The organism is Pseudomonas rubra (assembly GCF_028656935.1).
Classification (GTDB): Bacteria; Pseudomonadota; Gammaproteobacteria; order Pseudomonadales; family Pseudomonadaceae; genus Aquipseudomonas; species Aquipseudomonas rubra.
In genome coordinates this window covers 57,319-113,295 of the sequence record NZ_JAMDGZ010000013.1, presented here as the reverse complement: position 1 = coordinate 113,295, position 55,977 = coordinate 57,319, and the positions used below count along the sequence as shown (strand labels likewise).

At 61.7% G+C, this 55,977-nt stretch carries 57 protein-coding genes (2 of these 57 cut by a window edge); 27 read left to right on the top strand and 30 right to left on the bottom strand.

What is annotated here, in order from left to right; translation table 11 throughout:
* From M5G17_RS06425 to M5G17_RS06370, 12 genes are all read right to left on the bottom strand, one after another.
* Positions 1-998: the 5' portion of a CynX/NimT family MFS transporter gene (locus tag M5G17_RS06425; RefSeq protein WP_273892150.1), read on the bottom strand. 286 nt of this gene lie to the left of the window's left edge; only the first 998 of its 1,284 coding nucleotides appear in the window; the start codon lies at positions 996-998; the stop codon falls past the left edge of the window.
* Positions 999-1,013: 15 nt separating this feature from the next.
* The gene (locus tag M5G17_RS06420; protein WP_273892149.1) at positions 1,014-1,664 is read right to left on the bottom strand and encodes a FadR/GntR family transcriptional regulator; all 651 of its coding nucleotides are present in this window, start codon (positions 1,662-1,664) and stop codon (positions 1,014-1,016) included.
* Between the two features lie 132 nt (positions 1,665-1,796).
* A complete protein-coding gene (hisC, locus tag M5G17_RS06415; protein WP_273892148.1) occupies positions 1,797-2,843 on the bottom strand; it encodes a histidinol-phosphate transaminase in 1,047 nt (348 codons plus the stop codon).
* A gap of 2 nt (positions 2,844-2,845) precedes the next feature.
* Positions 2,846-4,171, bottom strand: a complete 1,326-nt coding sequence (gene hisD / locus M5G17_RS06410; protein WP_273892147.1) for a histidinol dehydrogenase — start codon at positions 4,169-4,171, stop codon at positions 2,846-2,848.
* 126 nt (positions 4,172-4,297) lie between these two features.
* Complete coding sequence (hisG, locus tag M5G17_RS06405; protein WP_115088578.1) at positions 4,298-4,933, bottom strand: ATP phosphoribosyltransferase; 636 nt, start codon at positions 4,931-4,933, stop codon at positions 4,298-4,300.
* Positions 4,934-5,040: 107 nt separating this feature from the next.
* Positions 5,041-6,306, bottom strand: a complete 1,266-nt coding sequence (gene murA, locus M5G17_RS06400) for a UDP-N-acetylglucosamine 1-carboxyvinyltransferase (protein ID WP_273892146.1) — start codon at positions 6,304-6,306, stop codon at positions 5,041-5,043.
* Positions 6,307-6,330: 24 nt separating this feature from the next.
* Entirely contained in the window at positions 6,331-6,570 is a 240-nt protein-coding gene (locus M5G17_RS06395; RefSeq protein WP_273892145.1) for a BolA family protein, read from the bottom strand.
* A gap of 115 nt (positions 6,571-6,685) precedes the next feature.
* On the bottom strand, positions 6,686-6,991 hold the full coding sequence (locus tag M5G17_RS06390) for an STAS domain-containing protein (protein WP_273892144.1): 306 nt from the start codon (positions 6,989-6,991) through the stop codon (positions 6,686-6,688).
* Positions 6,988-7,638, bottom strand: a complete 651-nt coding sequence (locus M5G17_RS06385; protein WP_273892143.1) for an MlaC/ttg2D family ABC transporter substrate-binding protein — start codon at positions 7,636-7,638, stop codon at positions 6,988-6,990. Before M5G17_RS06385 ends, M5G17_RS06390 begins: the two co-directional genes overlap by 4 nt.
* A gap of 9 nt (positions 7,639-7,647) precedes the next feature.
* Positions 7,648-8,115: an outer membrane lipid asymmetry maintenance protein MlaD gene (mlaD, locus tag M5G17_RS06380; RefSeq protein ID WP_130263280.1), complete on the bottom strand. Its 468-nt coding sequence runs from the start codon at positions 8,113-8,115 to the stop codon at positions 7,648-7,650.
* Positions 8,115-8,912, bottom strand: a complete 798-nt coding sequence (mlaE, locus tag M5G17_RS06375; protein ID WP_045196357.1) for a lipid asymmetry maintenance ABC transporter permease subunit MlaE — start codon at positions 8,910-8,912, stop codon at positions 8,115-8,117. The genes mlaD and mlaE overlap by 1 nt, the downstream gene beginning before the upstream one ends.
* Positions 8,912-9,721, bottom strand: a complete 810-nt coding sequence (locus M5G17_RS06370; RefSeq protein WP_273892142.1) for an ATP-binding cassette domain-containing protein — start codon at positions 9,719-9,721, stop codon at positions 8,912-8,914. The genes mlaE and M5G17_RS06370 overlap by 1 nt, the downstream gene beginning before the upstream one ends.
* A gap of 244 nt (positions 9,722-9,965) precedes the next feature.
* Here M5G17_RS06370 and M5G17_RS06365 point away from each other — a divergent pair, with 244 nt between their 5' ends.
* From M5G17_RS06365 to M5G17_RS06320, 10 genes are all read left to right on the top strand, one after another.
* Positions 9,966-10,940, top strand: coding sequence for a KpsF/GutQ family sugar-phosphate isomerase (locus M5G17_RS06365; protein ID WP_273892141.1), 975 nt, complete (start codon positions 9,966-9,968; stop codon positions 10,938-10,940).
* Positions 10,941-11,465 carry a KdsC family phosphatase gene (locus M5G17_RS06360; RefSeq protein ID WP_130263276.1) on the top strand — a complete coding sequence of 175 codons (525 nt, stop codon included), beginning with the start codon at positions 10,941-10,943 and terminating at the stop codon, positions 11,463-11,465.
* Positions 11,466-11,473: 8 nt separating this feature from the next.
* The gene (gene lptC, locus M5G17_RS06355; RefSeq protein WP_130263275.1) at positions 11,474-12,049 is read left to right on the top strand and encodes an LPS export ABC transporter periplasmic protein LptC; all 576 of its coding nucleotides are present in this window, start codon (positions 11,474-11,476) and stop codon (positions 12,047-12,049) included.
* Positions 12,036-12,560, top strand: coding sequence for a lipopolysaccharide transport periplasmic protein LptA (gene lptA, locus M5G17_RS06350; protein ID WP_038996942.1), 525 nt, complete (start codon positions 12,036-12,038; stop codon positions 12,558-12,560). Before lptC ends, lptA begins: the two co-directional genes overlap by 14 nt.
* Positions 12,561-13,286: an LPS export ABC transporter ATP-binding protein gene (lptB, locus tag M5G17_RS06345; protein WP_273892140.1), complete on the top strand. Its 726-nt coding sequence runs from the start codon at positions 12,561-12,563 to the stop codon at positions 13,284-13,286.
* A gap of 180 nt (positions 13,287-13,466) precedes the next feature.
* Complete coding sequence (locus M5G17_RS06340; protein WP_273892139.1) at positions 13,467-14,960, top strand: RNA polymerase factor sigma-54; 1,494 nt, start codon at positions 13,467-13,469, stop codon at positions 14,958-14,960.
* Between the two features lie 81 nt (positions 14,961-15,041).
* Positions 15,042-15,350 carry a ribosome hibernation-promoting factor, HPF/YfiA family gene (hpf, locus tag M5G17_RS06335; RefSeq protein ID WP_130263272.1) on the top strand — a complete coding sequence of 103 codons (309 nt, stop codon included), beginning with the start codon at positions 15,042-15,044 and terminating at the stop codon, positions 15,348-15,350.
* Positions 15,351-15,362: 12 nt separating this feature from the next.
* Positions 15,363-15,827, top strand: coding sequence for a PTS IIA-like nitrogen regulatory protein PtsN (ptsN, locus tag M5G17_RS06330; protein WP_130263271.1), 465 nt, complete (start codon positions 15,363-15,365; stop codon positions 15,825-15,827).
* Between the two features lie 2 nt (positions 15,828-15,829).
* A complete protein-coding gene (rapZ, locus tag M5G17_RS06325; RefSeq protein ID WP_045196339.1) occupies positions 15,830-16,684 on the top strand; it encodes an RNase adapter RapZ in 855 nt (284 codons plus the stop codon).
* Between the two features lie 20 nt (positions 16,685-16,704).
* Positions 16,705-16,977: an HPr family phosphocarrier protein gene (locus tag M5G17_RS06320; RefSeq protein ID WP_273892138.1), complete on the top strand. Its 273-nt coding sequence runs from the start codon at positions 16,705-16,707 to the stop codon at positions 16,975-16,977.
* A gap of 15 nt (positions 16,978-16,992) precedes the next feature.
* Here M5G17_RS06320 and M5G17_RS06315 read toward each other — a convergent pair whose 3' ends face one another.
* The 6 genes from M5G17_RS06315 to pmbA all read right to left on the bottom strand — a co-directional run bounded on the left by M5G17_RS06315 (position 16,993) and on the right by pmbA (position 22,304).
* Positions 16,993-17,886, bottom strand: coding sequence for a ZIP family metal transporter (locus M5G17_RS06315; protein ID WP_273892137.1), 894 nt, complete (start codon positions 17,884-17,886; stop codon positions 16,993-16,995).
* Positions 17,887-17,897: 11 nt separating this feature from the next.
* Positions 17,898-18,509 carry a superoxide dismutase gene (locus M5G17_RS06310; protein WP_273892136.1) on the bottom strand — a complete coding sequence of 204 codons (612 nt, stop codon included), beginning with the start codon at positions 18,507-18,509 and terminating at the stop codon, positions 17,898-17,900.
* 1 nt (position 18,510) lies between these two features.
* Positions 18,511-18,972: a hypothetical protein gene (locus M5G17_RS06305; protein WP_273892135.1), complete on the bottom strand. Its 462-nt coding sequence runs from the start codon at positions 18,970-18,972 to the stop codon at positions 18,511-18,513.
* Positions 18,973-18,999: 27 nt separating this feature from the next.
* Positions 19,000-20,376 carry a class II fumarate hydratase gene (locus M5G17_RS06300; RefSeq protein WP_273892134.1) on the bottom strand — a complete coding sequence of 459 codons (1,377 nt, stop codon included), beginning with the start codon at positions 20,374-20,376 and terminating at the stop codon, positions 19,000-19,002.
* Positions 20,369-20,770, bottom strand: coding sequence for a FagA protein (locus M5G17_RS06295; protein ID WP_273892133.1), 402 nt, complete (start codon positions 20,768-20,770; stop codon positions 20,369-20,371). The genes M5G17_RS06300 and M5G17_RS06295 overlap by 8 nt, the downstream gene beginning before the upstream one ends.
* A gap of 187 nt (positions 20,771-20,957) precedes the next feature.
* Positions 20,958-22,304, bottom strand: a complete 1,347-nt coding sequence (gene pmbA, locus M5G17_RS06290) for a metalloprotease PmbA (protein ID WP_273892132.1) — start codon at positions 22,302-22,304, stop codon at positions 20,958-20,960.
* 108 nt (positions 22,305-22,412) lie between these two features.
* Here pmbA and yjgA point away from each other — a divergent pair, with 108 nt between their 5' ends.
* Positions 22,413-22,934 (top strand): ribosome biogenesis factor YjgA, encoded by a 522-nt coding sequence (gene yjgA, locus M5G17_RS06285; RefSeq protein WP_273892131.1) that lies wholly within the window; start codon positions 22,413-22,415, stop codon positions 22,932-22,934.
* Between the two features lie 42 nt (positions 22,935-22,976).
* Here the strand turns inward: yjgA and tldD are convergent, their stop codons facing one another.
* The 8 genes from tldD to mreB form a co-directional block, all read right to left on the bottom strand.
* Positions 22,977-24,416 carry a metalloprotease TldD gene (gene tldD / locus M5G17_RS06280; protein ID WP_273892130.1) on the bottom strand — a complete coding sequence of 480 codons (1,440 nt, stop codon included), beginning with the start codon at positions 24,414-24,416 and terminating at the stop codon, positions 22,977-22,979.
* Between the two features lie 2 nt (positions 24,417-24,418).
* Complete coding sequence (locus tag M5G17_RS06275; RefSeq protein WP_273892129.1) at positions 24,419-25,270, bottom strand: carbon-nitrogen hydrolase family protein; 852 nt, start codon at positions 25,268-25,270, stop codon at positions 24,419-24,421.
* Positions 25,271-25,278: 8 nt separating this feature from the next.
* The gene (locus M5G17_RS06270; RefSeq protein ID WP_273892128.1) at positions 25,279-29,094 is read right to left on the bottom strand and encodes a YhdP family protein; all 3,816 of its coding nucleotides are present in this window, start codon (positions 29,092-29,094) and stop codon (positions 25,279-25,281) included.
* An 88-nt stretch (positions 29,095-29,182) separates the two neighbouring features.
* Positions 29,183-30,640: a ribonuclease G gene (gene rng, locus M5G17_RS06265; protein WP_273892127.1), complete on the bottom strand. Its 1,458-nt coding sequence runs from the start codon at positions 30,638-30,640 to the stop codon at positions 29,183-29,185.
* 80 nt (positions 30,641-30,720) lie between these two features.
* Positions 30,721-31,323, bottom strand: a complete 603-nt coding sequence (locus M5G17_RS06260) for a Maf family protein (protein WP_273892126.1) — start codon at positions 31,321-31,323, stop codon at positions 30,721-30,723.
* Positions 31,324-31,358: 35 nt separating this feature from the next.
* The gene (gene mreD, locus M5G17_RS06255) at positions 31,359-31,847 is read right to left on the bottom strand and encodes a rod shape-determining protein MreD (RefSeq protein WP_273892125.1); all 489 of its coding nucleotides are present in this window, start codon (positions 31,845-31,847) and stop codon (positions 31,359-31,361) included.
* Positions 31,847-32,839 (bottom strand): rod shape-determining protein MreC, encoded by a 993-nt coding sequence (gene mreC / locus M5G17_RS06250; RefSeq protein ID WP_420793344.1) that lies wholly within the window; start codon positions 32,837-32,839, stop codon positions 31,847-31,849. Before mreC ends, mreD begins: the two co-directional genes overlap by 1 nt.
* Before the next feature lie 215 nt (positions 32,840-33,054).
* On the bottom strand, positions 33,055-34,092 hold the full coding sequence (mreB, locus tag M5G17_RS06245) for a rod shape-determining protein MreB (protein WP_008371426.1): 1,038 nt from the start codon (positions 34,090-34,092) through the stop codon (positions 33,055-33,057).
* A 202-nt stretch (positions 34,093-34,294) separates the two neighbouring features.
* Between mreB and gatC the strand changes: the two genes are divergently transcribed.
* The 6 genes from gatC (at position 34,295) to M5G17_RS06215 (ending at position 39,466) form a co-directional block, all read left to right on the top strand.
* Positions 34,295-34,582 carry an Asp-tRNA(Asn)/Glu-tRNA(Gln) amidotransferase subunit GatC gene (gatC, locus tag M5G17_RS06240; protein ID WP_130263256.1) on the top strand — a complete coding sequence of 96 codons (288 nt, stop codon included), beginning with the start codon at positions 34,295-34,297 and terminating at the stop codon, positions 34,580-34,582.
* Positions 34,583-34,598: 16 nt separating this feature from the next.
* The gene (gatA, locus tag M5G17_RS06235; protein WP_273892120.1) at positions 34,599-36,050 is read left to right on the top strand and encodes an Asp-tRNA(Asn)/Glu-tRNA(Gln) amidotransferase subunit GatA; all 1,452 of its coding nucleotides are present in this window, start codon (positions 34,599-34,601) and stop codon (positions 36,048-36,050) included.
* An 11-nt stretch (positions 36,051-36,061) separates the two neighbouring features.
* On the top strand, positions 36,062-37,507 hold the full coding sequence (gene gatB / locus M5G17_RS06230; RefSeq protein WP_273892119.1) for an Asp-tRNA(Asn)/Glu-tRNA(Gln) amidotransferase subunit GatB: 1,446 nt from the start codon (positions 36,062-36,064) through the stop codon (positions 37,505-37,507).
* A gap of 93 nt (positions 37,508-37,600) precedes the next feature.
* Positions 37,601-37,972 (top strand): septal ring lytic transglycosylase RlpA family protein, encoded by a 372-nt coding sequence (locus tag M5G17_RS06225; RefSeq protein WP_273892118.1) that lies wholly within the window; start codon positions 37,601-37,603, stop codon positions 37,970-37,972.
* Positions 37,973-38,034: 62 nt separating this feature from the next.
* On the top strand, positions 38,035-39,078 hold the full coding sequence (locus M5G17_RS06220; protein WP_273892183.1) for a calcium/sodium antiporter: 1,044 nt from the start codon (positions 38,035-38,037) through the stop codon (positions 39,076-39,078).
* Between the two features lie 10 nt (positions 39,079-39,088).
* Positions 39,089-39,466: a carboxymuconolactone decarboxylase family protein gene (locus tag M5G17_RS06215; RefSeq protein WP_273892117.1), complete on the top strand. Its 378-nt coding sequence runs from the start codon at positions 39,089-39,091 to the stop codon at positions 39,464-39,466.
* 22 nt (positions 39,467-39,488) lie between these two features.
* Here M5G17_RS06215 and M5G17_RS06210 read toward each other — a convergent pair whose 3' ends face one another.
* Both M5G17_RS06210 and M5G17_RS06205 read right to left on the bottom strand, forming a co-directional pair.
* Positions 39,489-40,862 carry an amino acid permease gene (locus tag M5G17_RS06210; RefSeq protein ID WP_273892116.1) on the bottom strand — a complete coding sequence of 458 codons (1,374 nt, stop codon included), beginning with the start codon at positions 40,860-40,862 and terminating at the stop codon, positions 39,489-39,491.
* Between the two features lie 52 nt (positions 40,863-40,914).
* The gene (locus M5G17_RS06205) at positions 40,915-41,856 is read right to left on the bottom strand and encodes an AEC family transporter (protein WP_273892114.1); all 942 of its coding nucleotides are present in this window, start codon (positions 41,854-41,856) and stop codon (positions 40,915-40,917) included.
* A 180-nt stretch (positions 41,857-42,036) separates the two neighbouring features.
* On the opposite strand from M5G17_RS06205, the gene M5G17_RS06200 reads away from it, so the two are divergent.
* Together M5G17_RS06200 and M5G17_RS06195 are read left to right on the top strand one after the other, a co-directional pair.
* Complete coding sequence (locus M5G17_RS06200; protein ID WP_273892113.1) at positions 42,037-43,677, top strand: phospholipase; 1,641 nt, start codon at positions 42,037-42,039, stop codon at positions 43,675-43,677.
* 14 nt (positions 43,678-43,691) lie between these two features.
* Positions 43,692-43,883: a hypothetical protein gene (locus M5G17_RS06195; RefSeq protein ID WP_130263247.1), complete on the top strand. Its 192-nt coding sequence runs from the start codon at positions 43,692-43,694 to the stop codon at positions 43,881-43,883.
* A 59-nt stretch (positions 43,884-43,942) separates the two neighbouring features.
* Here M5G17_RS06195 and M5G17_RS06190 read toward each other — a convergent pair whose 3' ends face one another.
* A complete protein-coding gene (locus tag M5G17_RS06190) occupies positions 43,943-44,503 on the bottom strand; it encodes a response regulator transcription factor (RefSeq protein ID WP_010223415.1) in 561 nt (186 codons plus the stop codon).
* A complete protein-coding gene (locus M5G17_RS06185) occupies positions 44,503-45,759 on the bottom strand; it encodes an ATP-binding protein (RefSeq protein WP_273892110.1) in 1,257 nt (418 codons plus the stop codon). The genes M5G17_RS06190 and M5G17_RS06185 overlap by 1 nt, the downstream gene beginning before the upstream one ends.
* A 202-nt stretch (positions 45,760-45,961) precedes the next feature.
* Between M5G17_RS06185 and M5G17_RS06180 the strand changes: the two genes are divergently transcribed.
* From M5G17_RS06180 to M5G17_RS06145, 8 genes are all read left to right on the top strand, one after another.
* On the top strand, positions 45,962-46,678 hold the full coding sequence (locus M5G17_RS06180; RefSeq protein WP_273892109.1) for an SIMPL domain-containing protein: 717 nt from the start codon (positions 45,962-45,964) through the stop codon (positions 46,676-46,678).
* Positions 46,679-46,991: 313 nt separating this feature from the next.
* Positions 46,992-48,617 (top strand): ABC transporter substrate-binding protein, encoded by a 1,626-nt coding sequence (locus M5G17_RS06175; protein ID WP_273892108.1) that lies wholly within the window; start codon positions 46,992-46,994, stop codon positions 48,615-48,617.
* A gap of 253 nt (positions 48,618-48,870) precedes the next feature.
* Positions 48,871-50,463 (top strand): ABC transporter substrate-binding protein, encoded by a 1,593-nt coding sequence (locus M5G17_RS06170; RefSeq protein ID WP_273892182.1) that lies wholly within the window; start codon positions 48,871-48,873, stop codon positions 50,461-50,463.
* 166 nt (positions 50,464-50,629) lie between these two features.
* Positions 50,630-52,009: an OprD family porin gene (locus M5G17_RS06165; protein ID WP_273892106.1), complete on the top strand. Its 1,380-nt coding sequence runs from the start codon at positions 50,630-50,632 to the stop codon at positions 52,007-52,009.
* Between the two features lie 73 nt (positions 52,010-52,082).
* Entirely contained in the window at positions 52,083-53,678 is a 1,596-nt protein-coding gene (locus tag M5G17_RS06160; protein WP_273892105.1) for an ABC transporter substrate-binding protein, read from the top strand.
* Between the two features lie 74 nt (positions 53,679-53,752).
* A complete protein-coding gene (locus M5G17_RS06155; RefSeq protein ID WP_130263240.1) occupies positions 53,753-54,763 on the top strand; it encodes an ABC transporter permease subunit in 1,011 nt (336 codons plus the stop codon).
* A gap of 10 nt (positions 54,764-54,773) precedes the next feature.
* Entirely contained in the window at positions 54,774-55,703 is a 930-nt protein-coding gene (locus M5G17_RS06150) for an ABC transporter permease subunit (RefSeq protein WP_273892104.1), read from the top strand.
* 10 nt (positions 55,704-55,713) lie between these two features.
* Positions 55,714-55,977, top strand: partial view of an ABC transporter ATP-binding protein gene (locus M5G17_RS06145; protein WP_273892102.1) — the beginning only. The gene runs 705 nt beyond the window's last position; 264 of the gene's 969 nt are visible here — the first part of the coding sequence; its start codon is at positions 55,714-55,716; its stop codon lies beyond the right edge, outside the window.

Here is a 55,977-nt window from a genome sequence, read left to right as displayed (position 1 = left end):
GCCCAACCCCACAGCCCGTCCAGAGGCGCGTACAGGCAACCGAACAGGCCGGCCAGCGCCAACAGCATGACCACGACAATAGCCAGGCGCTGATCCTTGCCACGGGTCGCCAGCCACGGGGCGCTGAGCGAACTGATCAACTGCACGATCACCGAACCGGACAGCACCAGCCCTGCCTGGGTAGGGCTCAGCCCCCGACCGATAAGAATCGAGGGCAACCAGCCAAAGACGATATAGGCCAACGACGACTGCAAGCCCATGTACAGGGTCACCTGCCAGGCCAGCGGGTCACCCAGCAGCCCCCGCACGCGATAGGCGACATGGTGCGCGCCATGGCCCTGACGGGCCTGTGGCAGCCAGATCAGCGCCGCCAGCAATGCCGGCACCAACCAGAATCCCAGGCCCAGCGACCAGCTGTCACCCAGCCCTTTACTCAATGGCACGGTAGCACCCGCTGCCATCGCCGCCCCCAGGCACAAGGCCATGGTATAGACCCCGGTCAGGGTCCCGGCATGCTGGGGAAAGTCCCGTTTGACGATGCCCGGCAACAGCACACCGATCACGCCGATGCTGGCCCCGGCCATGATACTGCCAACGAACACCCCGGTGCTGCCAAAGGCGCTGCGCACAGCGATACCCGCAGCCAGCACCAGCAGAATGCCGAGGACCACCCGCTCGCTGCCAAAACGCCGCGCAAGCACTGGCGCCAGCGGCGCGAACAGGCCCAGGCACAGCACCGGCAAGGTGGTCAGCAGGCCTGCCTGGGAAGCGTTCAGGCCAAGGCTGTCGGACACCTGACTGAGCAGCGGCGCCATGCTCGACAGCGCCGGACGCAGGTTAAGCGCCACCAGCACCAGGCCGAGCAACAACAGCCACGGACGTTTGAGCAGCAACGGTTGCTGTTGCACCTGTTCGTCGTCGGCTTCAGCATCGATCAGCAGCTCTTCCAGCTCCGGCCCTTTGGCCGGCGCCGCAGCTCGGGGAATGTCATGCGCCATGGCAGTCTCGCAAGGTCAGGATTCGTTGATCAGGGTCCGGCTCAGGGCCTTGGCCTTGTCCGGATCGCGTTGTTCGATGGCATCGAGAATCTGCCCATGCAGGTCGAACACCTGCTGACAGCGGGGAGCATGGCTCAGGTTGTGGTGCAAGGTGGCCGCCACCACTCCGGAAAAGTAGCGGTACAGCTCGCTCAAGGCCGGGTTATGTGCGGCATCGACCAGACGCTGGTGGAACACCAGGTCGCAGCTGATATAGCGCTCCAGGTCGTCATGAAAATGCGCACTGCTGTGCGCCAGGGCGTCACGCAGGCCCTGCAGGTCGGCATCGGTGCGGCGCAGCGCGGCCAGGCCTATGGCCTCGGCTTCTAGGATATGGCGCGTCTCGCGCGCCTGCTCCAAGTCGCAGCGCGACAACGCCTGCAGTGCCTGCAAGGGGTCGACGGCGGTACGCAAATAGCTGCCGTCACCCTGGCGAACTTCAACCAGGCCGCTGAAAGCCAGTACCCGCATGGCTTCACGTACCGTGTTGCGGCTGATACCCAGCTCACTGGCCAGCTCAGGCTCGGTCGGCAGGCGCTGGCCCACCGCCCAGGCGCCGCTGGCAACGCGCTGGCGCAGTTGGTCGACGGCTTGTTCGACCAGGGAACGTTTGATCAATAACATCATGACATCCAATCATCGGATGAATTTGAGAAACAGAGGTTACCGGCAAAAACCATCGCGGGGCAAGCCCGCTCCCACTGAGGATCAATGAATCCTGTGGGAGCGGCGGTGCGACGACTCGACTTGCCCCGCGAATCAGTTCAGTGCATCAAGCAACGCCTGGTTCTGCTCCGGCGTACCAATGGTAATGCGCAGGAACTGGGCAATCCGCGCCTGCTTGAAGTGACGCACGATCACCCCTTGCTCGCGCAGGCGGGCGGCCAGTTCGGCGGCATCGTGCTGCGGGTGGCGGGCGAAGATGAAGTTGGCCGCCGATGGCAGTACTTCAAAACCGCGAGCGCTCAGTTCTTTGACCAACGACTCGCGACTGTCGATCACCTTGCGGCACGTCTCGTCGAAGTAAGCACGATCACCGAACGCAGCGGCCGCACCGACAATCGCCATGCGATCGAGCGGGTAGGAGTTGAAGCTGTTCTTGATCCGCTCCAGCGCTTCGATCAGGTCAGGGTGCCCCACTGCCAGGCCTACCCGCAAGCCGGCCAGCGAGCGCGACTTGGACAGGGTCTGGGTGACCAGCAGGTTGTCGTAGCGATCCACCAGGCTGATAGCGGTCTGGCCGCCAAAGTCGATATAGGCTTCATCCACCACGACCACCGAATCAGGATTGGCCTTGAGCAGTTGCTCGATGGCCTCCAGGGCCAGCAAGCAACCCGTTGGTGCATTGGGGTTGGGGAAAATGATCCCGCCGTTAACCTTGCGATAGTCCTCGACACGAATCTGGAACTGCTCATCCAGGGCCACCGCCTCGAACGGGATGCCGTACAGCCCGCAGTAGACCGGGTAGAAGCTGTAGCTGACGTCCGGGAACAGCAGCGGCGCATCGTGCTGGAACAGGCCGTGGAAGATGTGCGCAAGCACTTCGTCCGAACCGTTGCCGAGGAATACCTGGTTGCCCTGCACCCCGTAGTAGCCAGCGACGGCCTGCTTGAGCAGGTCACTGTTGGGGTCCGGGTACAGACGCAGGTTGTCGTTCAGCTCGCCACGCATGGCCTCCAGCGCCTTGGGCGATGGGCCGTAGGGGTTTTCGTTGGTGTTGAGCTTGACCAGCTTGGCCAGCTTTGGCTGCTCACCCGGCACATAAGGCACCAGGTCTTTGACGAAGGGGCTCCAGAATTTACTCATGCTCAGTTCCCCTTCTTGTCGGCAAGGATGCGGTATTCGGCGCTGCGGGCGTGGGCGGTCAGCGATTCGCCACGGGCCAGGACCGAGGCGGTGCGGCCCAGCTCGGACGCGCCCTGCTCGGAGCAGAAGATGATCGACGAACGCTTCTGGAAGTCGTACACCCCCAGCGGCGATGAGAAGCGCGCGGTGCCGGAGGTCGGCAGCACGTGGTTGGGGCCTGCACAGTAATCTCCCAAGGCTTCGCTGGTGTGGCGGCCCATGAAAATCGCACCGGCATGGCGAATCTGCGGCAGCCAGGCTTGCGGATCGGCCACCGACAGCTCCAGGTGCTCTGGCGCGATGCGGTTGGCAACGTCCATCGCCTGCTGCATGTCGCGCACCTGGATCAGCGCACCCCGACCGTTGATCGAGGTCTTGATGATCTCGGCGCGTTCCATGGTCGGCAGCAGCTTGTCGATGCTGGCAGCCACCTTGTCGAGAAACTCGGCGTCAGGGCTGACCAGGATGGCCTGGGCATCTTCGTCGTGCTCGGCCTGGGAGAACAGGTCCATGGCGATCCAGTCCGGGTCGGTCTGACCGTCGCAGACCACGAGGATCTCCGAAGGGCCGGCAATCATGTCGATGCCTACCTGGCCGAACACATGACGTTTGGCCGTGGCCACGTAGATATTGCCCGGACCGACCACCTTGTCGACCTGCGGCACGCTTTCGGTGCCATAGGCCAGGGCCGCAACTGCCTGGGCGCCACCGATGGTGAAGACCCGGTCGACACCGGCGATGCAGGCGGCGGCCAGCACCAGCTCGTTGACCTCGCCACGCGGGGTCGGGACGACCATGACCACCTCAGCAACACCGGCAACCTTGGCCGGGATCGCATTCATCAGCACCGACGAGGGGTACGACGCCTTGCCGCCAGGCACATATAGGCCGGCACGGTCCAGTGGCGTGACCTTCTGGCCAAGTACGGTGCCGTCAGCCTCGGTGTAGCTCCAGGAGTCCTGCTTCTGCCGCTCGTGGTAGCTGCGCACACGCTCGGCGGCCTTCTCCAGAGCCTGGCGCTGCGCCGGGGTGATACGGGTCAGGGCCAGTTCCAGGCGTTCGCGACCGAGGATCAGGTCATCGATCGAGGTGGCTTGCACGCCATCAAAGCGCTGGGTGAACTCCACCAGCGCCGAATCGCCACGCTCGCGCACGGCCTTGATGATGTCGAGCACGCGCTGGTTGACCGCGTCGTCAGACACACTGTCCCAGCTCAGCAGATGATCCAGATGTCGGGCGAAATCCGGGTCAGCGGCATTGAGTCGGGCGATTGCAGTGGACGTGGTCATAGCGAGGGCCTCAATAAATGGCGATTGCTCAGGCGCCCTAAGCTACCAGTCCATCCGCGCGGGCACCCGAGAAAATTGGCTATGACGCGGATAGACGGGCGCGACAGCGAAGGTCGCGCGCAGAGGTCAGCCGCGGTGTCGCGATTCGACAGCCTGGCGCAGGGTGTCGATCAGGCTCTGGATGCGGGCGTGCTGCATCTTCATCGAAGCCTTGTTGACCACCAGCCGGGAGCTGATGGTGGCAATCAGTTCCTGGGGTTCCAGGCCGTTGGCACGCAGGGTGTTACCGGTATCGACAACGTCGATGATCTTGTCGGCCAGACCGATCAGCGGCGCCAGCTCCATCGAGCCATACAGCTTGATGATGTCGACCTGACGGCCTTGTTCGGCGTAGTAACGCTTGGCGACATTGACGAACTTGGTGGCAATGCGCAGGCGGCCCTTGGGCTCGGCAGCGCCGATCTTGCCGGCGGTCATCAGTTTGCACTGGGCAATCTGCAGGTCCAGCGGCTCATACAAGCCCTGGCCACCGTACTCCATCAGCACGTCCTTGCCGGCCACACCCAGGTCGGCGGCACCGTGCTCGACGTAGGTCGGCACATCAGTGGCACGCACGATCAGCAGACGCACGTCTTCCTGAGTCGTAGGGATGATCAGCTTGCGGCTCTTGTCCGGGTTCTCGGTCGGAACAATACCGGCCTCTGCCAGCAGCGGCAGGGTGTCGTCGAGAATCCGACCTTTGGATAGCGCGATGGTCAACATGGGAAACGTCGGTCCTTATGCGGCTACAGCCGACCGGACCTCAACAGGCCCGGTCGCATTCAATTCTATGCAGCAATTGGCTGGCGCGTCCCTGCGCCACTCACAGACTAGCCCGGTACGCGACGGATCTTGGCGCCGAGCATCTGCAGTTTTTCCTCGATGCACTCATAGCCACGGTCGATGTGGTAGATGCGGTCGATCAAGGTGTCGCCATCTGCAACCAGCGCCGACAGCACCAGGCTGGCCGAAGCCCGCAGGTCGGTGGCCATCACTGGAGCGCCTTTGAGGGACTTGGTCCCGGTGACGATGGCAGTGTTGCCCTCGACCTGGATCTGGGCGCCCATACGGTGCATTTCGTAGACGTGCATGAAGCGGTTTTCAAAGATCGTCTCGATCACCGCGCCAGTGCCTTCGGCAATGGCGTTGAGGGAGATGAACTGCGCCTGCATGTCGGTCGGGAACGCCGGGTACGGAGCGGTCCGCAGGTTGACGGCCTTGGGCCGCTTGCCGTGCATGTTCAGCTCGATCCAGTCTTCACCGGTGGTGACTTCGGCGCCCGCTTCCTTGAGTTTCTCAAGCACGGCTTCAAGGATGGTCGGATCGGTGTCCTTGACCTTGACGCGACCGCCAGTCACGGCAGCGGCCACCAGGTAGGTACCGGTTTCGATACGGTCGGGCATGACCCGGTAGGTTGCCGAACCCAGGCGCTCGACGCCATCGATGGTGATGGTGTCGGTGCCGGCGCCCTGGACGTTTGCGCCCATGGCGTTGAGGAAGTTGGCAAGGTCTACCACTTCCGGCTCGCGCGCAGCGTTCTGCAGCACGCTGCGGCCCTTGGCCAGGGCTGCGGCCATCATGATGTTCTCGGTACCGGTCACACTGACGGTATCGAAGAAGAAGTGCGCACCACGCAGGCCGCCTTCAGGTGCCTTGGCCTTGATGTAGCCGCCTTCGACTTCGATCTTCGCACCCATGGCTTCAAGGCCGCGGATGTGCAGGTCAACGGGACGCGAACCAATGGCGCAACCGCCAGGCAAGGCGACTTCAGCCTCACCGAAACGGGCAACCATCGGGCCCAGCACCAGGATCGAGGCGCGCATGGTTTTAACCAGCTCGTACGGCGCAATCAGGGTCTTGATAGCGCGCGGATCGATTTCGACCGAAAGTTTCTCGTCGATGACCGGCTCAATGCCCATGCGCCCGAACAGCTCGATCATCGTGGTGATGTCGTGCAGGTGCGGCAGGTTGCCAACGGTGACCGGGCCGTCGCAGAGCAAGGTGGCCGCCAGGATCGGCAGGGCAGCATTCTTTGCCCCGGAAATGCGGATTTCGCCATCGAGGCGAACGCCGCCAGTAATAATCAGTTTGTCCATTTAGAGTCTCGCCGCCAAGTTGGCTCAGGTGCGCTCAGCCCAGGCTGCGCTGCTGAAAAATTTCATGGTTACCGCATGGATGCTGCCATCGGTGATCCACGGGTTAAGGTGAGCATAGATCTGCTGCTGACGCTTGACCGGGCTCAGGGCCGCCAATTCGTCACTGATCACGTTCAACTGGAAGTTGCAGCCTTCGCCTTCAACTTCGACCCGGGTTCCCGGCAACTTTGCTTCAAGGAAGTTCTTAACTTCTACGGCCTGCATGCTCAACCTCAATCGGCGCCCTTTGCGCGCGGGTCGGCCATCATACAAAAAAGCCCCTCGCCTGCGAACCCCGTAATCGGAGACTCTGACAGAGGGGCCAACTGCTGGCGGGCAATCACTGCCCGGCCAGTACTTCATCGAGGTCATAAACCTCGGCGATTTCACGCATGTCCTGGGGCATGGCGCGCACTTCGACGGCCTTTCCGGCCGCCTTGCCATCACGCATGAACGCCAGCAGCAGCGACAGGCCGACGCTGCTCGACTTCTCGACCTGCGAGCAGTCGAGCACCAGCCCTTGGGCCTTGCACGCGGCGATCAGGGCCTTGCCTTGCTTGCGCAGGCCAGGCCCGCTGCTGTAATCCAGCACCCCAGCCAGGTTCAATACACCCGGTTCACTCATGGTTACCGCACTGGCACTCATTGCGCTTGCTTCTCGGCTGCGCCTTCGGTGGTTTCCTTGGCCTTGGCCACTTCGCCCGCCCAACCGTCGATGGTCTTGTCCAGGTTGTTGCCGTTGCGGTTCATGGCGTCGGCGAACTGGTCACGGAACAGCTTACCGATGTTGATGCCGTTGACGATGACGTTACGCACTTTCCATTCGCCTTTGATATTGGTCAGGGTGTACTGCACCGGGTACACGGCGCCGTTGTTGCCCTTGACGCTCATGTCGACGCTGGCACGCTCATCACCATCCTGCGTGGCTTTACCGACGGTGATGCCCTGGTTGTTGTACTCAAGCAGTGCATTGCCATAGAACTGCATCAGGCTGCGCTTGAAGTTCTCCTGGAAGCGCTGCATCTGCGCGGGAGTAGCATTGCGCGAGTACTTGACGGTCATGATGCTTTTCGAAATGCCATCGGCATCGACCACCGGGCCCAGGTTGGCGTTGAGCGCATCATAGAAAGCGCCCGGGTTGGCCTTGTACTGTTCCTTGTTGGCTTGCAGGTCAGCCAGCAATTGAGTGGTGGTCTTCTCAATCACCTCTTTGGGAGACAGAGCAGATGCGCCAGCCATCAATGGCAGCGCTGCCAGCAACACCAGCAAGCCGCGTCGCAGGATCGAAATCATGAAAACTCCTTATTTAGCTTCTTTGCCAACGGTATTGAGCAGGAACTTGCCAATCAGATCTTCCAGCACCAGCGCCGACTGGGTGTCGTGAATGGTTGCACCATCCTTGAGCACCGTGTCTTCTCCCCCCACGCTGATACCGATGTACTTCTCGCCGAGCAGCCCAGCGGTGAGGATAGATGCAGTGGAGTCGACCGGCAGGTTGTCTACCTGTTTTTCCAGCTGCAGCGTTACCCGACCGGTAAAGGTGTCGCGATCCAGATCGATGGCGGTGACCTTGCCGATGGTCACACCGGCCATGGTCACTTTAGCTCTGACAGTCAAACCGGCAATATTGTCGAAGTTTGCATAAATTTTGTAGGTGTCACTGCTCGGGCTCGCCGACAGGCCGCTGACACGCAGGGCCAGCAGGATGAGCGCCAGAATCCCGGCCAGGAGGAACAGGCCGACACCGATTTCCAGGGTGCGGTTTTGCATCAGAAATCTCCAAACATCAAGGCGGTCAGAATAAAGTCCAGACCCAGTACTGCCAATGAGGCATAGACCACGGTCTTGGTAGTGGCACGACTGATCCCTTCTGAAGTGGGCTCGCAGTCATAGCCCTGGAATACGGCAATCCAGGTCACGACAAAGGCAAAAACCAGGCTTTTGATCACCCCGTTGAGCACATCATCGGTAAAGGAAACACTGTTCTGCATGTTGGCCCAGAATGAGCCCTCGTAGACGCCCAGCCAGTCCACTGCGACCCACGAACCGCCCCAGATGCCGACCACGCTGAAAATCAGCGCCAGCAACGGCAGCGAGATAAAACCGGCCCATAGCCGCGGCGCGACGATGTACTTGAGCGGATCGACACCGATCATTTCCAGGCTGGACAACTGCTCGGTGGACTTCATGTTGCCGATCTCGGCGGTCAGCGCCGAACCTGCACGGCCGGCGAACAGCAGAGCGGTAACCACCGGGCCAAGTTCGCGCAGCAAGGTCAGGGCGACCATCTGCCCCACCGCCTGTTCCGAACCGTACTTGGTCAGGATGCTGAAGCCCTGCAGGGCCAGGACCATGCCGATGAACACCCCGGAAACGACGATGATCGCCAGCGACAGCACGCCCACCGAGTACAGCTGCCGGACCAGCAGCTGGAAGCCGCCACCAGTGCCGCTGCGCCCGACCAGCGAGTGCAGCAGGAACAGGAATGAACGGCCGAGGATGGCCAGCACGTCGATGGCCGAACGGCCAAAGCGACGAATACGTTCGAGTAAGGATTTTCTGCGCATCAACGCTTCCCCAGAAGATCGGCGCGGTAATCCGGCGCAGGAAAGTGAAAGGGCACCGGGCCATCCGGATCGCCTTTCATGAACTGACGGATGCGCGGGTTGTCGGAACCCATCAGCTCTTGCGGGGTACCCTGCCCCAGCACCTGACCGTCACCCACCACATAGAGGTAGTCGGCAATGCTGGCGGTTTCTGCCAAGTCATGGGAGACCACGATGCTGGTGATACCAAGAGCATCGTTGAGCAGGCGGATCAGCCGCACCAGCACCCCCATGGCGATCGGGTCCTGGCCGACGAACGGTTCATCGTACATGAGGATCTGCGGGTCCAGAGCGATGGCCCTGGCCAGGGCGACCCGGCGTTTCATGCCGCCGGACAATTCGTCGGGCATCAGTTCGATGGCGCCGCGCAGACCCACGGCCTGCAGCTTCATCAGGACGATGTCGCGGATCATCTCGTCGGACAGCTGGGTATGCACGCGCAGCGGAAAGGCGACGTTTTCGAACACATCGAGGTCGGTGAACAACGCGCCACTCTGGAACAGCACGCCCATCTGCTTGCGGGCGTCGAACAGGTCACTGCGCGACAGGGCCGGCAGGTTCTGACCCGCCACCCAGACCTCGCCGCTGGCCGGACGCAGCTGTGCGCCCATCAGCCGCAGCAGCGTGGTCTTGCCGCACCCGGAAGGTCCCATGATGCCGGTGACCTTGCCGCGGGGGATGCGTATATCGACATTATTGAAGATGCTGCGCGAACCGCGCTTGAAGGTCACGCCCTTCAATTCGACCGCGTAGGCGTTATCAACGCTCATCTAGACTCCTTGCGATGCAGCCTTCTCACTCAGACGCGCGCCCCCTTCGTGGAGGCACGCACGCGCCGAGCGGGCCGAACAGCGGCGAACTATAGCACCGCAGGTAGGGCCGCCCCAAGGCCGCCGCAGCGGTTGTTCAGCTATGGTTAAGCCAAGTGGGCGAATGTATGACAATCACAAGGTGAGGCTTTTGCCCATTACCGCTATAATCGCCGCCTTTTCACCAGGCAATCCGATTTTCGACATGAGCCAATCCAGCGAGCTGATCCAATCCGCGCAGCGCACCATCCGCTTCGAGCTCGAGGCGGTAGAGGGCCTGCTGGCCCACATCGACGCCGATTTCGTCAAGGCTTGCGAGCTGATCCTGGCCAGCAAGGGCCGGGTCGTGGTGGTCGGCATGGGCAAGTCCGGACACATCGGCAACAAGATCGCCGCGACCCTGGCCAGCACCGGTACGACGGCGTTTTTCGTCCATCCAGCCGAAGCCAGCCATGGCGACATGGGCATGATCACCCGCGATGACGTGATCCTGGCCCTGTCCAATTCGGGTTCGACCGCCGAGATTGTCACCCTGCTGCCGCTGATCAAGCGCCTGGGTATTCAGTTGATCAGCCTCACCGGCAACCCCGACTCGCCGCTGGCCAAGGCCGCCGAAGTCAACCTGGATGCCCGCGTGGCCCAGGAAGCCTGTCCGCTGAACCTGGCGCCGACCTCCTCGACCACCGCCGCGCTGGTGCTGGGCGACGCCCTGGCGATTGCCCTGCTCGAGGCTCGCGGCTTTACCGCCGAAGACTTCGCCTTCTCGCACCCCGGTGGCGCCCTCGGCCGCCGCCTGCTGCTCAAGGTCGAGAACGTCATGCACGCGGGCGATGAACTGCCTCAGGTACAACGCGGCACCCTGCTAAAAGACGCGCTGCTTGAAATGTCACGAAAAGGTTTGGGCATGACCGTGGTGCTCGAAGCCGACGGACGGTTGGCCGGGATCTTCACCGACGGCGACCTGCGCCGCAGCCTCGACCGTAACATCGATGTGCACAAGACCCTCATCGAAGAGGTCATGACCACCCATGGCAAGACCGCCCGCGCCGAGATGCTCGCGGCCGAAGCCCTGAAAATCATGGAAGACCACAAAATTAACGCCCTGGTGGTGATCGACAAGGACGAGCGCCCGGTCGGCGCCCTGAACATGCACGACCTGTTGCGTGCGGGAGTGATGTAAATGACCCAGGACCTGCTCCAGCGCGGCAAGGCCATCAAGCTTGCAGTTTTCGACGTTGACGGCGTGCTTACCGACGGTCGCCTGTACTTCCTTGAAGATGGCAGCGAATTCAAGACCTTCAACACCCTCGACGGTCAGGGCATCAAGATGCTCATGAACACCGGCGTGACCACCGCCATCATCAGCGGGCGCAAGACCCCGGTGGTCGAGCGGCGGGCAAAGAACCTCGGTATTCCTCACCTGTACCAGGGCCGCGAAGATAAATTGGTCGTTCTGGACGAGCTTCTTGGCCAGCTCAACCTAAGCTATGAACAGGTCGCCTATCTGGGCGACGACCTGCCTGATCTGCCGGTGATTCGCCGGGTCGGCCTGGGCATGGCGGTGGCCAATGCCGCAAGCTTCGTCCGCGAACACGCCCACGGGGTTACCCGGGCACGGGGCGGCGAAGGCGCAGCTCGCGAGTTCTGCGAACTGATCCTGCAAGCCCAGGGCAATCTTGACGCGGCCAACGCCCATTACCTGTAGAGCGCCACATGTTCAGTAAGAAAATCCGTAACCTTGCGCTGTTCAGTGTGATTGCCGCCTTGCTGGTGGCGGTCGGCTACTGGAATATCAGCCCTGAAAGCTTTCTCGACAACAAGCCGCTGGCCACACCCGACCAGAGCGCCATCGACTACTACGCAGTGAATGCCCACAGTGTGCAGTTCCTGCCCGATGGCAAGCTGCAATACGAGATGACCGCCGACAAGGTCGAGCACCTCAAAGTCAGCGAAGTCACCCTGCTGACCAAGCCTGACCTGCAGCTGTACCGTGGCACCACCTACCCGTGGCACGTGCAGAGCGAGCGCGGGGAAGTGAACCCCGACGGCAGCGAAGTCGAACTGATCGATTCGGTACGGGTTGCCCGCACCGACGAAAAGAACCGCACCATGATCATTACCAGCAGCCGCATGACGGTATTCCCGCAGAAGCAATATGCGCAAACCGAGCAAGCCGTTAGAATCGACGGCGCCGGTGGCGTCACTACGGGCAATGGAATGAAAGCGTATTTGAAAGACGGCAGGATGGACCTGCTGTCCAACGTAAGAGGACAGTATGAGGCTCGTTAAAACCCTCCCCTTTTTGCTCAGCCTGAGCGCAGCACTGGGAAGCGCGAGCGCCTGGGCCCTGCCGAACGACCGTGACCAGCCGATCCGCATCCAGGCCGACCACGCTCAACTGGATGACAAACAAGGCGTTGCCACCTACACCGGTGACGTGATCATCACCCAGGGTTCGATGATGATCAAAGGCAACACCGTGACCATCACCCGTACCGCCGGTGGCGACATCGACGTGGTGACCTCGGTGGGCAACCTGGCCTACTTCGAACAGCAACAGAGCGCCGCCAAGCCGGACAAGATGCAAGGCTATGGCAAGACCATCCAGTACAATGCGCCACAGAACCGCATTGTCCTGATCGACCGCGCCAAGGTCATCAACGAAGGCAACACCACAGAAGGCGAGAAAATCGTCTACGACACGGTGAAACAGATCGCTACCGCCGGTCGCGGTGGCAAAGTCACCGAGTCGCGTCCGCGCATCGACATGGTGATCCAGCCGAAGAAGAAGGCCGAGTAAATGGCAACCCTCAAAGCCCAGCACCTGGCCAAGAGCTACAAAAGCCGGCAAGTGGTCCGTGACGTCAGCCTGTCGATCGACAGCGGTCAGATCGTCGGCCTGCTCGGCCCCAACGGCGCCGGCAAGACCACCTGCTTCTACATGATCGTCGGCCTGGTCCAGGCCGATCAGGGGCGCGTGCTGATCGACGAGCTCGATGTCAGCCACCAGCCCATGCACGGCCGTGCCCGCGCCGGCATCGGCTACCTGCCGCAGGAAGCCTCGATCTTCCGCAAGCTGTCAGTGGCCGACAACATCATGGCGATCCTGGAAACCCGCAAGGAACTGGACCGCGACGGCCGACGCAAGGAGCTGGAAAGCCTGCTGCAGGAGTTCCACATCAGCCACATCCGCGATAACCTCGGCATGAGCCTTTCCGGTGGCGAACGCCGCCGCGTGGAAATTGCCCGCGCCCTGGCCACCGCGCCCAAGTTCATTCTGCTCGACGAACCTTTTGCCGGTGTCGACCCGATTTCGGTCGGCGACATCAAACAGATCATCCACCACCTGAAGGCCAAGGGCATTGGCGTTCTGATCACCGACCATAATGTCCGTGAAACCCTGGATATCTGCGAAACCGCTTACATCGTCAACGATGGTCAACTGATCGCCGAAGGCGATGCCGAAACCATCCTGGCCAACGACCTGGTCAAAGAGGTTTACCTCGGCCACGAGTTCCGCCTGTAAGCTTAAAAGTACGAGGCGCTGCCAGAGTGCTGGCAAGAGGGCCAGATGAAGGCTTTATTGCTAAAGCGCTCTAGGCAAACGCTGCAATTTCAGGCATATAATTTGCTTAAAGTTGGCGCTTCGGTGCCCTTATAGTGGATGGCGCATGTGCGCCGGCAATTAAGGTGTTAAGCCCCTGCCATGAAACCATCGCTCGTCCTAAGAATGGGCCAGCAACTGACGATGACCCCGCAGTTGCAACAGGCCATACGTTTACTCCAGCTGTCGACACTGGACCTCCAACAGGAAATCCAGGAAGCGCTGGAATCGAACCCGATGCTCGAACGCCAGGAAGAGGGCGACGACTTCGACAACAGCGACCCGATGGCCGACAACGCCGAAAGCAAACCCGTCGCCGAAGTCCAGGAAACCAGCTTCCAGGAGTCCGCCCCGACGGTGGACAACCTCGAAGAGGGCGAGTGGAGCGAACGCATCCCCAACGAGCTACCCGTCGACACCGCCTGGGAAGACATCTACCAGACCAGTGCCAGCAGCCTGCCCAGCAACGACGATGACGAGTGGGACTTCACCACCCGTACCTCCGCTGGCGAGAGCCTGCAGAGCCATCTGCTCTGGCAACTGAACCTGGCGCCAATGTCCGATACCGACCGGCTGATTGCCGTGACATTGATCGACTGCATCAACAACCAGGGTTACCTCGACGAGACCTTGGAAGAAATCTGCGAAGCCTTCGACCCCGAGCTCGATATCGAGCTGGACGAAGTCGAAGCCGTACTGCACCGCATCCAGCAGTTCGAGCCGGCCGGCATCGGCGCGCGCAACCTCAGCGAATGCCTGCTGCTGCAATTGCGCCAGCTGCCGCCACGCACGCCGTGGATGACAGAAGCCCAGCGCCTGGTCAGCGACTACATCGACCTGCTCGGAGGCCGCGACTACAGCCAGCTAATGCGCCGTATGAAGCTCAAGGAAGACGAGCTGCGTCAGGTCATTGAACTGGTGCAGAGTCTCAACCCGCGCCCAGGCTCGCAGATCGAGTCCAGCGAAGCCGAGTACGTGGTCCCTGATGTGATCGTGCGCAAGGACAACGAGCGCTGGCTAGTGGAGCTCAACCAGGAAGCGGTACCGCGCCTGCGGGTCAACCCGCAATATGCAGGCTTCGTCCGCCGCGCCGACACCAGCGCCGACAACACCTTCATGCGCAATCAGTTGCAAGAAGCGCGCTGGTTCATCAAGAGCCTGCAAAGCCGCAACGAGACCCTGATGAAGGTCGCCACCCAGATCGTCGAGCATCAGCGTGGCTTCCTCGACCACGGTGACGAGGCGATGAAGCCGCTGGTGCTACACGATATCGCCGAGGCGGTGGGTATGCACGAGTCGACCATTTCCCGCGTGACCACGCAGAAGTACATGCACACGCCCCGCGGAATTTACGAGCTGAAGTACTTTTTCTCAAGCCACGTCAGCACCTCCGAAGGCGGTGAATGCTCGTCCACGGCGATCCGCGCGATCATCAAAAAACTGGTTGCAGCGGAAAATCAGAAAAAGCCATTGAGTGACAGCAAGATCGCTGGTTTACTGGAGGCACAAGGCATCCAGGTAGCACGTCGCACCGTCGCCAAGTACCGCGAGTCCCTCGGCATTGCACCGTCGAGCGAGCGCAAGCGATTGATGTAACGGCTCCTGAGGTGTGCCACCGCAGTTCAGTGGCAGGCGCAACACCTGCCTCTTATGCACCGGCAACAAAGGAGAAGCTGTATGCAAGTCAATATCAGTGGACAGCATGTAGAAGTTACTCAGCCCCTGCGCGAGTACGTTGAGCAGAAACTTAAACGTCTTGAGGGGCACTTCGACAAGATCACCAATGTGACCGTGATCATGAAGGTCGAGAAGCTGCAGCAGAAAATTGAAGCGACGCTGTTTATTCCCGGCGGCGAAGTGGTTGCAAATGCCGAACACGCAGACATGTATGCAGCGATCGATGCCTTGACCGACAAGCTCGACCGCCAACTGAAAAAACACAAGGAAAAACAGCAAAGCCTGCTGCAAGGTGCAGCGGCCCGCTGATCCCCCTCATCCATGATCCGACTTGAAACCATCCTGACCCCCGGCCGTTCCCTGGTGAACGTGCCGGGCGGCAGTAAAAAGCGTGCGCTCGAACAGATTGCCAATCTGATCGGTAAAGAAGTGCCCGAACTGGACACCCAGGACGTGTACGAAGCCCTGATCGCCCGAGAAAAACTCGGCTCAACCGGCTTTGGCAATGGCATTGCCATTCCCCATTGCCGCCTCAAGGGCTGCGAGTCGCCGGTCAGCGCACTGCTGCACCTTGAAGCACCCATCGATTTTGACGCCATCGACGGCGCCCCGGTCGACCTGCTGTTCGTGCTACTGGTCCCGGAAGCCGCCACCGATGCGCACCTGGAGCTGCTGCGCCAGATTGCCAGCATGCTCGACCGTGAGGACGTACGCAAAAAACTGCGTGCTGCCACCAGCAACGACGCGCTGTACCAGGTCGTTCTGGACGTACAGAACGAGCCCTGATTATGCGTTTGATCATCGTTAGCGGCCGGTCCGGTTCCGGCAAGAGCACTGCCCTGGATGTACTCGAGGACAATGGCTACTACTGCATCGACAACCTGCCGGCCGGCTTGCTACCGCAACTGGCCGAAAGCGCGCTGATCAACACCGAGCTGATGCAGCCCAAGGTGGCCGTTTCAATCGACGCCCGCAACCTGCCCAGCCACCTTTCGCGCTTCCCCGAGCTGCTCGAGGATGCCCGTAGCCGGCATATCCAGTGCGATGTGCTGTACCTGGATGCCGATGAAGAAACCCTGCTCAAGCGCTTCTCGGAGACCCGCCGACGTCACCCGCTGACCAACAACGAACGCTCCCTGGCCGAGGCCATTGAGGTCGAGAGCGAACTGCTCGGACCGATCGCCGACCTCGCCGACCTGAAGATCGACACCACCAACCTGAACCTGTATCAGTTGCGTGACTCGATCAAGCTGCGCCTGCTCAACCAGCCCGAGCCCGGCACCGCGTTTCTGGTCGAGTCCTTCGGTTTCAAGCGTGGCATGCCGGTGGACGCCGATCTGGTCTTCGACGTGCGCTGCCTGCCCAACCCGTACTGGAAGCCTGAACTGCGTGATCATTCGGGCCTGGAGCAACCGGTAATCGACTACCTGGCAGCGCAGCCGGATGTCGAGGATATGTTCCAGGACATCTCCAGCTACCTGCTCAAATGGCTTCCACGCTTTGCCGCCAGCAACCGCGCCTATGTCACCATCGCCATAGGCTGCACCGGCGGCCACCACCGCTCGGTGTACCTGACCGAGCGCCTGGGCCAGTTGCTGCAACAGTCGTTGAAGAACGTCCAGGTTCGCCACCGCGACCTCTAGCCCACAGGATCCCCGCCTCGATGCCCGCTTGCGAAATCACCATCATCAACAAGCTGGGGCTGCACGCCCGGGCAGCTGCGAAGTTCGTTGGCGTCGCTGGCAGGTTCCCCTGCCAGGTTCGCGTTGGCCGCAGCCCGCAGTCATTGGTCGATGGCAAGAGCATCATGGCGGTGATGATGCTGGCCGCCGGCAAAGGCACCAGCATTCATCTGCACACCGAGGGCGAACAGGACGATGATGCGCTCCAAGCCCTGATCGCACTGATCAACAACTTTTTTGACGAGGGCGAGTAACCGCCCTCGCTGCGCTCAAGACAACGCAGTATCCATCACCATCATCAAGCAGAAGCCGATGCACAGCCCCAGGCTTGCCAAGCGGTGATTACCGTTGCTGCGCGACTCGGGAATGATCTCCTGGGTCACGACCAGCAACATCGCCCCTGCCGCGCAGGCCAGCCCCAGCGGCAACAACAGCTCAGCCACCGTCACCAGCCAGGCGCAGACAACCGCCGCCAGCGGCTCGACCAGCCCGGACGCCGCTCCAATCAGGAACGCCTTGAAGCGAGCCATGCCAGCACCAGCCAACACCAGGGCGATGACCAGGCCTTCCGGGACATCCTGCAGGGCAATGCCCATGGCCAGGCTGTCGGCATCGGGCATGCCGCCACCGGCCGACACACCGATGGCCATGCCTTCGGGAATGTTGTGGGCAACGATGGCAATGACAAAGACCCAGATCCGCGCAGCAATCACTGGCTGCTGGCCGGTACCGACCAACGCCTCCGGTGAAGCACCGGAAACCTTGAGGTCGACCAGATACAGGCACAAGGCGCCGAACAGCAAACCGACGCTGACCAGCCCTCCCGCGCCCCATTTGCCCAGGCCGATAGCCTGGGCGGCATCCAGGCCGGGAATGATCAACGAGAACGCCGTGGCCGCCAGCATCACCCCGGCACCGAAGCCGAGCAGGGTGTCGGCCAGTGCCACCGGCATGTTGCGGATCACCAGCACCGGCACCGCGCCCAATGCCGTACCCAGGGCGCACAGGGCACCGCCTTCCAGAGCCCGTAGCATACGCGGCTCAAGATCCAGCCAGGCGATGCCCTGGGCTACCAGCAGGGCAAAACCGACCAGCAGCAACAGGGTACCGAGCGCAAGGCGAAACAGCCGCACGCCACCAATTGACATCACATCCGAACGCATAGCGCTACGACTCACACAAGCGCGGCTGCATAACGGCGCTCTACCTCGGACCAATCGATCACGTTGTAGAAGGCGTTGATGTATTCAGGGCGGCGGTTCTGGTACAGCAGGTAGTAAGCGTGCTCCCAGACGTCCAGGCCCAGGATTGGCGTATTGCCGTTCATCAGCGGGCTGTCCTGGTTACCGCTGCTTTCCACCACCAGGGTCTTGGCCGGGGTCACGCTGAGCCAGGCCCAGCCACTGCCGAAGCGGGTCAGCGCAGCCTTGGTAAAGGCCTCCTTGAAGGCCTCGAAGCCACCCAGTTGCTCATCAATGGTCTTGGCTACCGCGCCTTGCGGCAAACCGCCGCCCTTGGGCGACATTACCGTCCAGAACAGGGAGTGGTTGGCGTGCCCGCCACCCTGGTTGATCACCGCGTTCTGCAGTTTCTCCGGCAGTTGCTTGACACTGGCAACCAGTTTTTCCACCGGCCACTCGGCATATTCACTGCCTTCTACCGCCATATTGAGATTGTTGATGTAGGTCTGGTGGTGCTTGCTGTGGTGAATCTGCATGGTCTGGGTATCGATGTGCGGTTCCAGCGCATCGTAGGCATACGGTAATGCAGGCAAGGTGTAAGGCATTTCACTGGATTCCATAGTGTAGGGCTGAAGGCGCGGCGCTATCCTGGCCGGCATGCAGGGCCGGTTGCGGCTCGTGCCGGTAGAGCAGGCGTTCGGTGCGCGGGTACTGGCCGTACTCGCTGATAAAGCTCAGCAACTCGGTGTAGGTCTTACTGCTGTGACGCAGCGCGGCTTCGCGCAGCATCGGCGCCATGCGTGAATCCTGGGCGGTCTGCAGCAGCCGCTGGTGAATCGCACACAGGTACTCGGCGCTTTCTTGCGGCTGATTCAAACGCAGGTGCAAGTCGGCCAGGTTGTGGTGAGCAATGACACACACGGCCACCGCTTCATCGGCGTCATGCCAGCGCTCGAACAACACCTGGGCCAGCGCCAGGGCCTGCAGATACAACTCGCGGGCATCGACCAGCTCGCCCTGTTCGAACAGGCGGTTGGCGGTTTCGGTGGTGCGTTTCCAGTGCTGCATGACAAACCTCCAGAGCGGTGGGCCTATTCAGATCCCGCCAGCGGTGAGCTTTTCCGGGTCAAGCAGCGCTTCGAGCTGACTGCGCGGCAGGTCGGTGTGTTCCAGTGCCACCTCAATGATTGGGCGGCCCTGCTTGTAGGCGGTCTTGGCGATTTCGGCGGCCTTCTGGTAGCCGATGATCGGGTTCAGGGCCGTTACCAGGATCGGGTTGCGCGCCAGGGCTTCCTTGAGCTTGGGCTCATTGACCTTGAAGCTGGCAATCGCTTTGTCGGCCAGCAGGCGGCTGGCGTTGGCCATCAACTCGATACTGCTGAGCAGGTTCTGGGCGATGATCGGCAGCATCACGTTGAGTTCGAAGTTGCCCGATTGCCCGGCCACGGCGATGGTCGCGTCATTGCCGATCACCTGCGCGGCAACCATGGCGGTAGCCTCCGGAATCACCGGATTGACCTTGCCCGGCATAATCGAGGAGCCCGGCTGCAAACCTTCCAGCTCGATTTCACCCAGGCCAGCCAGCGGCCCCGAGTTCATCCAGCGCAAATCGTTGGCGATCTTCATCAGCGCTACGGCAGTGGTCTTGAGCTGGCCGGATACCGCAACTGCGGTGTCTTGCGAGCCAATCAGAGCGAACAGGTTGTGCCCCGGCACAAACTCGACACGGGTCAGCGCAGTCAGTTGCTGACTGAAGCGTGCAGCAAATTCAGGATGGGCATTGATGCCAGTACCCACGGCGGTGCCGCCCTGAGCCAGGGCCTGCAGGCTTGGCAGGGTGGCCTGCAGATGGGCAATGGCTGCCTTGATCTGCGCCGACCACCCTCCCAGTACCTGGCTCATGCGTACCGGCATGGCGTCCATCAGGTGAGTGCGGCCAGTCTTGATGAACGGATGCACCTGTTCAGCCTTGGCGTCGATGACCTTGACCAGGTGCTGCAGCGCCGGCAGCAGTTGCTCGTGCAAGGCCAGCGCAGCACTGACATGAATGGTGGTGGGGATGATGTCGTTGCTGCTTTGCCCGCAGTTGACGTGATCGTTGGGGTTGACCGTGTCACCCAGTACGCCGCTGGCCAGGGTGGCGATCACCTCGTTGGCGTTCATGTTCGAGCTGGTACCGGAGCCGGTCTGGAAGATATCCACCGGGAAATGCTGCATGAAGTCACCGGCCAGCAACTGCTCCACCGCCTTGACGATCGCCTCGCCCCGGGCCTGGTCGATCTGCTTGAGTTCGATATTGGCCTTGGCCGCGGCGGCCTTGGCCAGCAGCAGCGCGCGGATGAACTGGGTCGGCATGCGTTGCTGGCTGATCGGGAAGTTGTTCACCGCGCGCTGGGTCTGGGCGCCATACAGGGCCTCGGCCGGCACCAGCAGTTCACCCATGCTGTCGCGCTCGATACGGGTATTACTCATCATCAAGTCCTTGCATCAGTTCATCGTAGGAAATCGAAGGCAGCAGCACGCAGTTCGCCAGTTGCAAGGCGAAGGGCTGCCAGCGCTGGTTATGTTCGCGGCGGTCGAGGTTGCGCAGCTCCAGCAGCGGTCGCCAAGCCTGGTCCAGGCACACGCAACGCCAATGCCAGGGCAACGCGCGATCGCAGGCGGTGTCCAGCAGCAAGCGGAATGAGGTCAAGGCGACGGTCCAGGCGCTGGTGTCGGTGCAGCACACCAGATAACGGCCTTCGGTCAGGTAATGCTCGATCAGGCGCGGCTCGTCCGGGTCGAGGGCACAGCGGATACGCCGGCTCAGCCAACGCCAGTTTTCCAGGTAGGGCAATTCGTGGAGGACGGGTTTCATGAACATCATCGCCTAGATAATGATATTCATTATTAAGTGATAATTAGAATCAGTTCAAGAAATGAAAAAAGAAAAACAAAAAGCCCGACGCATGGCCGGCTTTGCAAAGGGATCCTGTAAGAGCGGGCTTGCCCCGCGAACACGCGTGCAGGCAATGACATCGCATCGCGGGGCAAGCCCGCTCCTACCGAGGTAATCAACTGCCCGCTACGGTCATCCGCTCGATCAACACCGAGCCGGTGTGAATATTGCTGCGAGTCTCAAGATCATTACCGATCGCAACGATTTGCTGGAACATATCTTTCATATTGCCAGCGATCGTCACTTCTTGTACGGCAAACTGAATCTCGCCATTTTCCACCCAGTAGCCTGCAGCACCGCGGGAATAGTCACCGGTCACCATGTTCAGGCCATGGCCCATCAACTCGGTTACCAACAGGCCACGGCCCATGCGCCGCAGCAAGGCCGCCTGGTCTTCGACACCATGGGTAACGAACAGGTTGTGCACGCCACCGGCGTTGGCGGTACTCGGCAGCCCAAGCTTGCGCCCGGAATAGGTGCCCAGCACATAGGACACCAGCTGGCCATTTTCGACGAACGGTTTTGCGTAGGTTGCCAGGCCGTCACCATCGAAAGCGGCGCTGGCCAGGGCACGCTGCAAGTGCGGGCGCTCATCCAGCGTCAGCCAGCTCGGGAATAGGCGCTGGCCGATGGTACCTTCGAGGAAAGATGACTTGCGGTACAGGTTGCCACCAGAAATAGCCGAGAGGAAGCTACCGAACAAACCGCCAGCGAGCTCGGCGGAAAACAGCACCGGCACTTCACAGGTCGGCACCGGCCGCGCGCCCAGGCGGCTGGCGGCCCGTTGTGCGGCACGCTGGCCGATGCTGCGTGGATCCGCCAACAGCTCGCCCTGGCGATTGACGTCATACCAGTAGTCACGCTGCATCTGCCCGTCGGCCTCGGCGATCATCACACAGCTCAGGCTGTGCCGGGTCGAGGCATAGCCACCGATGAAACCATTGCTGTTGCCATACACGCGGCAGCCCTGGTGGGTGTTGAGGGTGGTGCCGTCGGCATTCTTGATCCGCAAATCGGCCTCGAAGGCTGCCGCTTCACACGCCAGAGCTTTCTCGATCGCTTGCTCCGGGGAGATATCCCAGGCGTGATACAGGTCGAAATCCGGTTGTTCACGGGCCATCAGCGCCGGATCGGCAAGCCCGGCACAATCGTCTTCGGAGGTGTGCTTGGCAATCGCAAGCGCCGCAGCGACGGTTTCACGAATGGCGTCGCTACCGCTGGCCGAGGTACTCGCCGAGCCTTTGCGCTGCCCGACATACAAGGTGATGCCAAAACCCTGGTCACGGTTGAACTCCACGGTTTCGACTTCGCGCTGGCGTACCGAGGTCGACAACCCCTGCTCCAGCGATACCGCCACTTCGCAGGCGCTGGCACCCTGGCGCTTGGCTTCGGCAATGATCTGCTCGACCTGTTCCTGCAATGCCGGCAGATGCTCCGGACCTACGCTCTGGACTGCACTCATGGTTTTCTCCACTCAAATTCTGCGTTCGGCACAGGTCAATCTACGACCGGACCGGACAAGCGGCCCCCGACTGGTTATCATGGCGGCGATTCTCAGCGGACTGCCCCCATGGTTGATTCTTACGACACCGCCTTTGAAGGCGAAAAAAGCAAAACCCAGGTTAAGCGCGAGATGCAGGCGCTGGTTGACATGGGCGAGCGCCTTACCACGCTCAAGCCTGACATCCTGACCAAACTGCCGTTGACCGACGAACTGCGCGCGGCCCTGGAAGAACACAAACGGCACACCGCGAACGAGGCGAAAAGACGTCATAAATCGTTCATCGGCAAGCTGATGCGTGACCAGGACATCGACGCGATCAATGCGCTGCTTGACCAACTCGACGCCTCCTCGCGCCAGTACAACGAGCGTTTCCACAACCTCGAACGCTGGCGCGACCGACTGATCGGCGGCACCGACGAAGTTCTGGAAAAATTCGTCCAGGAGTACCCCGAGGCCGATCGCCAGCAACTGCGCTCGCAGATCCGCCAGGCCCAGCACGAACTGGCGCGCAACAAAGCGCCCAGCGCGAGCCGCAAGCTGTTCAAGTACATCCGCGATCTCGACGAGGTCCAACGCGGTCTGCGTTGAGCCCCGCACACGGGCAGGCACCGTGCCTGCCCGGTTTCACCTTCATGCGCCCGTGCCACCGACGGTGATCGCATCGATCTTCAGGGTCGGCTGGCCCACGCCCACCGGCACCGATTGACCATCCTTTCCGCAGGTACCGACACCGCTGTCCAGCGACAGGTCGTTGCCGACCATCGATACCTTGCTCATAGCCTCCGGACCATTGCCAATCAAGGTCGCCCCCTTGACTGGAGCGGTGATCTTGCCGTCTTCGATCAGGTACGCCTCACTGGTCGAGAAGACGAACTTGCCACTGGTGATGTCCACCTGGCCACCCCCCAGGTTGGCGCAGTAGATACCGCGCTTGACCGATTTGATGATTTCTTCCGGGTCACTGTCGCCGGCACGCATGTAGGTATTGGTCATGCGCGGCATGGGCAGGTGTGCGTAGGACTCGCGACGCCCGTTACCGGTGACCGCCATGCCCATCAGGCGAGCGTTGAGCTTGTCCTGCATATAGCCCTTGAGGATGCCGTTTTCGATCAGCGTGGTGCACTCGGTCGGGGTACCTTCATCGTCGACGCTCAGGGAGCCACGACGGCCCTCCAGGGTGCCATCATCGACGATGGTGCACAGGCTTGAAGCCACCTTCTCACCCAGGTGACCGCTGTAGGCGGAACTGCCCTTGCGGTTGAAATCACCTTCCAGGCCATGGCCAACCGCCTCATGCAGCAGCACCCCGGACCAGCCCGAGCCAAGCACCACCGGTAAGGTACCGGCCGGCGCCGGAATCGCTTCAAGGTTGACCAACGCCTGACGCAGCGCTTCACGGGCAAAGCCCATGACCCGCTCGTCGGTGAAATAGCGGTAGTCGGTACGCCCACCACCGCCATGCCCGCCACGCTCACGACGACCATTTTGCTCGACGATGACGCTGACGCTGAAACGTACCAACGGGCGAATGTCAGCCGCCAGGCTGCCATCGGCGGCAGCGATCAGAATCCGCTCCCAGACCCCGGCCATGCTCACGGTGACTTGCTGGATGCGTGGATCGAGCGCGCGCGTGGCGGCGTCGACACGCTTGAGCAGCTCGACCTTATCGGCACGGCTGATGACCTCAAGCGGGTTGTCGGTGCCATACAGCTGGGTAACATCCTGGCTGTTGAATGCCTGCACGCTGCCGTTCTGCCCGGCACGGGAAATCGAGCGCGCCGCGCGGGCCGCCGAGGTCAACGCTTCGAGGTTGATGGCGTTGCTGTAAGCAAAACCGGTCTTCTCGCCGGACTGGGCACGCACGCCCACGCCCTGGTCGAGGTTGAAGCTGCCTTCTTTGACGATGCCGTCTTCCAGCGCCCAGGATTCGGAAATCTGCCCCTGGAAGTACAGGTCGGCGGCATCGATGCCTGGCCCGGCCAACTCGCCCAGCACTGATTGCAGGCTGTCGAGGGTCAGGCCGCCCGGCGCCAGCAGGTGTTCGCTGACAGTGGATAACATCTCGCTCATAGTCACTCCGAGGTGTGCGCAGGCCGCAAAGCGTCCTGCGAGAAAAAGCGCCGGTGCAAGGTCACCGGCATCCGCGCCCGAATGGACGCCTGTTCGCTGCTGTCGCGCTCGCTCAGCAGCACGGCTTCGCCATTGTCCTGTTCGGCGACGATCCGCCCCCAGGGGTCGACGATCGCCGCATGACCATAGGTTTCCCGTGGCCCCGGGTGCATTCCGCCCTGGGCTGCGGCCAGGAGGTAGCATTGGGTTTCGATAGCCCGCGCCCTGATCAGCACCTCCCAGTGCGCCGCACCGGTCACTGCGGTAAAGGCCGATGGCGCGCTGATCAGTTCGGCCCCGGCCTCGCGCAGAGCGCTGTACAGCTCGGGAAAGCGCAGGTCATAACACACGCTCAGGCCCAGACGCCCAACTGGGGTATCAGCGACCACCACCTGGCTGCCGTGGGCATAATCGTCCGATTCCCGATAGCGGCCGCGGTTATCCGCGACATCGACATCGAACAGGTGCAGCTTGTCGTAGCGCGCCACCTGCTCGCCGTGTTCGTCGATCAACAACGAACAGGCATGGGACTTGGCCTCGGGCTGGCCGACCGGCGGCAACGGCAAGGTACCCGCTACTATCCATAACCTGAGGTCGCAGGCGGTCTGTTTCAACCAGGGCAGGATCGGGCCTGCTCCCCGGGCTTCGGCGCGGCCGATTGCGGCGGCGTCGCGCCGGCCCATGGCGGCGAAGTTCTCCGGCAGTACCGCCAGCCGGGCGCCTCCTTCGGCGGCCTGCTCGAGCAACTGCCGGGCTCGTTCCAGGTTGGCCGGAACGTCGCTCTGGCTGACCATCTGGATGACCGCTGACTTCATGCCGGCTCCTAACGCGATTTTTCGAAAGGTTTGATAAAGCTAATCTTAGGCTCTTTCCACGGGCCCTCGACGCGATAATGCACGCTGGCGTAACGGGCCACCCGATCACCGAGCAACCGATCAACCAGGAACAGTGCCCCGCCAATGGCCGGCGCGCCGACAATCAGTGCGGCAATCGGCAGGTTGTTGGTCACCGGCAGGGTCACCAGCAGGTTGGCGTCGACCCGGTCGCGGACCATGTCCAGGGTGCCGTCGAGCTCAAGATTGCTCGACGGGCCGGTCAGGGTGATCGGTTCGCGAGTGACGTAAACCCCTTCGCTGGCCACCAACAGGCCCTTGACCCGATCGTAGCTCAAGCCTTTGTCGAGCAGGTCGGAGAAGTCCAGGCGCAGGCGCCGGCCGATCGAGTTGAAGTTCAGCAGGCCGAACACCCGCAGGGCCTGAGCCCCGCCTTCCACCTCGACGAACTGACCTTTGCGCAGGGCGGCATCGAGGCTGCCGGAAAATCGTTTGAGCCCGACCCAGGCGGGCGAGCCGGGCCAGCGCCCATCGACGTCCAGGCGAAAATCACGGCTGGTGACGGTCGGGGCAAAGTTCCAGGCCTTGAGGATGTCGGCCAGGTTCTTGCCTTCAAGGCGCCCCTTGTACCAACTGGAACTGGCCCCCGGCGCACCTTCCCAACCGCCATTGCCATCGATCTGCAAACCTTTGACGCTGACGTCCAGGTCATTGAGGGCGATACCCTTGGCGGTCGGGCGAATTTTTACCGCCCAGCTGCCGAGCGAGTCGTCACCGCGAAACAGCTTTTCGATAGTCAGGTCGACGGCTGGAATCTTGCGCGGATCGATGCTGGCCATCGGGTCCGGGCCATCATCCGAGGATGCTTCAGCGGGGTCGGCAGCCGGCAGATGAATGGTCTGCAGGTTGATCACCATCGGCGCACCCTTGGCATCCGGGATGCGTGCGTTGCCGATGACCTCCTTGCTGTCCAGGCGTAAGGCCCACAGATTACTGCCGCGGTCCACCCGCACCACCGCCTGAGCCAGGTTCAGGCCGAAGCCCTTGAGCTGGCCGATACTCAGGTCGACGCCCCGCAGCATCTGCTTGGCACTGCCGCCCGGATCGTTGCCGGCAACGCGATCAAGCTGCTTCTGCCAGGGTTCCAGATCCAGTTCCGCCAGGCGCCCACGTACCCGCAGGCCCTGGCCGCTGGGTAACTGCGGCGTGCCAGCGCCGAACAGCACTTCGCCACGGCCCTGGTCGAGCTTGTCCATGGGCGCGGCATAGATCGCCTTGGCGACATCGGCGTAAGTGACGTTGAAACGCCGCTCCGCCCCCTGAAGGCTCATGCTGAACTGGCTGTTGCGGGTTTCGTTGGCGGCTTTGCCAAAAGGCGCCGGCAAGTCCACCGCCAGGCCCTTGAGGCTGGAATCGACCGTCAACTGGTTGTCGCGGCTGCCCAGGCTGACCTGCAACTGATAAGGCAGCTCGCCCGACAGCGGCAGGGCCTGCTTGACCTGCAGCCAGTCGGTCAGCGCCTTCAGGGGCATCTGACCCTTGGCGTTGACCCGGGTCTGCAACTGCCCCGGCTTTCCTTCGGCCACAATCTGCGCCGTGATCGGCTTGTCGAACGCCCGTGCGCTGATGTTCTCGCCACTCAGGCCCTTGTCGAAGTCGAAGCGAAAGTCACCCTTGAGCTGGTTTAGCTCCAGGGCCGGTGCGGCAATTTTCAGCCGCGCATCGCGGGTGTCGAAATCGACCACTACCTTGGGCTGCTGACCTTTGGCCAGAGGAATATCCAGTTTCAACTTGCCCTTGAGGCTGCCCTCACCCTCCCAGCCGGCGAACAGCGGCCCGGTCCCGATAGGTGCGTCCTGGAGAATCTTCAGGCCGTCGCCAAGCCCTCCGTCGAATTCACCGTCCAGGTAAAGATGATTGTGTTCACCGGCGGCGACGTGGGGAATGTTGACCTCGACGTTACGCACCAAGGTAGTGAGCAACTGCCCGCTTTGCGCCTTGATACGTACGCCATCGTCGTCGATAAACACATCGCCTGCGACCTTCTGCACCTGCGGCCAGCCAGGCTGGAAGTCCAGCGCGGCGTCGTGCACCTTGAAGAACAGGCTGATACTGCGGGCCTGTTCGGCAGCACCGTGATTGAGCGAGCCCTGGTACTGGAAATAGCCTTCGTCGACCGCCCCCTTGAGGATTGCCGTGCGCAGCCACTGGTCCAGCGTCGGGCTGAGGACTTCGGGCAAGTACTTGGCGGTATAGCGTCCGTCACCCTCGAGCAGGCCGACCCGCAGGTCCATGTAGTCTTCGCGGGTTTCATCGAACAACAGGCGAATGAGGAAATCCCCGGCGATCTTGCCCTCTTCACCCAGCACTTTGAGGTAGGGCGCGATCAAGGTGAAACCTTCCTGGTCCAGGCGCCAGGTCAGGCGCGCGTTGGCCTTTTGGTAATGCCAGGGTTTTTCGAAGATCGGGTACAGGTGCAGCATGAAGGCGTCGGTATCCAGGCGAAGTTCGCCCTGACCAAGGTCGCCGCTGATGCTGCCACTGACATTGCCGGCCGCCGGCGCACCGTGATAGGCATCAAAGCCGACCCGTTCAAGGTTGGCGGCAAAGCTCAGGCGCTGGTCACCCGTGGCGTGGGGGCGAACCTGCAGGCTGACATTGCGCAACGCGCCAGTGACCTTGAGGCCATCGACCACCGCCATCAGTTTTTCCGGCAGTGGTGCCAGCGCTTCGATCAGCGGGGTTACCGGGGTCAGGTCCAGGCGATCGGCCTGGATCGCCCAGGTCTCTTCGCCGGCCTCACCAGCCAGCGTCTGCTTGAGTTGCAGATGAGACTCCCAGCGGGTCTTGCCCAGGCTCACGGCCAGGGAGTCGACCTGTACCTCGATACCCTGCTTGCCTCGCCCAAACCAGGCATTAAGGGCCAGGTTGTCGATCTGTACCGGCTTGCGCCCGGTGTAGTTGCCACGCAGCTCCGGCGCGTTGAGACGAACCGTGGCGGCCTGCAGTTGGCCCTTGCCCCAATTCACCCAGAACTCACCGCCCGCGCGTAGTTCGGCGGCTTGCCACTGGCCCAGCATCTGCGGCGGCAGCCAGCGCACCCAGTCGCTTTGCGGCAGGCTCAAGTAAGCATCAACCTCAGCGTCGCGCCACTGGCTGGGGCGGATGCGGCTGCGCAGGCTCAACGCCAGCGGCTGGCCATCAGGCAAGGTCAGCCGTGCATCCAGGCGCTGGCGCACGCTGCCGGTCTGCAAGCCCAGGTTGACGTAGGTAAGGGTCAGCGGCTCGCGCTGGAAGGGTTCCAGGGTCACCTGGCTGTCGACCACCGTGACTCTGGAGACGACTTGCATGCGTCTCAGCAACTGCTCCGGATCCAGTGGCTGATCGTCCTTTTTCGGCAAGCCTTCAAGGGCCCAGGCACCGCGCTCATCTTCGCGCAGGCTCAGTTGCAGGCCGCCGACTTCGAGATTGGCCAGGCGCAACTGGCGCTCGGTAAGGCTGGCCCAAAGGTCGGGCACCAGCTTGACGCCGTCCAGGCGCAAGGCGCCGGGGCCTTCCCCGATCTGGATATCACGGACCCGTACAATCGGCGCCAGGCCGCTCCAATGCCCTTCCAGGGCGCCGATATGCACCGGCAGGCCCAGGGCCTGCTCGGCCTTGTCCTCGACCTCGGCGCGATATTCGGCCACCAGCGGTATGAATTGCCGACCGAGGCTGACATACAACGCCACCACTATCGCCAGCAAGGCGCTGACACCCAGCCCCCAGCGGGTCAAGGCGCCGAGAACGCGCATCAGTCGTTGCATGCCAATGGCCCTCCAGGTCCTGCCTTGACTATGGCCGCAACCCGGCACTTTGCCAGCCCGGACCGTGCGGATTGTGGGTCAGACCGCGTCAGAGGAGCACCACATCGTATTGTTCCTGGGAGTACATGGACTCGACCTGGAAGCGAATGGTTCGACCGATGAACGCTTCAAGCTCGGCAACGTTGCCCGATTCTTCGTCCAGCAGGCGATCCACCACCTTCTGGTTGGCCAGTACCCTATAGCCTTCAGCCTGATAGGCTCGGGCTTCGCGGAGGATCTCGCGAAAAATCTCGTAACAGACTGTCTCTGGGGTTTTCAGCTTACCGCGCCCATGGCAGCAGAAGCAGGGCTCACACAAGACCTGCTCGAGGCTTTCACGGGTGCGCTTGCGGGTCATCTGCACCAGACCCAGCTCGGTGATGCCGATGATGTTGGTCTTGGCGTGATCGCGCTCCAGCTGCTTTTCCAGGGTACGCAGTACCTGACGCTGGTGCTCCTCGTCCTCCATATCGATGAAGTCGATGATAATGATCCCGCCGATGTTGCGCAGGCGCAGTTGCCGGGCAATGGCGGTAGCCGCTTCCAGATTGGTCTTGAAAATGGTTTCTTCAAGGTTGCGATGACCGACGAATGCACCGGTGTTGACGTCGATGGTGGTCATTGCTTCAGCCGGGTCGACGACCAGATAGCCACCGGACTTGAGCGGCACCTTGCGATCGAGGGCACGCTGAATCTCGTCTTCGACGCCATAGAGGTCGAAGATCGGCCGCTCTCCCGGGTAATGTTCCAGACGCTCGGCAAGTTCGGGCATCAGTTCGGCGACGAACTGCGTGGTTTTCTGGAAGGTCTCCCGTGAGTCGATGCGGATCTTTTCAATCTTCGGGTTGACCAGGTCGCGCAGGGTTCGCAACGCAAGGCCGAGGTCTTCATAGATTTCGGTGGGCGCACCGACCGTCTTGATCTGAGTGCCGATCTGCTCCCAAAGCCTGCGCAGGTAGCGGATGTCCATGAGAATTTCTTCGGCGCCAGCGCCTTCAGCGGCGGTCCGCAGGATGAAACCGCCAGCGTCCTGGATATTTTCCTGGGCGATGCAGTCGGTGACCACCTGCTTGAGGCGCTCACGCTCGCCTTCGTCTTCGATCTTCAGCGAAATACCGACATGGCTGGTGCGCGGCATATACACCAGGTAACGGGAGGGGATCGACAACTGGGTGGTCAAGCGCGCGCCCTTGGAGCCGATCGGGTCCTTGGTCACCTGCACCACCAGGCTCTGCCCATCATGAACCAGGGCGCTGATGCTCTCGACTGCCTGGCCTTCACGCAGGGAGATTTCCGACGCATGAATGAAGGCGGCACGGTCCAGGCCGATGTCGACGAACGCCGCCTGCATGCCCGGCAGCACCCGTACCACCTTGCCTTTGTAGATATTGCCGACGATGCCGCGGCGCTGGGTGCGCTCGACGTGCACTTCCTGCAGCACTCCGTTTTCCACAACCGCCACGCGTGATTCCATCGGTGTGATGTTGATCAGAATCTCTTCACTCATGGCAGGCTCTCGTCAAAGGACTTCAGTAATGATGGATCGCCCACGGGCGACTGGCTAGCGCGGTTGTGCCTAATCCTCGCTCAACGGGCCGGCAGACGCTGCCAACAGGGGATACCGAATTGATCGAGCAGCTTGGCGGTTTCGTTCAGCGGCAGGCCGACCACGGCGGAATAGCTGCCTTCAAGACGCTCCACGAAAACCGCGCCAAGGCCCTGAATGGCGTAGCTGCCAGCCTTGTCAGACGGTTCGCCACTGTCCCAGTAAGCGTGGGCTTCCTCGGCACTGATGGAGCGAAATAGCACGCGGCTGCTGACATTGATGCTCAGGCAGCGCTGATGGTCGGCCACGGCAACCGCAGTCAGCACCTGATGCACGCGCCCCGAGAGCGCCGCCAGCATGGCCAGGGCATCTTCGCGGTTTTCTGGTTTGCCGAGGATTTGACCGTCGAGCACCACTGCGGTGTCGGCACCCAGTACCGCCAGCGGTTGCTCCGTATCGGCAGGCAAGGACGCAAGGCCGGCAGCGGCCTTTTCCCGCGCCAGACGCTCGACATAAGCCTCGGCCGACTCGGCGGCCAGGGGCGTTTCGTCGATCGCGGCGCTGAACGAAGTAAAGGCAATACCGATCTGGGTCAGCAACTCACGGCGGCGTGGCGAGCCAGAGGCCAGGTACAGCAGGGTCATCTTGACGTCTCCCTGTCAGCGTCGAATGCGAGTGCTCAGTTGATGCTCAGGCGTCGGCGCAGACCGCGCAGGCCATAACTGATCCACGGCCAGAGCAAGGCACTGATGACCGCCGACCAGATCAGCGCCAGGGTCGGCAGGCGATTGCCGGTCAGGGCACTGAGCCACAGCTGGATCAACTGCGCGATACCGAAGATCACCAGGATCACCAGGCTTTGCTGCCACATCGGGAACATGCGCAGGCGCTGTTGCAACGACAGCACCAGGAAGGTGATCAGGGTCAGCACCAGGGCGTTCTGCCCCAACAGGGTGCCATAAAGCACATCCTCGGCCAGGCCCAGGACGAACGCGGTAGTCATGCCCACCCGGTGCGGCAGCGCCAGGGTCCAGAACGCCAGCAGCAGTGCCAGCCACATCGGCCGGAATACTTCGGCGAATGCTGGCATCGGCGACACGCTCAGCAGCATGCCGATCGCAAAGCTCAACCAGACGACCCAGCCATTACTGTTGCGGGTGCTTACCATCAGTGTCTCTCCCGGGAAATGACCGGCGCACCGGGTGTAGCAGCAGGTGCGGCCGGGGCTGGCACTGCTGGCACGGCAACTGCCGGGGACGGCACTGCCGCACTAGGTACCAGTGCCGGTGCGGTGGCAGGCACTGTAGCGCTGGCAGCACCCGGCAGGCCCTGGCGATCAGCCTCTTCCTGGGCAATCGCGGCATCGCTGGCACGCTGCTCGGGCGACCTGCTGTCGGTGAACACCAGCAGCAGGTAGCGACTGCGGTTGAGCGCCGCGGTCGGGATCGCCCGGACAATGGCAAACGGCTGGCCGGAATCGTGGATCACTTCCTTGACCGTGGCCACCGGGTAGCCGGCCGGGAAGCGCTGGCCCAGGCCGGAGCTGACCAGCAGGTCGCCTTCCTTGATGTCGGCGGTGTCGGCAACGTGGCGCAATTCGAGGCGCTCGGGGTTGCCAGTACCACTGGCAATCGCCCGCAGACCATTGCGGTTGACCTGCACCGGAATGCTGTGGGTCGTGTCGGTGAGCAGCAATACACGAGCTGTGTACGGCATCAGTTCGACCACCTGGCCCATCAGGCCACGTGCGTCGAGCACCGGCTGACCGAGGACCACGCCATCGCGCTCGCCCTTGTTGATCAAGATCCGGTGGGTGAAAGGATTGGGGTCGACGCCGATCAGCTCGGCAACTTCGACTTTCTCGTTGACCAGCGCCGAGGAGTTGAGCAGCTCGCGCAGGCGCACGTTCTGCTCGGTCAGGGCCGCCAGCTTCTGCAGGCGACCTTGCAACAGCAAGGCTTCGGTCTTGAGTTTCTCGTTTTCGGCGGCAAGCTCGGTACGGCTGCCAAACTGGCTGGCAACCCCCTGCCACAGCCGCTGGGGCAGATCGGTGACCAGGTAGGACGGCATCAGCACCAGGCCCATCTGACTGCGAAAAGGCTTGAGCAGAGTAAAGCGCGCATCGACCACCATCAGGGTGATCGACAGCACAACCAGCACGAGCAGGCGTACGCCCAGCGAAGGGCCCTTGGCGAAAAGCGGTTTAATGGGCCGCTCCTCGTGGACGACGATTCAAGAGGTCATTCATACGGCAACGCACCGGCCTGCTTGCGGATTGACGGAAAACGACGCCCACACGGACGTCAGCCCAGCACATACAGGTAGCACTGTGGGCACTACCTGTAAACCGGGCGGCGTGAACTGCAAGCGCCAGCTTACTCGCTGGAGAGCAGGTCCATGGTGTGTTTGTCCATCATTTCCAGGGCACGGCCACCACCGCGGGCCACACAGGTCAGCGGGTCTTCGGCGACGATCACCGGCAGGCCGGTTTCCTGGGCCAGCAGTTTGTCGAGGTCACGCAACAGGGCGCCACCGCCGGTCAGCACCAGGCCACGCTCGGCGATGTCCGAGGCCAGCTCTGGCGGCGATTGCTCCAGAGCGCTCTTGACCGCCTGGACGATAGTCGCCAGGGATTCCTGCAGGGCTTCGAGCACTTCGTTGGAGTTCAAGGTGAAGGCACGTGGCACGCCCTCGGCCAGGTTGCGGCCGCGGACATCGACTTCACGCACTTCGCCGCCCGGATAAGCGGTGCCGATTTCCTGCTTGATGCGCTCAGCGGTGGACTCACCGATCAGGCTGCCGTAGTTGCGGCGCACGTAGGTGACAATGGCTTCGTCGAAACGGTCGCCACCGACGCGTACGGACTCGGCATAAACCACGCCGTTCAGGGAGATCAGTGCAATTTCAGTGGTACCACCACCGATATCGACGACCATCGAACCGCGGGCCTCTTCAACCGGCAGGCCGGCACCGATGGCGGCGGCCATCGGTTCTTCAATCAGGAACACTTCACGGGCACCGGCGCCCAGCGCTGATTCACGAATGGCGCGGCGCTCGACCTGGGTCGATTTGCACGGCACGCAAATCAGTACCCGCGGGCTTGGCTGCAGGAAGCTGTTTTCGTGAACCTTGTTGATGAAGTACTGCAGCATTTTTTCGCAAACGCTGAAATCGGCGATCACGCCGTCTTTCATCGGACGAATGGCAGCAATATTGCCAGGCGTACGGCCCAGCATGCGCTTGGCTTCGGTACCGACAGCGACGACACTTTTCTGGTTGCCGTGAGTGCGAATGGCCACAACCGAGGGCTCATTCAGGACGATACCGCGCTCACGCACGTAAATAAGGGTGTTGGCAGTGCCCAGGTCGATGGAAAGATCGCTGGAAAACATGCCACGCAGTTTCTTGAACATGGGAAAGTGACCCTAGGCAACGCGTGGGTAAAAAAGTGCGGCAAACTCTAACAACGGCGGGGATTTTGGGCAAGGCACCAATATGTTAAATTGGCTGTTTTTCCGAGCAAGCCTGCACATGATCGCGGCCTTATGACCGTAATATTGCCAGCATGTTCCTTTTCGCGGAGCAAATCCGTTTCTGTTTTCCCAGGAGATCCCCATGGCGCTTGAACGCTGCGACGTGGAAAAGATCGCTCATCTGGCCCGACTTGGCCTGAATGAAGGCGATCTGCCACGCACTACCGATGCCCTGAACAGTATTCTTGGACTGGTCGACCAGATGCAAGCGGTCGACACCACTGGCATCGAGCCATTGGCCCACCCTCTGGAAGCCACTCAGCGCCTGCGCGCCGATGTGGTAACAGAAAGTAACCATCGCGACAGCTACCAGGCCATCGCCCCGGCGACGGAAAACGGCCTGTACCTGGTTCCGAAAGTCATCGAGTAAGGGAATAGAGCCTGCCATGCATCAATTGACCCTGGCCGAGATCGCCCGCGGACTCGCCGACAAGAAGTTTTCCTCCGAAGAGCTGACCCGTGCCCTGCTGGCGCGGATCAACCAGCTCGACCCGCAAATCAACAGTTTCATCAGCGTCACAGAGGAACTGGCGATTAGCCAGGCCCGTGCCGCCGACGCCCGCCGCGCCGCTGGCGAGAGCGGTGCCCTGCTTGGCGCGCCGATCGGCCACAAGGACCTGTTCTGCACCCAGGGTATTCGCACCAGTTGCGGCTCGAAGATGCTCGACAACTTCAAGGCGCCGTATGACGCCACCGTGGTCAGCAAGCTGGCCGAGGCCGGTACCGTCACTCTGGGCAAGACCAACATGGACGAATTCGCCATGGGTTCGGCCAACGAGAGTAGCTACTACGGCGCAGTGAAAAACCCGTGGAACTTCGAGCACGTGCCCGGCGGTTCCTCTGGTGGTTCGGCTGCCGCAGTCGCCGCGCGCCTGCTGCCAGCGGCCACTGCCACCGACACCGGCGGCTCGATCCGCCAGCCGGCGGCGCTGACTGGCCTCACTGGCCTGAAACCGACCTACGGTCGCGTTTCGCGCTGGGGCATGATCGCCTATGCCTCGAGCCTCGACCAGGGTGGCCCACTGGCGCGCACCGCCGAAGACTGCGCGCTGCTGTTGCAAGCCATGGCCGGTTTCGACGCCAAGGACTCCACCAGCATCGATGAGCCGGTGCCGGACTACAGCGCAGGCCTCAATGCCTCCCTCGAAGGCCTGCGCATCGGCCTGCCGAAGGAATACTTCGGTGCCGGCCTTGACCCACGCATTGCCGATCTGGTCCATGCCAGCGTCAAGGAGCTGCAAAAGCTCGGTGCGGTGGTCAAGGAAATCAGCCTGCCGAACATGCAGCACGCAATCCCGGCCTACTACGTGATCGCCCCGGCCGAAGCCTCCTCCAACCTGTCGCGCTTTGACGGTGTGCGTTTTGGCTACCGCTGCGAGAACCCGGTCGACCTCACCGACCTGTACAAGCGCTCTCGCGGCGAAGGCTTCGGCCCTGAAGTGCAGCGCCGGATCATGGTCGGCGCCTACGCCCTGTCGGCGGGTTACTACGACGCCTATTACCTGCAGGCGCAAAAAATCCGCCGCCTGATCAAGAACGATTTCATGGCAGCCTTCAACGACGTCGACGTGATCCTCGGCCCGACCACGCCAAACCTGGCCTGGAAGATCGGCGCCAAGAACAACGACCCGGTCGCTGAGTACCTGGAAGACGTCTACACCATCACCGCCAACCTCGCCGGCCTGCCAGGCCTGTCGATGCCGGCCGGTTTCGTCGATGGTCTGCCGGTTGGCGTGCAACTGCTCGCCCCGTATTTCCACGAAGGCCGCCTGCTCAACGTCGCGCACCGCTATCAGCAAGTAACTGACTGGCACACTCGCGCACCTAACGGCTTCTGAGGGATCACCACATGCAATGGGAAGTTGTCATCGGGCTGGAGATTCACACCCAGCTCGCCACCCAGTCGAAGATTTTCTCCGGCAGCGCTACCACGTTCGGCTCCGAGCCGAACACCCAGGCCAGCCTGATCGACCTGGGGATGCCTGGCGTGCTGCCAGTGCTCAACCAGGAAGCGGTGCGCATGGCCTGCATGTTCGGCCTGGCCATCGATGCCGAGATCGGCCAGCACAACGTGTTCGCGCGCAAGAATTACTTTTACCCCGACCTGCCCAAGGGCTATCAGATCAGCCAGATGGAGCTGCCGATCGTCGGCAAGGGCCACCTGGACATCGCCCTCGAGGACGGTACGGTCAAGCGCGTCGGCATCACCCGTGCGCACCTTGAAGAAGACGCCGGCAAGAGCCTGCACGAAGACTTCAGCGGCGCCACCGGCATCGACCTCAACCGCGCCGGTACGCCGCTGCTGGAGATCGTCTCCGAACCGGACTTGCGCAGCGCCAAAGAAGCCGTGGCCTACGTCAAGGCCATCCATGCCCTGGTACGTTACCTGGGCATCTGCGACGGCAACATGGCCGAAGGCTCGCTGCGTTGCGATTGCAACGTCTCGGTACGTCCCAAAGGCCAGGTCGAGTTCGGCACCCGCTGCGAGATCAAGAACGTCAACTCGTTCCGCTTCATCGAGCGCGCCATCAACACTGAAGTCCAGCGCCAGATCGAGCTGATCGAAGACGGCGGCCGGGTCATCCAGGAAACCCGCCTGTACGACCCGAACAAGGACGAAACCCGTTCGATGCGCAGCAAGGAGGAAGCCAACGACTACCGTTACTTCCCCGACCCGGACCTGTTGCCAGTGGTCATCGAGAACAACTTCCTCGACGGCATCCGCGCCACCTTGCCGGAACTGCCACCGCAAAAACGCGAACGCTTCCAGAGCCAGTTCGGCCTGTCGGCCTATGACGCCAACGTGCTGGCCACCAGCCGTGAGCAGGCCGACTACTTCGAACAGGTGGTCGGTGTGTGCGGCGATGCCAAGCTTGCCGCCAACTGGGTCATGGTCGAACTGGGCAGCCTGCTCAACAAGCTGGGCCTGGAAATCGACCAGTCGCCGGTCAGTGCCGAGCATTTGGGCGGCATGCTCAAGCGCATCCTCGACAACACCATCAGCGGCAAGATTGCCAAGGTGGTGTTCGAGAAGATGGCCGCAGGTGACGGCGATGCCGACCAGATCATCGAAGCCGAAGGCCTGAAACAGGTCACCGACAGCGGTGCGATCGAGAAGGTCCTGGACGAAGTGCTGGCCGCCAACGCCGAGCAGGTCGAGCAATACCGCGCCGCCGATGAGGCCAAGCGCGGCAAGATGTTCGGCTTCTTCGTCGGCCAGGCCATGAAAGCCTCCAAGGGCAAGGCCAACCCGCAGCAAGTGAACCAATTGCTCAAGAGCAAGCTCGAAGGGTAATCGCGTCGCCTGCTAATCGCGGGGCAAGCCCGCTTCCACAGCCTGTGGGAGCGGGCTTGCCCCGCGATGGCCACCCACGGAGCATCTGCATACATGTGGCGTCCCCTTAGCGCACTCGCGCTCTTCACCTTGCTGGCCGGCTGCGCCAGCCACGATATTGACCCCCGCGGCTACGACAAGTCCGGCACCGCCTCCTATTACGGCTCCCGTCACCACGGCAAACGCACCGCCAGTGGCGAGCCCTTCAATCAACACGGCATGACCGCCGCCCACCGCAGCCTGCCTTTCGGCACGCGGGTCAAGGTCACCAATCTCAACAACCAACGCAGTGTCGTGGTCCGCATCAACGACCGCGGCCCGCACAGCCGTGGACGACTGATCGACCTGTCGCGCGCCGCCGCAGAAAAACTCGGGATGATCCGTAGCGGAACCGCCCGCGTACGGGTACAAAGTCTCAGCGACTGACCTGACCCCGGAGCACGACCATTTTCGACCTGGCCGCTTTACCTACTTTCAGCCTGCTGCAACTGAGCATCGGCCTGCTGCTGCTGATCGCCGGCGCCGAACTGCTGGTACGCGCCGCCCTGCGCCTGGCCGCCAGCCTGCAGGTACGGCCACTGATCATCGGCCTGAGCCTGGTGGCGTTCGGCAGCAGCGCACCGCAACTGACCGTCAGCCTGCAGGCAGCCTACACCGGCGCCCCGGATGTCGCCGTCGGTAGCGTAATTGGCAGCAATATCTTCAACATCCTGGTCACCCTGGGCCTGGCTGCCCTGATCATTCCGCTGCGGGTTTCGCGCCAACTGGTACGCCTGGACATCCCAGTGATGATCGGCGCAAGCCTTGCGGTGTACCTGCTGGCCCTCAACGAACTGCTCGGCCGCCTGGAAGGGGGCCTGCTGCTGTGCGGCCTGCTCGGCTACCTGGCGATCCTCTGGCACCAGTCCCGCCACCATGCCCGCACCTACCCCGCTCCAGGCCCGCGCCCGCAGCGCGGTGGCCGGTTCTGGCTGGTCAGCGTGCTGATAATGCTGGCCGGGCTCGGCCTGCTCAGCGTGGCCGGCCATCTGCTGCTGGAAGCAGCGGTAGAGGTGGCCCAGGACCTGGGTCTGTCGGAGCGGGTCATCGGCCTGACCGTGGTTGCCGTCTGTACTTCCCTGCCGGAGCTGGCCACCTCGCTGATCGCCGCCCTACGCGGCGAGCGGGAAATCGCCGTGGGCAACGTCATCGGTAGCAACCTGTTCAACCTGCTGGCGGTGCTCGGCCTGACCGCGCTGGTGGCCCCCGCGCCCCTGTCGATCTCGCCCAACGCCCTGGCCTTTGACTTACCGGTAATGCTCGGCGTCGCCGTGCTGGCCTTGCCGGTGTTCTACTCGGGCTACCGAGTGACGCGCGCCGAAGGCCTGGTGTTCCTCGGCCTGTACCTGGCCTATGGCCTGCACGTAGTGGCCTTCACCACCGGCATGCCACTGGCCAGCCGGCTTGAAAAACTAATGCTGTTCTATGCACTGCCAGCACTGGGGGCGTTGCTGCTATACACCACCCTGCGTGCCTGGCGCCGCCAACACTAAGGAAAACAACATGGGCGATAGCAACAAAACCGGCGAACAGGTTCGCCGCCAGGTCATGGGCGATGCCTTCGTCGACCGCGCACTGAACAACGCGACCGAGTTCAGCCAGCCACTGCAGGACTTCGTCAACCAACACGCCTGGGGCAGCGTCTGGAGCCGCGACGGCCTGCCGCTGAAAACCCGCAGCCTGATCACACTCGCCGCCCTCACCGCACTCAAGTGCCCGCAAGAGCTCAAGGGCCACGTGCGTGGCGCCTTGAACAACGGCTGTACGGTCGAGGAGATTCGCGAGGCGCTGCTGCATTGCGCGGTGTACGCCGGTGTACCGGCGGCGGTCGATGCCTTTCGCGCCGCCCAGGAAGTGATCGACAGCTACCCGCAGGGCTGAACGATCACTTCGGGCAAGGCCGTCAGTTGCTGACGACGGCGGTCTTTGCGCTCTTCTTTTTCAGCCAGAAGGCCACGCCCAGGGTGGCGATCCAGGCCGGGATGAGCAGCACCGAAATGCGGATCGGCGGGGTCAGGTACATCACCACCAGGATCAGGCCGATGAACGCCAGGCACAGGTAGTTGGTCACCGGGTGTCCCCAGCTCTTGTAGAAGCTCGACTCGCCAGCCGCCTGTTTGGCGCGGCGGAACTTCAGGTGGGTGATGCTGATGCTGGCCCAGTTGATCACCAGCGCCGACACCGCCAGGGCCATCAGCAAGCCGAAGGCCTCGCCCGGCATCAGGTAGTTGATCAGCACGCACAGACCGGTCGCCAGCGCCGAAACGCCCAGGGCGGTCAGCGGCACGCCGCGACGGTTGACCTTGAGCAAGGCCCGCGGCGCATCACCCTGGCTGGCCAGGCCGAACAGCATGCGGCTGTTGCAGTACACGCAACTGTTGTACACCGACAGCGCCGCCGTCAGCACCACCACGTTGAGGATGGTCGCCACAAGGCTGCTGTCCAGGTTGTGGAAGATCATCACGAACGGGCTACCGCCCTGCACCACCTTCTGCCATGGGTACAGCGACAGCAGCACTGCCAGGGCACCGATGTAGAAGATCAGGATGCGGTAGACCACCTGATTGGTGGCGCGCGGAATGCTGTAGCGCGGGTTGTCGGCTTCGGCTGCGGTGATACCGACCAGTTCCAGGCCGCCAAAGGAGAACATGATCACGGCCATGGCCATGAGCAAACCGGTGAAGCCATTGGGGAAGAAGCCACCGTACTGCCACAGGTTGGCCACGCTGGCGTCCGGCCCACCATTGCCGCTGGCCAGCAACCAGGCACCAAAGCCGATCATGCTGACAATGGCGATAACCTTGACCAGGGCGAACCAGAACTCCATCTCGCCATAGACCTTCACCTGGGTGAGGTTGATCAGGTTGATCACCACGAAGAAGATCGCCGCCGTCGCCCAGGTCGGGAAGTCCGGCCACCAGTACTGCACGTAGATGCCCACGGCCGTAAGCTCGGCCATGCCAACCAACACATAGACCACCCAGTAGTTCCAGCCGGAAACGAAACCGGCGAACTCGTTCCAGTAGCGGTGGGCAAAGTGGCTGAAGCTGCCGGCAACCGGCTCATCGACCACCATCTCGCCCAACTGGCGCATGATGAAGAACGCCATCAGCCCGGCGATGGCATAGCCCAGCAGCACGGACGGACCGGCCATTTGAATGGTCTGGGCAATGCCAAGAAACAGGCCGGTACCGATGGCGCCACCCAGGGCAATCAACTGGATATGGCGATTTTTCAACCCGCGCTGTAATCGCTCCGGAGGGGTCTGTTCTTGCATGAAGTGTCCTTGAAGGTGGAAGGCAGTGTCGGTTTTATTGTCGGCACAGAATCTAGATCCAGCCGCCCCACTGCAAGAGGAAAATGCCGATATTCGTGGTTATGGCAGCCATCAGCGTAGTAATTACGATGATCGAGGCGGCCAGCTCATGGTTACCGTTGGCCGCCCGGGCCATGACATAACTGGCAGCGGCGGTCGGGCTACCGATGTACAAAAACAGGATGCCCAGCTCCGCCCCGCGAAAGCCGCAAAGCCAGGCGGCCAGGGTACCGATCACCGGCAGCCAGAGCATTTTCACAAGGCTGGCACTGAGCGCCAGGCCGCCACTTTCGCGCAATGAAGCCAGCGACAGGGTACCGCCGATGCAGATCAACGCCAGCGGCAGGGTCATCTGCGCCAGGTAATCACCGCAGGTCAGCAACCAGTTCGGCAGTGGCACTTGCCCGTAGGCCATGGGCGTGGCCAGCAGCACGCTGATGATCAGCGGGTTGCGCAGGATACTCTTGAAGATGCTCCAGGGGTCGGACTTCATGCTCGGGCTGTACACCGCCAGCACCACCGATGACAGCGAGTTGTACAGCAGGATCACCAGGCCGGCGAGGATCGCCCCCAACGAGATGCCGTAGTCACCGTACATGCTGGCGGCCAGCGCCAGGCCAATCACCCCGTTGTTGCCGCGAAAGCCGCCCTGGGTGTAGATCCCGCGATCTTCTCGAGGGCAACGCCAGAGGGCAAAGCCCCAGGCCAGGGCAAAACTGCCCAGGGTAGCGACCACGAAAAACACCAATAACCCGGGTTTGACCGCGGCAGTCAGGTCGGCGTGATAGATCCCCAGAAACAGCAACGCCGGCATGCACACGTTGAACACCAGCGACGAGGCGGTGTGAATGAAGCTGTCGTTGATGGCCTTGATGCGTTTGAGCAGCACGCCCATGAACAGCATGGCGAACACCGGCGCCGTGATGTTCAGCGTCTGGATAAAAAGGGCGAGCATGCAGGGCGGTCCCGATGACTGTCGTTAGGCGGCTAATGATACGTCAGCCACCTAATGATGCAGCGTATTTCGGCGTAAGAAAAAAGAGTTATTGACGTAGGAAATGGTTTGGATATGATTAAAACAACTGTACATACATACAGTTATTTTTGAATCCATGACATCTCAAAGGAGTTGAATATGTCAGGTATGCAAACCGGACTGCACGCGCAAAAAGCGCTCGCCACCACCCTGGTCGCCGATCTCGATGCCCTGTTCAGCGTTGACGGCATCAAGATTTCCAGCCCCGATACCCGCATCGTGCTGGTACTCGACGGCCATCACACCATCAAGTACCACCGCCTCGGCCTGGCCGCCAAACCGCCCGTAGTCAGCGAACCGGTGCTGCGCTTCGAGGGCGGCGAACACACCGCCATCGGCGACCACACCTTGCTGCGCTTCAACCAGGACAGCGCACCGATTCCGGCCTGGCAAGTGGCCCTGCACCTGCCCAATGGCCTGACCCTCAGCTACGGCCAGATCGTCGCCCTGGGCGGTGATTTCTATGGCGTTCCCGAGCGGCCGATTGCCGATGGCGCCACTGCCGAAGAACGCGTCCAACGCTTTGCCGCCGCCTTCGATACGCTGGCCGTACTGCCCGCCTCCCGGGCAGAAGCCGGCGAAATCCTTGCGGTCATGCAGCGCGAAATCACCGCTGCCAACCAGGCCATCAAAGACGGCCGCCAGCCTCACGAAGCCTACGACCAACTGGGCGATACCCTCTCGGAGGAATGGAACAAGATCACCGGCGGCGGCAGCGTCGTCTCGGCGATGTTCCCACTGGGCCGCTACCTCAAGCTTGCCGCCAGCAACTGGGACCACTTCGGCGAATGGGCGCTGCTGGCCTATATCGCCGGGCACACCGCCGCCCTGCGCCAGGCCGTGAAGGCAGGGGCCAGCGGCGATGACAAACAGCTGGAACTGGCCTATGCAATGAACGCCTTTGCCGACCACTTCCTCACCGACCTGTTCTCGGCCGGCCATGTGCGGGTGCCGCGCAAGGCGATCAAGGACAACGTCACCCCGGCCGACCTTGGCTCGTTGATCTCGCGCTTCATGCACGACGAAGACAGCAAATATGGCCTGGTGCTACGCAACGCTCAAGGCGATACCTGGCGCGGTTATGGCGACAAGCGCTACTTCGACAGTATCGATGTGACCAACCGCAAGCAGGTGGGTCTGGCGGTGCAGAAGTCTGCCGACGAGATCTTCCAGGCCTTCGACAGCGGCACCCTGCCTGCACCCAATGCTTATGGCGCCTTGCGCATCGCCGCCGACCTGCAAGCGGCCGTACAAGGCCAGGTGCCTGGCAACTTCGCCCCGCTGTTCGCCCTGCGCAACGGCAAGCTGATGCGCCGCGCCGACGTCAACAACCTCAATGACACGGCACAGATCGACAACTGGTGGGGCTGGAGCACTTACCTGTTGCTCAAGGACTACACCCCGAACAAACCCACCGGCTACCTCGAAGCCCCTGTCGGTGCCCCGAGCATTCGCGCCGACGGCTGGCAGACCCAAGTCCCGAGCCAGCCGAACTGGCTGCCCGGCCATGCCGTGCGCTATGCCGTCAGCGTGGTCAATGGCCTGAACGAGTCCTACATCGGCCCGTGGAGTGCCTATGCCGAACTGAGCGAGCGCTTCCAGCCGACTCTGTCGGTGCCGCTGGACACTTCCGGAAAGTCGGTTGCACGCAACCTGTTCCGCCAGTTCCGCGGCGGCTCGCCGGAACTGATCGCCTCGCTGGATGCGGCGACCACGACCTATATCGATCAACACCTGTGATAAGGAAATCACCCATGAGCATTACCCTGAACATTGAGCTGGCGTCGGGCCAGTCACTCAAGGATGTACCCCTGGAACTGCTGCGCGATGGCGTGGTGATCAGCCGGGCCAAGCTGGCTGAAACGGGCAAGGTGGTGTTTGCTGCCGCGCCTGGAGCCGGGCAGTTGGCCGTGCGCGTGGATCGAACGATCCTCGGCGGCAAGTAGATTGATCGCGGGGCAAGCCCGCTCCCACTGTAGGAGCGGGCTTGCCCCGCGATTTGCGATCAGCGCCGAACCGGGCGCTTTTGCAGTTTGCGCTGCAAGGTCCGCCGGTGCATGCCCAGGGCCCGAGCCGTGGCGGAGATATTGCCTTCGTGCTCGGTCAGCACGCGCTGGATGTGTTCCCACTGCAGGCGGTCCACCGACATCGGGTTTTCCGGCACAAGGCTGTCGAGGTCGGCGTGCTCGGAGAGCAAGGCGGCCAGTACATCGTCGGCGTCGGCCGGCTTGCACAGGTAGTTGCAGGCACCGCGCTTGATCGCCTCGACTGCCGTGGCAATGCTCGAGTAGCCGGTGAGGATCACCACGCGCATTTCCGGGTCCAGCTCGAGCAACTTGGGCAGCAGCACCAAGCCCGAATCGCCGTCCATTTTCAGGTCCAGCGTGGCGTAATCAGGCACGTCGTCCTGGGCGATTTTCAGGCCCTCTTCGGCAGAACCTGCGGTGCTCACGCGAAAGCCGCGGCGACTCATGGCCCGGGCCATCACCCGGGTAAAGGTGGCGTCGTCGTCAACCAGCAGCAGGTGCGGCAGCTCTTCGCCTTCAACCTGGATTTCATCACTCATCACACATCTCCTCGCGCGTCACGCGGCAGGCGCAGCTCAGTGAGCGTACCGCCCTCTTCATGACTATAGAGTTTTACCGAGCCGCCAGCACGGGTCACGCTGGCCTTGCTCAAGAACAGGCCAAGACCGAAGCCTTTGCCCTTGGTGGTAAAGAAAGGTTTACCGATCGATTCAGCGATGGCCGCCGGCACACCCGGGCCATGGTCACGGATGCTGATCACCATGTCCTGGGCATCCCAGTCCAGGCGTACTTCCAGGTCATCCGGGCAGGCATCGGCGGCGTTGTTCAACAGGTTCAACAGGGCCTGGGTCAGGTCCGGTGGTGGCGCCAGGCGTGGCACGCTGCCTTGGCCCAGGCGCTGGAAACGGTAGCTGGCCTCGGGGCGCATCAGGTGCCAGCGGTTGAGCGCCTCGTCGAGCCAGAAGGTCACTTCCTGGGTCTCGACCGCCAGGCGCCGGTTGGCTTCGGCGGCGCGCACCAGGTTCTGCAGGGTCTCTTTGCACAGCTTGACCTGATCCTGCAACACCGCCAGGTCTTCTTGCAGCAGCGGGTCACTGTGATCCTGGCGCATCTCTTTGATCAGCACGCTCATGGTTGCCAGCGGCGTGCCCAGTTCGTGGGCGGCACCGGCAGCCTGGGTGGCCACGGCCAGCAGTTGCTGGTCACGCAGGCCCTCTTCACGGCGTTCGGCACGCAACTGCTCCTGGCGACGCAGCTCTTCGGCCATCTTCGCGGCGAAGAAGGTAATCACCGCCGCAGCCAGGGCGATACTCAGCCACATGCCGTAGACCTGCATCTTTTCCCGGGCCATGGGGAAGGTTTCCAGCGGATAGAACTGCACCAGCAGCAAGCTGTAGGCCGCCAGGGCGATACCGGAAAGAATCAGCGAATAGACCCAGGGCAAGGTCACCGCGGCGATTGCCAGCGGCACCAGGTAATAGGACACGAAGGGGTTGGTCGACCCTCCCGAGTAATACAGCAAGGCACTGTGGATCAGCAGGTCGCAGGCCAGCTGGAAGGCATATTCGAGTTCAGTGACCGGCAAGGTCAGGCGCAAACGCAGGGCTGTGAAGGCACATAACAGCATTGACAGGCCGAGGGTGATGACCAGCGACAGCCACGGCAGCGGCAGCAGCTCGGTCCAGTAGGCGACACCGACCGAACCGGCCTGGGCAGCAAGCACCAGGATGCGGATGAAGGTCAGGCGCCAGAGGTTCTGACGGGTTGCAGACAACATTTGGACGGGGGCGAGCATGAGCTCTCCTGATGAGTGCTCCAGGCGAATCGTCGCGAGTATACCGAAGCTGTGGCCTGGTCTGCAGTGATGCGGCAAAGCGCCACACTTTTTTACATAACAATGATGGCCATTTTGAACCTCACTACACTTTTGCCAGTCTCATGGGCCAACGTGGATTGGATCCTTCAACCTCCACGCGTCAATTTTCAAGGAGTCCTACATGTCTATCACCCGCAGCAGCGCCGCCCTGGTCATGGCTACCAGCTTGCTGGCCAGCCTTCCGGCCCTGGCTGAAGAAGCCCCACGCTACAACCAGATTTCGCTGCGTGCCGAAGTCAGCAAGGAAGTGGCCCGCGACCTGATGGTCGTGTCCCTGTACAGCGAAGCGCAGAATACCGACCCCGGCAAGCTGGCCACGCAAATCACCGAAACCATGAACAAGGCGGTGAAGCAGGCGCGTGACGTCAAGGAAGTGAAGATCAGCCAGGGCAGCCGCAACAGCTACCCGATCTACGACAGCAAGGGTCAGAAGATCACCGGCTGGCGCGAGCGCGCCGAGCTGCGCCTGGAAAGCGCCGACTTCCCGGCCTTGTCGCAACTCACCGGCACCTTGCTGCAGGACCTGAAAATGGGCGGCATGGACTTCTCCATCGCTCCAACCACGCGCAAGACCAGCGAAGACGAACTGCTCAAGGATGCCGTCAACGCCTTCAAGGCTCGCGCCCAACTGGCCACCGAGGCACTGGGCGGCAAAGGCTACAAAGTGGTCAACCTCAACCTCAACAGCAGTGGCTACCCACGTCCTTATGCCCGTAGCGCGCCGATGATGATGAAAGCCGGCATGGCTGAAGACGTAGCCGCCGCGCCGGAAATCGAAGCCGGCACCAGCGAGGTCAATATCAGCGCCGACGGCACCATCGAAGTCCAGATGCCCTGAGCGACGTTACTTTTGCGCTGTTTCGCGGCAGCTTCGGCTGTCGCGCTCCCTGTTACCCGTAGCAACTTATGCTCCAATTTAGTGCGCAGACTGACTAAAACCAGAGATAACGTCTTCGAAACACGCTGAAACACCCCTCGCAAACGATCAACTTCGTAAAAAATTATACGAATGCGACATTCATGTACGTTCGTCCCACTGTTTGCTATCACACATCCCTTTGAGTGTTGCATTGGGTATGGGGCCTGCATAAGTATCCGCAGGTCGGCTCACAAGGCCCCCTCAAATCAAAAATGACAACAATGAGGCCACCATGCTCAAACACGCGGTCATTCCGTTTCTGGTCAGCGCAGGCTTGCTTGCTGGCGCCCCTTCTGCCTTTGCGGCGACTAACCTGGTGTTTTGCTCCGAAGGCAGCCCTGCGGGCTTTGACCCGGGCCAGTACACCACCGGAACCGACTTCGATGCCTCAGCCGAGACGCTCTTCAACCGCCTGAGCCAGTTCGAGCGTGGCGGCACTGCGGTCATCCCGGGCCTGGCGACCAGCTGGGATGTTTCCGACGATGGCCTGACCTATACCTTCCACCTGCGTGAAGGGGTCAAGTTCCATACCACCGATTACTTCAAGCCGACCCGTGAATTCAACGCCGACGACGTGCTGTTCACCTTCAATCGGATGCTCGACAAGGACATGCCGTTCCGCAAGGCATACCCGACCGAGTTTCCGTACTTCACCGACATGGGCATGGACAAGAACATCGCCAAGGTCGAGAAACTCGACGAGCACACGGTCAAGTTCACCCTCAATGGCGTCGATGCCGCGTTCATCCAGAACCTGGCCATGAGCTTCGCCTCGATCCAGTCCGCCGAATACGCCGACCAGTTGCTCAAGCAGGGCAAGCCCGCCGACATCAACCAGAAGCCGATCGGCACCGGCCCGTTCGTGTTCAGCAAGTACCAGAAAGACGCGCAGATCCGCTACAAGGGCAACAAGGACTACTGGAAACCCGAGGACGTGAAGATCGACAACCTGATCTTCGCCATCACCACCGATGCCTCGGTACGCATGCAAAAGCTCAAGAAGAACGAGTGCCAGGTCACCCTGTTCCCGCGCCCGGCCGACATCGAACCGCTCAAGAAAGACCCGAACCTGAAGATGCCTGACCAGGCCGGCTTCAACCTCGGTTACATCGCCTACAACGTGATGGACAAGATCAAGGGCAGCAACGAGCCCAACCCCATGGCCCAGCTCAAGGTCCGCGAAGCGCTGGACATGGCGGTGAACAAGCAGGAGATCATCAAGTCGGTGTACCAGGGCGCCGGCCAACTGGCGGTCAACGCCATGCCGCCAACCCAATGGTCCTACGACACCACCATCAAGGATGCCAAGTACGATCCGGAGAAGGCCAAGCAACTGCTCAAGGAAGCCGGCATCAAGGAAGGCACCGAGATCAACCTGTGGGCCATGCCGGTGCAGCGCCCGTACAACCCCAACGCCAAACTCATGGCCGAGATGCTGCAATCGGACTGGGCCAAGATCGGTATCAAGGCCAAGATCATGAGCTATGAGTGGGGCGAGTACATCAAGCGCTCCAAAGGCGGCGAGAACGGCGCCATGCTGATTGGCTGGAGCGGCGACAACGGTGACCCGGACAACTGGCTGGGCACCCTGTTCGGCTGCGACGCCCTGGAAGGCAACAACTTCTCCAAATGGTGCGACCCGGAGTACGACAAGCTGATCAAGCAGGCCAAGGCCACCTCCGACCAGGCCAAGCGCACCGAGCTGTACAAGCAGGCCCAGCACCGCCTCAAAGACCAGGTTCCGATGACACCCATCGCTCACTCGACGGTGTATCAACCTATGAGCTCAAAGGTACAGGACTTCAAGATCAGCCCATTTGGCTTGAACTCCTTCTATGGGGTCAGCGTGACCAAGTAGCAGCCAACCGGAACGGCCCCGGCACGCCACACGGCGACCGGGGCCGCAACCTGATGGCCTGGCAGGTCAACCGCTAGCGCATCGACACGGAAACGTCGCACGCCCTACCGGACACCTCCTACACACCTCTGCGTAATCGTACCTACCCGCAGCTCCGTGATGGTCCTACCGTCAGGGTGCAGCGCAGTCGGCGCGATTCGCACGGCTGTGCGCCATGGACCGCGTGAAAAACAACAAGAAAGAAGGGATCGTCATGCGCTATACCCCGATTTACGCAGCATTGCTGGGACTGGGCCTGCTCGCCCAGGCTCCCGTTAGCCTGGCCAACAACCTGGTGTTCTGCTCCGAGGGCAGCCCGGGCGGCTTTGATACCGCGCAGTACACTAGCGCCACCGACAATGACGCCTCCGAACCGATCTACAACCGCCTGGTGGAATTCGAACGCGGTGCCACGGCAGTCAAGCCGGCCCTGGCGAAAAGCTGGGACGTTTCCGACGACGGTCTGAGCTACACCTTCCACCTGCGCGAAGGGGTCAAGTTCCATAGCAACAAGGGCTTCACGCCCAGCCGCGAATTCAACGCCGACGACGTGCTGTTCACCTTCAATCGGATGCTTGATCGCGAACACCCGTTCCGCAAAGCCTACCCCACCGAATTTCCTTACTTCGTCAGCATGAGCCTGGACAAGAACATCGCCCGGGTCGAAAAAACCGGGCCGATGACGGTTGTCTTCACCCTCAACAGTGTTGATGCCGCCTTTGTGCAAAACCTGGCGATGAGTTTTGCCGCCGTGCTTTCGGCTGAATACGCCGAGCAGCTCACGAGCTCCGGGCGCCCCAGCGACATCAACCAGAAACCGATCGGCACCGGCCCGTTCGTGTTCCAGCGCTACCAGAAGGACTCGCAGATTCGCTACAAGGGCAACAAGGAGTATTGGGACCCGAGCCAGGTGAAGATCGACAACCTGATCTTCTCGATCAACACCGACCCCTCGGTACGCATCCAGAAGCTGCGCAAGAACGAATGCCAGGTCACCCTGCACCCACGACCGGCTGACCTCGACGCACTGAAGAACGACCCAAAACTGCAGGTCATTGAAAAGCCCGGTTTCAACCTCGGCTACATCGCCTACAACGTGCAACACAAACCCTTCGACCAGCTTGAAGTGCGCCAGGCCATGGACATGGCGGTGAACAAGCCGGCCATCGTCAAGGCGGTGTACCAGCACGCCGGGCAACTGGCGGTTGGCAGCATGCCGCCAACCCAGTGGTCCTACGACGAAACCCTCAAGGATGCCGGCTACAACCCGGACAAGGCTCGCGAACTGCTCAAGGCCGCCGGGGTCAAGGAAGGTACCGAAATCACTCTTTGGGCCATGCCCGTGCAACGCCCGTACAACCCCAACGCCAAGCTGATGGCCGAAATGCTCCAGGCCGACTGGGGCAAGGTCGGCTTGAAAGTGAAAATCGTCAGCTACGAATGGGGCGAATACCTCAAGCGCACCAAGGACGGTGAACACGATATCTCGCTGATCGGCTGGACCGGCGACAACGGTGACCCGGACAACTGGCTGGGCACCCTGTACAGCTGCGACGCGATTGGCAGCAACAACTACTCCATGTGGTGCGACCCGCAGTACGACGCACTGGTCAAGAAAGCCAAGACCATTACCGATCGCGAGCAACGCACCTCCCTTTACCAACAGGCGCAACAGCGCCTGAAACAGCAATTGCCCATTACCCCGATCGCCCACTCGACGGTCAACCAGCCGCTCAGTGCCAAGGTCGTGGATTTCAAGGTAAGTCCTTTCGGACGCAACAACTTCTCAGGCGTCAGTACCGAATAGAACCTGAACCGTTCACGGGGGTGTACCGCACCCTCGCGTCGGCGTTCAGCCTGAAGATACCCGAATGCCTTGCACAACTCGTTTGCAACCCTTGTTCCAACCGGCAAGACGCCCGGCTCATAAGGCCAGGCGGTAACTACAAAAAGAAAAGAAAGGGAGCTTTACCTTGAGACGAACCAAAACCGCAGTACTGGCATTGTCCCTCAGTGGCCTGTCAGCCGTAGCCCAGGCCGAACCCGTCAGCCAGGACTTCGTTCCGGTCAGCGTCAAGTCCACCAGTGCCCAGGACGAGGCCAAGGGCTTCATTGAAGGCCAGAGCCTGTCCGGCTCGACACGCAACTGGTACGCCCGTGAACGCGCCACCCGCGCGCCACTGTGGAAGTACTACAAGAGCGATGGTACGCAGCGCACCACCCACAGCCGCGACAACTGGGTGCAGGGCACCATCCTCAACTACACCTCGGGCTTTACCGAAGGCACGGTCGGTTTCAGCACCGAAGTGGCGGCCTATAACGCCATTGCCCTGGAACGTGGCCGCGCCGCTGTCGCCGGCCCCAACAACCGGACCCTGACCCACAGTGACGGCGACGTCATCGGCCAGTGGAGCAAGATGGGCCTGGCCAACGTCAAGGCGCGGGTGTCCAATACCACCCTGACCGCCGGCCGGCAGTCGATGGATACCCCGGTACTGGCCTTCATCGGCAACCGCGCATTGCCATCGAGCTTCGAAGGGGTGAGCCTTCACAGCGAAGAATTCGACAACCTGTCCTTTGACTTCGGGACCTTCGACCGGCTCTCGACCCGGACCGAACAGGGCACCAGCAAATTTGTTGCCGAGTACGGTGATCGCGCCTTTGACGCCGACCACGTCAACATCGCCGGTGTGAACTACCAGCCACTGAAGAGCCTGAAAACCGCCTTCTACGTGTCCAACGTCGAAGACCTGTGGAACCAGTACTACTTCGGCGCCACCCACGAGCTGGGCGACAGCTCGGTGCTGAGCCTGACCACTGGTCTGAACTACTACAAGACCAAGGATGAAGGCAAAAGCCAGCTCGGCGACATCGACAACGACACCTACAGTCTCTCGTTCGGCCTGACCCACCAGGCCCACAACCTGACCTTCGCCTACCAGCAGGTCAACGGTAACGAGTACTTCGACTACCTGCACGACACCAACGCGATCTTCCTGGCCAACTCCCTGCTCTCGGACTTCAACGGCCCGAACGAAAAGTCGATGCAGATCGCCTACGTGCTGAACATGGCCCAGTACGGTGTACCCGGCCTCAAGTTCAACCTGTACAACGCCCGCGGCTGGGGCATTGACGGTACGCACTACACCGGCAGCGGCTACGACGTGAAAAAACTGGATGACGAGAACCACTATGAGTGGGGCATCGGCACCAGCTACGCGGTGCAAAGTGGCACGCTCAAGGACACCACCATCCGCGCCACCTACACCGCGCACCGGGCCAGCAAGAACCAGGGCGACGGCAGCCTGGATGAGTTTCGCGTCGTAACCACCATTCCATTCAACATTCTTTAAACCCCGGCGGCCCCGGTCGGTTCATCGAATCGACCGGGACGACTACTCTGGTAAATCGATTGCAGGAGGTTTCATGAAATTGCTACCGCTACAGGCTGCCCTGGCAGCCGTCCTGTTGAGTACCGCGGCAGGCCTGTCGGCCAAGCCGCTGGTGGTGTGTACCGAGGCCAGCCCGGAAGGCTTCGATATCGTCCAGTACACCACCGCCGTGACCGCCGACGCCTCTGCCGAGACAATCTTCAACCGCCTGGTCGACTTCCGTCCCGGTACCACCGATATCCAGCCGGCCCTGGCCGAACGCTGGGACATCAGTGACGACGGCCTGACCTATACCTTCCACCTGCGCGAAGGGGTCAAGTTCCACACCACCGAGTACTTCACACCCACGCGCGAGATGAATGCCGACGACGTGTTGTGGAGTTTCCGACGACAGCTGGACCCGAATCACCCGTGGCACAAAAAGACCAGCATCGGCTTCCCTTACTTTGAAAGCATGGGGTTCAAGGACCTGCTTAAAAGCGTCGAGAAGACCGACGATCACACTGTAGTCTTCTCCCTGACTCGCCCCGAAGCACCCTTCCTGCGTGACCTGGCCATGGCCTTCACCTCGATCTACTCCGCCGAGTACGGCGACCAGTTGCTCAAGGCCGACAAGACCGCCGACCTCAACAGCAAACCGATCGGCACCGGCCCATTCATCTTCCAGCGCTACAACAAGGACGCCCAGGTTCGCTACAAACCCAACCCGGATTACTTCCGCGGCAAGCCACCCGCCGATGCCCTGATTTTCGCTATCGCCAACGACAACAATGTGCGCCTGCAAAAGCTCAGGGCCAACGAGTGCCAGGTGGCGCTGTATCCCAAACCTGATGACATCCCCAGCATCAAGAACGACCCCAAATTGAAAGTGGCCGAGATGGAAGCGCTGACCACCGGCTACATCTCGCTCAACACCGAACACAAGTACCTGAGCGATGTGCGCGTGCGCAGAGCGATCAACATCGCTTTCGACCGCCAGACCCACGTTGACAGCCTGTTTGGCAAGGGCAACGCGCTGGTTGCGGTCAACCCTTACCCACCGAGCATGATTGGCTACAACACCGAGAACAAGAACCCGCCCCGCGATCTCGACAAGGCTCGTGCCCTGCTCAAGGAAGCCGGCGTGCCGGACGGCACGGTGCTGACCCTGTTCACCCGCAACGGCGGCGGCCCGACCAACCCCAACCCGCGCCTGAGCGCCGAGATGCTCCAGGCGGACCTGGCCAAGATCGGCCTGACCGTGGATATCCGGGTGATGGAATGGGCCGAGATGCTGCGCCGGGCCAAAAAGGGCGAAGCCGATATGGTTTCGGCCGGCTGGGCCAGCGACAACGGCGATCCGGACAACTTCCTCAGCCCGCTGCTGAGCTGCGATGCGGTGAAGAGTGGCGAGAACTACTCGCGCTGGTGCAATAAAGACTTCCAGAAGCTGATCAGCAAGGCCCGCGAGGTCACCGACAACAATGAGCGCGCAGCGCTCTATGTAAAGGCCCTGGCGGTGTACGATGAAGATCAACCGTGGATCAGCATGGCCCATCCGCAGATGTTTACCGCCATGCGCGACAACGTTGAGGGGTATCACATCAACCCCCTCACCAATAACAACTTCGCCACTACCCAGGTGAAGTAGAACAAGAACGACCGCCGGCGCCCTACCCGGGTGCCGGTGGACATGCCTGACCGGCTGATGAGGTACTTCAGAAGATGTTTAGTTTTATTGCCCGGCGACTGGGATTGCTGATCCCGACCTTCTTCGGCATCACGTTGCTGACGTTTGCGCTCATACGGCTGATACCCGGCGACCCGGTGGAGGTCATGATGGGTGAGCGCCGGGTCGACCCGGAAATGCACGCCCAGGCCATGGAACGCCTGGGGCTGAACAAGCCGCTGCCCGAACAGTACCTGGACTACGTCAGCAAGCTCGCCCAGGGTGACCTTGGCGAGTCGCTGCGCACCCGCGAAAGCGTCTGGACCGAGTTCCTCGCCCTGTTCCCGGCGACTCTGGAGCTGGCCTTGGCGGCCTTGTTCTTCGCCGGCATCATCGGCCTGCTGGCCGGGGTGATCGCGGCGCTCAAGCGCGGATCGCTGTTTGACCACGGGGTCATGGGCATCTCGCTGGCCGGCTACTCGATGCCGATCTTCTGGTGGGGCCTGATCCTGATCATGTTCTTCTCGGTAAGCCTGGGCTGGACCCCGGTGTCCGGACGCATCGACCTGCTTTACGACATCGAGCCGAAAACCGGCTTCATGCTCATCGACACCCTGCTCAGCGGCGAAGAAGGGGCCTTCAAGGACGCGCTGATGCACCTGATTCTGCCGGCCATCGTGCTGGGTACCATCCCGCTGGCAGTGATCGCGCGGATGACCCGCTCCTCGATGCTCGAAGTGCTGCGCGAAGATTACATCCGCACCGCCCGCGCCAAAGGCCTGTCGCCCGCCCGGGTGGTGTTCGTGCACGGCCTGCGCAACGCACTGATTCCGGTACTGACGGTGTTCGGCCTGCAAGTTGGCACCCTGCTCGCCGGTGCCGTGCTGACCGAAACCATCTTTTCCTGGCCGGGCATCGGCAAGTGGCTGATCGAAGCCATCGGCGCCCGTGACTACCCTGTGGTACAGAACGGCATCCTGTTGATTGCCTGCCTGGTGATCCTGGTCAACTTCGTCGTGGACATCCTCTACGGCCTGGCCAACCCACGCATCCGTCATCAGCGCTGAGGCCTTTGTCATGACTACCCCACTTCCGAAATCTGTCACCACCCCGGCCACCGCCGTCGACACGAGCCTGCTCTACCCTTCGCCGTACAAGGAGTTCTGGCAGGCCTTCTCGCGCAACAAGGGCGCGGTCGCCGGGCTGATGTTCATGAGCCTGATCGTGTTTTGCGCGCTGTTTGCACCCTGGGTCGCCCCGCACAGTCCCAGCGAGCAGTACCGTGACTTCCTCCTGACCCCACCGGTGTGGCTCGAAGGCGGCAACTGGCAGTTCATCCTCGGTACCGACGAACTGGGCCGCGACCTGCTCTCGCGACTGATCCAGGGCTCGCGACTGTCGCTGCTGATCGGCCTGTCGTCGGTGGTGATCTCGCTGATCCCGGGGATCTTCCTCGGCCTGTTGGCCGGGTTCTTCCCGCGCATCCTCGGGCCGTCGATCATGCGCCTGATGGACGTGATGCTGGCCCTGCCCTCGTTGCTGCTGGCAGTGGCGATTGTCGCCATCCTCGGCCCTGGCCTGATCAACACCGTGATCGCCATTGCCATTGTCTCGCTGCCGTCCTATGTGCGCCTGACCCGTGCAGCGGTGATGATTGAACTGAACCGCGACTATGTCACCGCCGCCCGCCTGGCCGGTGCCGGCCTGCCACGGCTGATGTTCGTTACCGTGCTGCCCAACTGCATGGCGCCGTTGATCGTGCAGGCCACCTTGAGCTTCTCTTCGGCGATCCTCGACGCCGCCGCCCTGGGCTTCCTCGGCCTGGGCGTGCAACCGCCAACGCCCGAGTGGGGCACCATGCTGGCCTCGGCCCGCGACTACATCGAACGCGCCTGGTGGGTAGTGAGCCTGCCTGGCCTGACCATTTTGCTCAGCGTGCTGGCAATCAACCTGATGGGTGACGGACTGCGCGATGCGCTGGACCCGAAACTCAAGAATGCCGCCTGAGGAGATCGCCATGTCACTTCTACAAATAAAAAATCTGAATGTGCGCTTTGGCGACGCCGATGCGGTACCGGTGGTCGACGGCCTGGACCTGACGGTCAATGAGGGGGAAGTGCTGGCTATCGTCGGTGAGTCGGGCTCGGGCAAGTCAGTGACCATGATGGCGCTGATGGGCCTGATCGACGCCCCCGGACGTATCACTGCCGACGCCCTGACCTTCGACGGTACCAACATGCTCAAGCTCAGCGGCCGGCAACGGCGCAAGGTGGTGGGCAAG

What these genes read in the sequence shown, in the direction of transcription:
- M5G17_RS06420 (WP_273892149.1), bottom strand. Translation starts at nt 1,664, where the DNA reads ATGATGTTATTGATCAAACGTTCCCTGGTCGAACAAGCCGTCGACCAA.
- hisC (WP_273892148.1), bottom strand. Translation starts at nt 2,843, where the DNA reads ATGAGTAAATTCTGGAGCCCCTTCGTCAAAGACCTGGTGCCTTATGTG.
- hisD (WP_273892147.1), bottom strand. Translation starts at nt 4,171, where the DNA reads ATGACCACGTCCACTGCAATCGCCCGACTCAATGCCGCTGACCCGGAT.
- hisG (WP_115088578.1), bottom strand. Translation starts at nt 4,933, where the DNA reads ATGTTGACCATCGCGCTATCCAAAGGTCGGATTCTCGACGACACCCTG.
- murA (WP_273892146.1), bottom strand. Translation starts at nt 6,306, where the DNA reads ATGGACAAACTGATTATTACTGGCGGCGTTCGCCTCGATGGCGAAATC.
- M5G17_RS06395 (WP_273892145.1), bottom strand. Translation starts at nt 6,570, where the DNA reads ATGCAGGCCGTAGAAGTTAAGAACTTCCTTGAAGCAAAGTTGCCGGGA.
- M5G17_RS06390 (WP_273892144.1), bottom strand. Translation starts at nt 6,991, where the DNA reads ATGAGTGCCAGTGCGGTAACCATGAGTGAACCGGGTGTATTGAACCTG.
- M5G17_RS06385 (WP_273892143.1), bottom strand. Translation starts at nt 7,638, where the DNA reads ATGATTTCGATCCTGCGACGCGGCTTGCTGGTGTTGCTGGCAGCGCTG.
- mlaD (WP_130263280.1), bottom strand. Translation starts at nt 8,115, where the DNA reads ATGCAAAACCGCACCCTGGAAATCGGTGTCGGCCTGTTCCTCCTGGCC.
- mlaE (WP_045196357.1), bottom strand. Translation starts at nt 8,912, where the DNA reads ATGCGCAGAAAATCCTTACTCGAACGTATTCGTCGCTTTGGCCGTTCG.
- M5G17_RS06370 (WP_273892142.1), bottom strand. Translation starts at nt 9,721, where the DNA reads ATGAGCGTTGATAACGCCTACGCGGTCGAATTGAAGGGCGTGACCTTC.
- M5G17_RS06365 (WP_273892141.1), top strand. Translation starts at nt 9,966, where the DNA reads ATGAGCCAATCCAGCGAGCTGATCCAATCCGCGCAGCGCACCATCCGC.
- M5G17_RS06360 (WP_130263276.1), top strand. Translation starts at nt 10,941, where the DNA reads ATGACCCAGGACCTGCTCCAGCGCGGCAAGGCCATCAAGCTTGCAGTT.
- lptC (WP_130263275.1), top strand. Translation starts at nt 11,474, where the DNA reads ATGTTCAGTAAGAAAATCCGTAACCTTGCGCTGTTCAGTGTGATTGCC.
- lptA (WP_038996942.1), top strand. Translation starts at nt 12,036, where the DNA reads ATGAGGCTCGTTAAAACCCTCCCCTTTTTGCTCAGCCTGAGCGCAGCA.
- lptB (WP_273892140.1), top strand. Translation starts at nt 12,561, where the DNA reads ATGGCAACCCTCAAAGCCCAGCACCTGGCCAAGAGCTACAAAAGCCGG.
- M5G17_RS06340 (WP_273892139.1), top strand. Translation starts at nt 13,467, where the DNA reads ATGAAACCATCGCTCGTCCTAAGAATGGGCCAGCAACTGACGATGACC.
- hpf (WP_130263272.1), top strand. Translation starts at nt 15,042, where the DNA reads ATGCAAGTCAATATCAGTGGACAGCATGTAGAAGTTACTCAGCCCCTG.
- ptsN (WP_130263271.1), top strand. Translation starts at nt 15,363, where the DNA reads ATGATCCGACTTGAAACCATCCTGACCCCCGGCCGTTCCCTGGTGAAC.
- rapZ (WP_045196339.1), top strand. Translation starts at nt 15,830, where the DNA reads ATGCGTTTGATCATCGTTAGCGGCCGGTCCGGTTCCGGCAAGAGCACT.
- M5G17_RS06320 (WP_273892138.1), top strand. Translation starts at nt 16,705, where the DNA reads ATGCCCGCTTGCGAAATCACCATCATCAACAAGCTGGGGCTGCACGCC.
- M5G17_RS06315 (WP_273892137.1), bottom strand. Translation starts at nt 17,886, where the DNA reads ATGCGTTCGGATGTGATGTCAATTGGTGGCGTGCGGCTGTTTCGCCTT.
- M5G17_RS06310 (WP_273892136.1), bottom strand. Translation starts at nt 18,509, where the DNA reads ATGCCTTACACCTTGCCTGCATTACCGTATGCCTACGATGCGCTGGAA.
- M5G17_RS06305 (WP_273892135.1), bottom strand. Translation starts at nt 18,972, where the DNA reads ATGCAGCACTGGAAACGCACCACCGAAACCGCCAACCGCCTGTTCGAA.
- M5G17_RS06300 (WP_273892134.1), bottom strand. Translation starts at nt 20,376, where the DNA reads ATGAGTAATACCCGTATCGAGCGCGACAGCATGGGTGAACTGCTGGTG.
- M5G17_RS06295 (WP_273892133.1), bottom strand. Translation starts at nt 20,770, where the DNA reads ATGATGTTCATGAAACCCGTCCTCCACGAATTGCCCTACCTGGAAAAC.
- pmbA (WP_273892132.1), bottom strand. Translation starts at nt 22,304, where the DNA reads ATGAGTGCAGTCCAGAGCGTAGGTCCGGAGCATCTGCCGGCATTGCAG.
- yjgA (WP_273892131.1), top strand. Translation starts at nt 22,413, where the DNA reads ATGGTTGATTCTTACGACACCGCCTTTGAAGGCGAAAAAAGCAAAACC.
- tldD (WP_273892130.1), bottom strand. Translation starts at nt 24,416, where the DNA reads ATGAGCGAGATGTTATCCACTGTCAGCGAACACCTGCTGGCGCCGGGC.
- M5G17_RS06275 (WP_273892129.1), bottom strand. Translation starts at nt 25,270, where the DNA reads ATGAAGTCAGCGGTCATCCAGATGGTCAGCCAGAGCGACGTTCCGGCC.
- M5G17_RS06270 (WP_273892128.1), bottom strand. Translation starts at nt 29,094, where the DNA reads ATGCAACGACTGATGCGCGTTCTCGGCGCCTTGACCCGCTGGGGGCTG.
- rng (WP_273892127.1), bottom strand. Translation starts at nt 30,640, where the DNA reads ATGAGTGAAGAGATTCTGATCAACATCACACCGATGGAATCACGCGTG.
- M5G17_RS06260 (WP_273892126.1), bottom strand. Translation starts at nt 31,323, where the DNA reads ATGACCCTGCTGTACCTGGCCTCTGGCTCGCCACGCCGCCGTGAGTTG.
- mreD (WP_273892125.1), bottom strand. Translation starts at nt 31,847, where the DNA reads ATGGTAAGCACCCGCAACAGTAATGGCTGGGTCGTCTGGTTGAGCTTT.
- mreB (WP_008371426.1), bottom strand. Translation starts at nt 34,092, where the DNA reads ATGTTCAAGAAACTGCGTGGCATGTTTTCCAGCGATCTTTCCATCGAC.
- gatC (WP_130263256.1), top strand. Translation starts at nt 34,295, where the DNA reads ATGGCGCTTGAACGCTGCGACGTGGAAAAGATCGCTCATCTGGCCCGA.
- gatA (WP_273892120.1), top strand. Translation starts at nt 34,599, where the DNA reads ATGCATCAATTGACCCTGGCCGAGATCGCCCGCGGACTCGCCGACAAG.
- gatB (WP_273892119.1), top strand. Translation starts at nt 36,062, where the DNA reads ATGCAATGGGAAGTTGTCATCGGGCTGGAGATTCACACCCAGCTCGCC.
- M5G17_RS06225 (WP_273892118.1), top strand. Translation starts at nt 37,601, where the DNA reads ATGTGGCGTCCCCTTAGCGCACTCGCGCTCTTCACCTTGCTGGCCGGC.
- M5G17_RS06215 (WP_273892117.1), top strand. Translation starts at nt 39,089, where the DNA reads ATGGGCGATAGCAACAAAACCGGCGAACAGGTTCGCCGCCAGGTCATG.
- M5G17_RS06210 (WP_273892116.1), bottom strand. Translation starts at nt 40,862, where the DNA reads ATGCAAGAACAGACCCCTCCGGAGCGATTACAGCGCGGGTTGAAAAAT.
- M5G17_RS06205 (WP_273892114.1), bottom strand. Translation starts at nt 41,856, where the DNA reads ATGCTCGCCCTTTTTATCCAGACGCTGAACATCACGGCGCCGGTGTTC.
- M5G17_RS06200 (WP_273892113.1), top strand. Translation starts at nt 42,037, where the DNA reads ATGTCAGGTATGCAAACCGGACTGCACGCGCAAAAAGCGCTCGCCACC.
- M5G17_RS06195 (WP_130263247.1), top strand. Translation starts at nt 43,692, where the DNA reads ATGAGCATTACCCTGAACATTGAGCTGGCGTCGGGCCAGTCACTCAAG.
- M5G17_RS06190 (WP_010223415.1), bottom strand. Translation starts at nt 44,503, where the DNA reads ATGAGTGATGAAATCCAGGTTGAAGGCGAAGAGCTGCCGCACCTGCTG.
- M5G17_RS06185 (WP_273892110.1), bottom strand. Translation starts at nt 45,759, where the DNA reads ATGCTCGCCCCCGTCCAAATGTTGTCTGCAACCCGTCAGAACCTCTGG.
- M5G17_RS06180 (WP_273892109.1), top strand. Translation starts at nt 45,962, where the DNA reads ATGTCTATCACCCGCAGCAGCGCCGCCCTGGTCATGGCTACCAGCTTG.
- M5G17_RS06175 (WP_273892108.1), top strand. Translation starts at nt 46,992, where the DNA reads ATGCTCAAACACGCGGTCATTCCGTTTCTGGTCAGCGCAGGCTTGCTT.
- M5G17_RS06170 (WP_273892182.1), top strand. Translation starts at nt 48,871, where the DNA reads ATGCGCTATACCCCGATTTACGCAGCATTGCTGGGACTGGGCCTGCTC.
- M5G17_RS06160 (WP_273892105.1), top strand. Translation starts at nt 52,083, where the DNA reads ATGAAATTGCTACCGCTACAGGCTGCCCTGGCAGCCGTCCTGTTGAGT.
- M5G17_RS06155 (WP_130263240.1), top strand. Translation starts at nt 53,753, where the DNA reads ATGTTTAGTTTTATTGCCCGGCGACTGGGATTGCTGATCCCGACCTTC.
- M5G17_RS06150 (WP_273892104.1), top strand. Translation starts at nt 54,774, where the DNA reads ATGACTACCCCACTTCCGAAATCTGTCACCACCCCGGCCACCGCCGTC.